General features: G+C 54.2%; 60 protein-coding genes, 1 tRNA gene and 1 pseudogene (1 of these 62 only partly in view). 41 read left to right on the forward strand and 21 right to left on the reverse strand.

All coding sequences use genetic code 11. The annotated features are described in order from the left end of the window. Window positions 1–129: 129 nt before the first annotated feature. Window positions 130–1,158 (reverse strand): pseudouridine synthase, encoded by a 1,029-nt coding sequence (locus QZ279_RS05640; protein ID WP_293449099.1) that lies wholly within the window; start codon window positions 1,156–1,158, stop codon window positions 130–132. Between the two features lie 54 nt (window positions 1,159–1,212). Between QZ279_RS05640 and QZ279_RS05645 the strand changes: the two genes are divergently transcribed. From QZ279_RS05645 to QZ279_RS05660, 4 genes are all read left to right on the forward strand, one after another. Beyond that, window positions 1,213–1,662, forward strand: a complete 450-nt coding sequence (locus QZ279_RS05645; RefSeq protein ID WP_293449101.1) for a nucleoside deaminase — start codon at window positions 1,213–1,215, stop codon at window positions 1,660–1,662. Between the two features lie 63 nt (window positions 1,663–1,725). Continuing rightward, window positions 1,726–2,709, forward strand: a complete 984-nt coding sequence (locus QZ279_RS05650) for a membrane dipeptidase (protein WP_293449102.1) — start codon at window positions 1,726–1,728, stop codon at window positions 2,707–2,709. Beyond that, complete coding sequence (locus QZ279_RS05655; RefSeq protein ID WP_293449103.1) at window positions 2,706–4,358, forward strand: hypothetical protein; 1,653 nt, start codon at window positions 2,706–2,708, stop codon at window positions 4,356–4,358. The genes QZ279_RS05650 and QZ279_RS05655 overlap by 4 nt, the downstream gene beginning before the upstream one ends. Window positions 4,359–4,361: 3 nt before the next feature. Continuing rightward, complete coding sequence (locus QZ279_RS05660; RefSeq protein ID WP_293449105.1) at window positions 4,362–4,802, forward strand: DUF3726 domain-containing protein; 441 nt, start codon at window positions 4,362–4,364, stop codon at window positions 4,800–4,802. Here QZ279_RS05660 and truA read toward each other — a convergent pair. Further along, window positions 4,799–5,596 carry a tRNA pseudouridine(38-40) synthase TruA gene (gene truA / locus QZ279_RS05665; RefSeq protein WP_293449107.1) on the reverse strand — a complete coding sequence of 266 codons (798 nt, stop codon included), beginning with the start codon at window positions 5,594–5,596 and terminating at the stop codon, window positions 4,799–4,801. The two genes, QZ279_RS05660 and truA, sit on opposite strands and share 4 nt — an antisense overlap. A gap of 108 nt (window positions 5,597–5,704) precedes the next feature. Here truA and QZ279_RS05670 point away from each other — a divergent pair, with 108 nt between their 5' ends. From QZ279_RS05670 to QZ279_RS05710, 9 genes are all read left to right on the forward strand, one after another. Further along, the gene (locus tag QZ279_RS05670) at window positions 5,705–7,120 is read left to right on the forward strand and encodes a YcjX family protein (RefSeq protein WP_293449109.1); all 1,416 of its coding nucleotides are present in this window, start codon (window positions 5,705–5,707) and stop codon (window positions 7,118–7,120) included. Beyond that, window positions 7,117–7,578, forward strand: coding sequence for a GNAT family N-acetyltransferase (locus QZ279_RS05675; protein WP_293449111.1), 462 nt, complete (start codon window positions 7,117–7,119; stop codon window positions 7,576–7,578). Before QZ279_RS05670 ends, QZ279_RS05675 begins: the two co-directional genes overlap by 4 nt. Further along, window positions 7,571–8,566 carry a TIGR01620 family protein gene (locus tag QZ279_RS05680; protein WP_293449112.1) on the forward strand — a complete coding sequence of 332 codons (996 nt, stop codon included), beginning with the start codon at window positions 7,571–7,573 and terminating at the stop codon, window positions 8,564–8,566. Before QZ279_RS05675 ends, QZ279_RS05680 begins: the two co-directional genes overlap by 8 nt. An 11-nt stretch (window positions 8,567–8,577) precedes the next feature. After that, complete coding sequence (locus QZ279_RS05685) at window positions 8,578–9,549, forward strand: DUF2339 domain-containing protein (RefSeq protein WP_293449114.1); 972 nt, start codon at window positions 8,578–8,580, stop codon at window positions 9,547–9,549. An 18-nt stretch (window positions 9,550–9,567) separates the two neighbouring features. Next, window positions 9,568–9,852, forward strand: a complete 285-nt coding sequence (locus QZ279_RS05690) for a hypothetical protein (RefSeq protein ID WP_293449116.1) — start codon at window positions 9,568–9,570, stop codon at window positions 9,850–9,852. 55 nt (window positions 9,853–9,907) lie between these two features. Then, window positions 9,908–10,306, forward strand: coding sequence for a hypothetical protein (locus QZ279_RS05695; protein ID WP_293449119.1), 399 nt, complete (start codon window positions 9,908–9,910; stop codon window positions 10,304–10,306). Then, window positions 10,281–11,300, forward strand: a complete 1,020-nt coding sequence (locus tag QZ279_RS05700) for a DUF2339 domain-containing protein (protein WP_293449122.1) — start codon at window positions 10,281–10,283, stop codon at window positions 11,298–11,300. The genes QZ279_RS05695 and QZ279_RS05700 overlap by 26 nt, the downstream gene beginning before the upstream one ends. A 160-nt stretch (window positions 11,301–11,460) precedes the next feature. Beyond that, on the forward strand, window positions 11,461–14,394 hold the full coding sequence (gene ileS / locus QZ279_RS05705) for an isoleucine--tRNA ligase (RefSeq protein WP_293449125.1): 2,934 nt from the start codon (window positions 11,461–11,463) through the stop codon (window positions 14,392–14,394). A 17-nt stretch (window positions 14,395–14,411) separates the two neighbouring features. Further along, window positions 14,412–15,248 (forward strand): DMT family transporter, encoded by an 837-nt coding sequence (locus QZ279_RS05710; protein WP_293449128.1) that lies wholly within the window; start codon window positions 14,412–14,414, stop codon window positions 15,246–15,248. On the opposite strand, the gene QZ279_RS05715 is transcribed toward QZ279_RS05710, so the two are convergent. The 4 genes from QZ279_RS05715 to fsa form a co-directional block, all read right to left on the reverse strand. Further along, window positions 15,235–15,930: a CDP-alcohol phosphatidyltransferase family protein gene (locus QZ279_RS05715; RefSeq protein WP_293449131.1), complete on the reverse strand. Its 696-nt coding sequence runs from the start codon at window positions 15,928–15,930 to the stop codon at window positions 15,235–15,237. The genes QZ279_RS05710 and QZ279_RS05715 overlap by 14 nt on opposite strands. A 96-nt stretch (window positions 15,931–16,026) precedes the next feature. Beyond that, a complete protein-coding gene (locus QZ279_RS05720) occupies window positions 16,027–16,947 on the reverse strand; it encodes a tyrosine recombinase XerC (RefSeq protein WP_293449134.1) in 921 nt (306 codons plus the stop codon). Between the two features lie 10 nt (window positions 16,948–16,957). After that, on the reverse strand, window positions 16,958–17,665 hold the full coding sequence (locus QZ279_RS05725; protein WP_293449137.1) for a DUF484 family protein: 708 nt from the start codon (window positions 17,663–17,665) through the stop codon (window positions 16,958–16,960). Window positions 17,666–17,713: 48 nt separating this feature from the next. Further along, complete coding sequence (gene fsa / locus QZ279_RS05730) at window positions 17,714–18,367, reverse strand: fructose-6-phosphate aldolase (RefSeq protein ID WP_293449140.1); 654 nt, start codon at window positions 18,365–18,367, stop codon at window positions 17,714–17,716. Between the two features lie 57 nt (window positions 18,368–18,424). On the opposite strand from fsa, the gene QZ279_RS05735 reads away from it, so the two are divergent. From QZ279_RS05735 to QZ279_RS05745, 3 genes are all read left to right on the forward strand, one after another. Further along, complete coding sequence (locus tag QZ279_RS05735) at window positions 18,425–20,653, forward strand: primosomal protein N' (RefSeq protein WP_293449144.1); 2,229 nt, start codon at window positions 18,425–18,427, stop codon at window positions 20,651–20,653. Between the two features lie 109 nt (window positions 20,654–20,762). After that, window positions 20,763–21,056 (forward strand): LysR family transcriptional regulator, encoded by a 294-nt coding sequence (locus tag QZ279_RS05740; protein WP_293449146.1) that lies wholly within the window; start codon window positions 20,763–20,765, stop codon window positions 21,054–21,056. A 9-nt stretch (window positions 21,057–21,065) separates the two neighbouring features. Further along, entirely contained in the window at window positions 21,066–21,644 is a 579-nt protein-coding gene (locus QZ279_RS05745; RefSeq protein ID WP_293449148.1) for a substrate-binding domain-containing protein, read from the forward strand. 40 nt (window positions 21,645–21,684) lie between these two features. On the opposite strand, the gene QZ279_RS05750 is transcribed toward QZ279_RS05745, so the two are convergent. Next, window positions 21,685–21,978 (reverse strand): hypothetical protein, encoded by a 294-nt coding sequence (locus QZ279_RS05750; protein ID WP_293449150.1) that lies wholly within the window; start codon window positions 21,976–21,978, stop codon window positions 21,685–21,687. A gap of 251 nt (window positions 21,979–22,229) precedes the next feature. Here QZ279_RS05750 and QZ279_RS05755 point away from each other — a divergent pair, with 251 nt between their 5' ends. The 3 genes from QZ279_RS05755 (at window position 22,230) to QZ279_RS05765 (ending at window position 24,816) form a co-directional block, all read left to right on the forward strand. After that, on the forward strand, window positions 22,230–23,459 hold the full coding sequence (locus QZ279_RS05755; protein ID WP_293449152.1) for an MFS transporter: 1,230 nt from the start codon (window positions 22,230–22,232) through the stop codon (window positions 23,457–23,459). 18 nt (window positions 23,460–23,477) lie between these two features. After that, window positions 23,478–24,353 carry a 50S ribosomal protein L11 methyltransferase gene (locus QZ279_RS05760; RefSeq protein WP_293449155.1) on the forward strand — a complete coding sequence of 292 codons (876 nt, stop codon included), beginning with the start codon at window positions 23,478–23,480 and terminating at the stop codon, window positions 24,351–24,353. A 109-nt stretch (window positions 24,354–24,462) separates the two neighbouring features. After that, window positions 24,463–24,816: a hypothetical protein gene (locus QZ279_RS05765; RefSeq protein WP_293449158.1), complete on the forward strand. Its 354-nt coding sequence runs from the start codon at window positions 24,463–24,465 to the stop codon at window positions 24,814–24,816. A 118-nt stretch (window positions 24,817–24,934) separates the two neighbouring features. Here the strand turns inward: QZ279_RS05765 and QZ279_RS05770 are convergent, their stop codons facing one another. Then, on the reverse strand, window positions 24,935–25,141 hold the full coding sequence (locus QZ279_RS05770) for a DUF1127 domain-containing protein (protein ID WP_293449161.1): 207 nt from the start codon (window positions 25,139–25,141) through the stop codon (window positions 24,935–24,937). A gap of 345 nt (window positions 25,142–25,486) precedes the next feature. Here QZ279_RS05770 and ruvC point away from each other — a divergent pair, with 345 nt between their 5' ends. The 12 genes from ruvC (at window position 25,487) to tilS (ending at window position 35,166) form a co-directional block, all read left to right on the forward strand. Next, entirely contained in the window at window positions 25,487–25,993 is a 507-nt protein-coding gene (gene ruvC, locus QZ279_RS05775; RefSeq protein ID WP_293449164.1) for a crossover junction endodeoxyribonuclease RuvC, read from the forward strand. Then, window positions 25,990–26,658 (forward strand): Holliday junction branch migration protein RuvA, encoded by a 669-nt coding sequence (gene ruvA / locus QZ279_RS05780; protein ID WP_293449261.1) that lies wholly within the window; start codon window positions 25,990–25,992, stop codon window positions 26,656–26,658. Before ruvC ends, ruvA begins: the two co-directional genes overlap by 4 nt. A 3-nt stretch (window positions 26,659–26,661) precedes the next feature. Continuing rightward, entirely contained in the window at window positions 26,662–27,687 is a 1,026-nt protein-coding gene (ruvB, locus tag QZ279_RS05785; protein WP_293449166.1) for a Holliday junction branch migration DNA helicase RuvB, read from the forward strand. 46 nt (window positions 27,688–27,733) lie between these two features. Next, the gene (locus tag QZ279_RS05790) at window positions 27,734–28,363 is read left to right on the forward strand and encodes a hypothetical protein (RefSeq protein ID WP_293449169.1); all 630 of its coding nucleotides are present in this window, start codon (window positions 27,734–27,736) and stop codon (window positions 28,361–28,363) included. Between the two features lie 9 nt (window positions 28,364–28,372). Further along, the gene (gene ybgC, locus QZ279_RS05795; RefSeq protein WP_293449172.1) at window positions 28,373–28,759 is read left to right on the forward strand and encodes a tol-pal system-associated acyl-CoA thioesterase; all 387 of its coding nucleotides are present in this window, start codon (window positions 28,373–28,375) and stop codon (window positions 28,757–28,759) included. 114 nt (window positions 28,760–28,873) lie between these two features. Next, entirely contained in the window at window positions 28,874–29,569 is a 696-nt protein-coding gene (tolQ, locus tag QZ279_RS05800; protein WP_293449175.1) for a protein TolQ, read from the forward strand. Between the two features lie 3 nt (window positions 29,570–29,572). Then, complete coding sequence (tolR, locus tag QZ279_RS05805; protein ID WP_293449178.1) at window positions 29,573–30,049, forward strand: protein TolR; 477 nt, start codon at window positions 29,573–29,575, stop codon at window positions 30,047–30,049. Between the two features lie 67 nt (window positions 30,050–30,116). Next, window positions 30,117–31,112: a cell envelope biogenesis protein TolA gene (locus QZ279_RS05810; RefSeq protein WP_293449180.1), complete on the forward strand. Its 996-nt coding sequence runs from the start codon at window positions 30,117–30,119 to the stop codon at window positions 31,110–31,112. Window positions 31,113–31,220: 108 nt separating this feature from the next. Next, a complete protein-coding gene (tolB, locus tag QZ279_RS05815; protein WP_293449182.1) occupies window positions 31,221–32,540 on the forward strand; it encodes a Tol-Pal system beta propeller repeat protein TolB in 1,320 nt (439 codons plus the stop codon). Between the two features lie 45 nt (window positions 32,541–32,585). Then, a complete protein-coding gene (gene pal / locus QZ279_RS05820; RefSeq protein WP_293449185.1) occupies window positions 32,586–33,131 on the forward strand; it encodes a peptidoglycan-associated lipoprotein Pal in 546 nt (181 codons plus the stop codon). 26 nt (window positions 33,132–33,157) lie between these two features. Beyond that, window positions 33,158–34,003: a tetratricopeptide repeat protein gene (locus QZ279_RS05825; RefSeq protein ID WP_293449188.1), complete on the forward strand. Its 846-nt coding sequence runs from the start codon at window positions 33,158–33,160 to the stop codon at window positions 34,001–34,003. Next, the gene (gene tilS / locus QZ279_RS05830; RefSeq protein WP_293449190.1) at window positions 34,003–35,166 is read left to right on the forward strand and encodes a tRNA lysidine(34) synthetase TilS; all 1,164 of its coding nucleotides are present in this window, start codon (window positions 34,003–34,005) and stop codon (window positions 35,164–35,166) included. The genes QZ279_RS05825 and tilS overlap by 1 nt, the downstream gene beginning before the upstream one ends. 22 nt (window positions 35,167–35,188) lie before the next feature. Here tilS and QZ279_RS05835 read toward each other — a convergent pair whose 3' ends face one another. Genes QZ279_RS05835 through hisA form a run of 3 tightly spaced genes read right to left on the reverse strand, consistent with a single transcriptional unit; the run spans window position 35,189 to window position 36,973 of the window. Next, window positions 35,189–35,497 (reverse strand): phosphoribosyl-ATP diphosphatase, encoded by a 309-nt coding sequence (locus tag QZ279_RS05835; RefSeq protein WP_293449192.1) that lies wholly within the window; start codon window positions 35,495–35,497, stop codon window positions 35,189–35,191. Beyond that, the gene (gene hisF, locus QZ279_RS05840; protein ID WP_293449194.1) at window positions 35,494–36,255 is read right to left on the reverse strand and encodes an imidazole glycerol phosphate synthase subunit HisF; all 762 of its coding nucleotides are present in this window, start codon (window positions 36,253–36,255) and stop codon (window positions 35,494–35,496) included. The genes QZ279_RS05835 and hisF overlap by 4 nt, the downstream gene beginning before the upstream one ends. Beyond that, a complete protein-coding gene (gene hisA, locus QZ279_RS05845) occupies window positions 36,248–36,973 on the reverse strand; it encodes a 1-(5-phosphoribosyl)-5-[(5-phosphoribosylamino)methylideneamino]imidazole-4-carboxamide isomerase (RefSeq protein WP_293449197.1) in 726 nt (241 codons plus the stop codon). The genes hisF and hisA overlap by 8 nt, the downstream gene beginning before the upstream one ends. Window positions 36,974–37,104: 131 nt before the next feature. Here hisA and QZ279_RS05850 point away from each other — a divergent pair, with 131 nt between their 5' ends. Next, window positions 37,105–37,497, forward strand: coding sequence for a DUF2147 domain-containing protein (locus tag QZ279_RS05850; RefSeq protein ID WP_293449200.1), 393 nt, complete (start codon window positions 37,105–37,107; stop codon window positions 37,495–37,497). Here QZ279_RS05850 and hisH read toward each other — a convergent pair whose 3' ends face one another. Then, window positions 37,498–38,136, reverse strand: a complete 639-nt coding sequence (hisH, locus tag QZ279_RS05855; protein ID WP_293449203.1) for an imidazole glycerol phosphate synthase subunit HisH — start codon at window positions 38,134–38,136, stop codon at window positions 37,498–37,500. A 1-nt stretch (window position 38,137) separates the two neighbouring features. Further along, window positions 38,138–38,725 (reverse strand): imidazoleglycerol-phosphate dehydratase HisB, encoded by a 588-nt coding sequence (gene hisB / locus QZ279_RS05860; RefSeq protein WP_293449206.1) that lies wholly within the window; start codon window positions 38,723–38,725, stop codon window positions 38,138–38,140. Window positions 38,726–38,861: 136 nt separating this feature from the next. Here hisB and QZ279_RS05865 point away from each other — a divergent pair, with 136 nt between their 5' ends. The 3 genes from QZ279_RS05865 (at window position 38,862) to QZ279_RS05875 (ending at window position 40,319) form a co-directional block, all read left to right on the forward strand. After that, window positions 38,862–39,101, forward strand: a complete 240-nt coding sequence (locus tag QZ279_RS05865; protein ID WP_293449209.1) for an Lrp/AsnC ligand binding domain-containing protein — start codon at window positions 38,862–38,864, stop codon at window positions 39,099–39,101. Window positions 39,102–39,105: 4 nt separating this feature from the next. Continuing rightward, window positions 39,106–40,188 (forward strand): CaiB/BaiF CoA-transferase family protein, encoded by a 1,083-nt coding sequence (locus QZ279_RS05870; protein ID WP_293449212.1) that lies wholly within the window; start codon window positions 39,106–39,108, stop codon window positions 40,186–40,188. Between the two features lie 54 nt (window positions 40,189–40,242). Next, window positions 40,243–40,319 (forward strand) — tRNA-Arg (locus QZ279_RS05875). Window positions 40,320–40,715: 396 nt separating this feature from the next. Here the strand turns inward: QZ279_RS05875 and QZ279_RS05880 are convergent. Then, window positions 40,716–41,075: pseudogene (locus tag QZ279_RS05880) on the reverse strand (transposase); the annotation flags it as partial. Between the two features lie 111 nt (window positions 41,076–41,186). Here QZ279_RS05880 and QZ279_RS05885 point away from each other — a divergent pair. Next, on the forward strand, window positions 41,187–42,338 hold the full coding sequence (locus QZ279_RS05885; protein WP_293449215.1) for a DUF2130 domain-containing protein: 1,152 nt from the start codon (window positions 41,187–41,189) through the stop codon (window positions 42,336–42,338). A 291-nt stretch (window positions 42,339–42,629) separates the two neighbouring features. Then, window positions 42,630–43,040 (forward strand): hypothetical protein, encoded by a 411-nt coding sequence (locus QZ279_RS05890; protein WP_293449217.1) that lies wholly within the window; start codon window positions 42,630–42,632, stop codon window positions 43,038–43,040. 303 nt (window positions 43,041–43,343) lie between these two features. Here the strand turns inward: QZ279_RS05890 and QZ279_RS05895 are convergent, their stop codons facing one another. Both QZ279_RS05895 and QZ279_RS05900 read right to left on the reverse strand, forming a co-directional pair. Next, entirely contained in the window at window positions 43,344–44,216 is an 873-nt protein-coding gene (locus QZ279_RS05895; RefSeq protein ID WP_293449219.1) for an amidohydrolase family protein, read from the reverse strand. Further along, entirely contained in the window at window positions 44,213–45,214 is a 1,002-nt protein-coding gene (locus QZ279_RS05900) for a nuclear transport factor 2 family protein (RefSeq protein ID WP_293449222.1), read from the reverse strand. Before QZ279_RS05900 ends, QZ279_RS05895 begins: the two co-directional genes overlap by 4 nt. 169 nt (window positions 45,215–45,383) lie before the next feature. Here QZ279_RS05900 and QZ279_RS05905 point away from each other — a divergent pair, with 169 nt between their 5' ends. After that, window positions 45,384–46,988 carry a sulfatase-like hydrolase/transferase gene (locus QZ279_RS05905; protein WP_293449225.1) on the forward strand — a complete coding sequence of 535 codons (1,605 nt, stop codon included), beginning with the start codon at window positions 45,384–45,386 and terminating at the stop codon, window positions 46,986–46,988. Here QZ279_RS05905 and QZ279_RS05910 read toward each other — a convergent pair. Genes QZ279_RS05910 through QZ279_RS05920 form a run of 3 tightly spaced genes read right to left on the reverse strand, consistent with a single transcriptional unit; the run spans window position 46,985 to window position 49,198 of the window. Further along, a complete protein-coding gene (locus tag QZ279_RS05910) occupies window positions 46,985–47,923 on the reverse strand; it encodes a formylglycine-generating enzyme family protein (protein ID WP_293449227.1) in 939 nt (312 codons plus the stop codon). The genes QZ279_RS05905 and QZ279_RS05910 overlap by 4 nt on opposite strands. 3 nt (window positions 47,924–47,926) lie before the next feature. Continuing rightward, the gene (locus QZ279_RS05915; protein ID WP_293449229.1) at window positions 47,927–48,595 is read right to left on the reverse strand and encodes a protocatechuate 3,4-dioxygenase subunit beta; all 669 of its coding nucleotides are present in this window, start codon (window positions 48,593–48,595) and stop codon (window positions 47,927–47,929) included. Between the two features lie 3 nt (window positions 48,596–48,598). Beyond that, window positions 48,599–49,198, reverse strand: a complete 600-nt coding sequence (locus tag QZ279_RS05920) for a hypothetical protein (RefSeq protein ID WP_293449232.1) — start codon at window positions 49,196–49,198, stop codon at window positions 48,599–48,601. Between the two features lie 74 nt (window positions 49,199–49,272). Here QZ279_RS05920 and QZ279_RS05925 point away from each other — a divergent pair, with 74 nt between their 5' ends. Then, window positions 49,273–50,061, forward strand: a complete 789-nt coding sequence (locus QZ279_RS05925; RefSeq protein WP_293449234.1) for an IclR family transcriptional regulator — start codon at window positions 49,273–49,275, stop codon at window positions 50,059–50,061. Between the two features lie 12 nt (window positions 50,062–50,073). Here QZ279_RS05925 and QZ279_RS05930 read toward each other — a convergent pair whose 3' ends face one another. Both QZ279_RS05930 and QZ279_RS05935 read right to left on the reverse strand, forming a co-directional pair. After that, a complete protein-coding gene (locus QZ279_RS05930; RefSeq protein WP_293449236.1) occupies window positions 50,074–50,952 on the reverse strand; it encodes a 3-keto-5-aminohexanoate cleavage protein in 879 nt (292 codons plus the stop codon). Window position 50,953: 1 nt separating this feature from the next. Further along, on the reverse strand, window positions 50,954–52,285 hold the full coding sequence (locus QZ279_RS05935) for an aspartate aminotransferase family protein (protein WP_293449238.1): 1,332 nt from the start codon (window positions 52,283–52,285) through the stop codon (window positions 50,954–50,956). Window positions 52,286–52,359: 74 nt separating this feature from the next. Here QZ279_RS05935 and QZ279_RS05940 point away from each other — a divergent pair, with 74 nt between their 5' ends. Together QZ279_RS05940 and QZ279_RS05945 are read left to right on the forward strand one after the other, a co-directional pair. Further along, window positions 52,360–53,526, forward strand: coding sequence for a CaiB/BaiF CoA-transferase family protein (locus QZ279_RS05940; RefSeq protein ID WP_293449240.1), 1,167 nt, complete (start codon window positions 52,360–52,362; stop codon window positions 53,524–53,526). Further along, window positions 53,523–53,964, forward strand: the 5' portion of a protein-coding gene (locus QZ279_RS05945; protein WP_293449241.1) for an SMP-30/gluconolactonase/LRE family protein. Its footprint extends 434 nt past the window's final position; only the first 442 of its 876 coding nucleotides appear in the window; its start codon is at window positions 53,523–53,525; the stop codon falls past the right edge of the window. Before QZ279_RS05940 ends, QZ279_RS05945 begins: the two co-directional genes overlap by 4 nt.

Below are 53,964 nucleotides of genomic sequence, written 5' to 3' on the forward strand. Positions count from 1 at the left end.
GTTATGAGTCCTGACCCTAGGTTTTCGAATGTCAGCAGATCGGCCACGGTTTATTCCCTCGAATTGGTCAATTTTTCAGCATTCTATAGCGGAGAGTGCTGAAAGTAGAAAAGGGGGAATTCCAGACCCTTAACGACGGGGACCAGAGGGCTTGCCGTTTGGACGCCCTGTTGGCTTGCGGTCCATGGGCTTGCCAAAACCTTTGCCCGAAGGTTTTCCAGAGGGTTTACCCGTTGGTTTTGCACTAGTTTTTCCTCTTGGCTTACCCGCAGGGCGCGCGCGCGCCATTGGATCACTGGTCGCAAACTCGTCTTTGCCGCGCATCGGACCTTTGTTCAGCGGTGGCCGCTTACCACGGGTTACGCTGGTCTTGCCACGCACGGGACGCGCAGGTTTTGCGGGTGCGCCGGGGGCCTCAAGATCATCGTCGGTCATGCCAAGCTGGTCGCGCAGCACCTTACGGCGCAGTTCCTCAACACCGCTGACTTTAAGGTTGTTCAACTGGAATGGTCCATAGCTGACACGGATCAAACGGTTCACGTTCAGATCAATCGCTTCCATGGCGCGGCGAATTTCACGGTTCTTGCCTTCGCGAATACCAATCGTCAGCCACGCATTTGCGCCCTGCTGGCGGTCAATACTAACCAGCATCGGTTGGAAAATCTCACCCTGCAGGTTCAAACCCTTGCGCAGTGGTTCAAATGTTTCCTCGGTCGGGCGGCCATTAATGCGCACGCGGTATTTGCGCAGCCAACCTGTGGAGGGCAGTTCCAGCTTGCGCTTCATCCCGCCATCGTTGGTCAAAAGGATCAGACCCTCAGAGTTAAGGTCAAGCCGTCCAACGCTCATTACGCGCGGCATGTCTTCGGGCAGATCGTCGTAGATCGTTTTGCGGCCTTTTTCATCACTGTCCGTCGTAACGAGGCCCGCAGGTTTGTGATACATCCACAGGCGCGGAGGCTCTGGCGGGGTCATCGGTTTGCCGTCCACAGTGATGCGCGCACGTGTTTCCACATTCAGCGCAGGGCTATCGATAATCTTGCCATCAACCGCAATGCGGCCAGCTTCAATCATACGTTCGGCTTCGCGACGCGAGGCAACGCCAGCGCGCGCCAAGACTTTTGCGATACGTTCGCCTTTGGGTGTTTCGGTATCCATGGGCTTGCTTTATGCTAAGATAGCGCGCAGCGAAAGGCAGATAGGCCAGTATAGATGCAATTCATTTCATTCATGGACGAAGCTTTAGCAGAGGCGCGCTTGGCTGCGGATGCTGGTGAAGTCCCTGTGGGCGCGGTTGTTGTGCAGGGCGGCGTTATCATCGGGCGCGGTCGCAACGCGACGCGGACAGGGTGTGATCCCTCTGCGCATGCCGAAATCGTAGCAATTCGGCAGGCTTGCGCGGTATTGGGACAAGAGCGTTTGGTGGGGTGCGATCTATATGTGACGCTGGAACCCTGTGCGATGTGTGCTGGTGCAATTGCCAATGCGCGTATCGCGCGGCTGTATTTCGGGGCAAGTGATCCGAAATCTGGTGGGGTCACTGTAGGTGCACGCGTGTTTGATCGGGCGCAAAGCCATCATGCGCCAGAAATTTACGATGGAATCAGTGCGGATGCGACGACGGCATTGCTGCGGGAATTTTTTGCGCCGAAACGCGGTTAGAACGCGTTAAACTGTCGCTTTTGCATCTTGCTCGCTTTGCCATTTACAGGCAGCGTAGCACGCATGAAAACACCTTTGATTGATAACCTGCAATACGCCAACTGGTCTGAAACTATCTTCCGCCAAATGCGGGCAGGCGGCGTGGACGCGGTTCACGTGACCATCGCCTATCACGAGAGCTTCCGTGAAATGGTGCTGAACCTTGAGGCGTTCAATCGCTGGTTCGAACGGTTTCCTGAGCTGATCTTCAAAGGCACATGCGCCGCCGATGTTCGTTTTGCCCAAGAAACGGGACGCACCGCGATCTTTTTCGGGTTTCAAAACCCAAGCCCGATTGAGGATGACATTGGCTTGGTCGAAATCTGCCACCAGCTTGGCATACGTTTCATGCAGTTGACCTATAACAACCAATCTCTGCTCGCGACGGGATGTTATGAGGACGACGACACGGGCCTGACCCGTATGGGCAAGCAAGTTGTTGCGGAAATGAACCGCGTCGGCATGGTGGTTGATATGTCCCATTCCGCGGATCGCTCGACCTTAGAAGCGATTGAGCATTCCAGTCGCCCGATAGCGATAACCCACGCGAATCCCGATTGGTGGCATCCTGCGTTGCGCAATAAGTCGGACGAGGTGTTGAAGGCTTTGACGGGTAGGGGCGGCATGCTGGGTTTCTCGGTCTATCCGCATCACTTGAAAGATGGATCCGACTGCACCTTGCAAAGCTTTTGCGAAATGGTGGCAGAGGCGGCGTCGCGTTACGGGGCCGAGCACCTTGGGATCGGAACGGACCTGTGCCAAGATCAACCCGATAGCATCGTTGAGTGGATGCGCGTGGGGCGCTGGAGCAAAGTGATAGATTACGGGGAGGGCAGCGCAAGCGACGCGGGTTTCCCCCCCATGCCAAGCTGGTTCAACGACAACCGTGATTTCGGGATTGTCTCGCAGGGTCTTTTGGACGTAGGCTTTAGCATAGACGAGATGGAGGGGATCATGGGCGGCAATTGGCTGAATTTCTATGATGCCTCCTTTGGTCCCGCAAAATGAGCGCGCCAGAACTTGAAATGACCCCGCAAATTGCGTTGCGCCCACCCAGCACAGTCATGCGCTTGCGACGTTTGGGGGCAATGTTCCCGACACGCGTTTCGTTTTTGCGTACCTTGATGCGTGATCTGGCGGCTGAGAACGTGCAGGTCACGCGCCCTTTTTGGAATATGGACGCGGATGGTTTTGGCCATGCGGTTTATACCGTCCGCCTTGGTGGGTACGATTATTCCTTGGTCGCGATCTCAACCGATCTGCCACCCGAAATGCGCACGGATCGTGTGATCGCGACGGCGTGGGACAGCGCGTATGTGCTCTACGATGGGATTCCCGGCACAAATGAGATCGCGCGCATTGTGGCGAGCGCACCTCACCAAGAAGCCTCGCGCTATACATTGCGTGATCTGGTTCTAAGTCGCGCCAACAAATCGGTGCGCTTGTTCCAGCATGTCACGGACGCGCTGAAACGCGGCGAACAACCAGACGAACACATGGTGCGCGACGTGGGGTATCTGATGCGCACGACGGCGGTCTATGGCAACGGTAAATTTGGCATCGCGGATCGTGCACATATTGCGGATCGCCCGTGTCTTGGCGGGCCATTCGCCATTGAAATGCTGACGGTATGGTTGATCCGTGGGTTCACCCATGATCTGGCCGAACATGTGGGCGGCGCGCCACTTGATCCCAAACTGAAGCGTCATTTGGGAATTGGAAATTCTACAGGGCTGGGCATGGCACCGTTCTTGGTCAGCCATCCGCGTTTGCTGGATAGTTGGATGCAGGTGCGCGAAACGGCCTTAGCGCGGGTTGCGGCACTGACTGTTTTGAACGGCGATCAGCAGATGCAAATTCTGGCTCTGGCACAACGTGCGGCGCAGCATTTGAAGGAATGGTCTGTGCCAGATGAGATTGCACAGGACCGTATCACCCAATTGCGCGCGGATTGGCCCGCGGTGCAGGCGTTGCTTGAGGAAACACTCGAACAACCGGATCCGATTGCCAAGATCCTAAACGCCTCGGAAAGATGGTTTGAAGATACCCAAGAACTGCTGGTTGCGCTTTTGCTGGAACCTTTCGGGGAATTGATCGACGGGCTAACCGATTGCATGGCCAACCCGTATGAAGCGCAGATTGCTCCTGCGATGACTGTTTCAGACCTAACTGCGTTGATCGCGCGTGATTGGGATTGGGCCTGCGACATTGATTTCGAGAGCAAGTGCGAGACTGCGCAATTTTGGTATGTGTCCGAGGCCAAGCAAGAGCCGCGCCTTGGGCTGCGCCATGAAGAAGACGGCGCAGAGCTGGAAAGCCCACTGGATATCGCGCGCCAAGTTGCGCGGTTGTCAGATGCGTTAGAGGGCGAGACAGGCATCGTTGCTGAACTTTTGCTCAAACGTCCTGATCTGCGATTTGCGACGCGACGCGTGCAATCCCTTGCCATCGCGCCCTACGGCGAAATCTGCGACAACATGATTGGCGAAGACTGCCTGCCGATTGATATGCTGCGCTGTAAGCTTTCGTTCTTTGGGGCCGCCAAGTTTGATCCCAAGTCGGATCGCTGGACGCGGATTACCATGTGCCAAGGCGCGCCCTTGTTCGGGGAACTTGGGAACGCTGACGACTGGTGGTTGCCGTGTTTCGGGGAGTGACGCATGCGCTCTGCCAATGAAATTGCAGGCATGGTTCTGAAAGCAGCACGCGGAGCAGGGATGCCACTTGGCTGCGCAGAGGAATTGTCACGTGCCGCACCCAATTTGGCTGCGCGGGATGCATTGGCGATTGTTCCAAAGTTGCTAGCACTTGATTTCGCGGCACCAGCCTACGTGGAAAACGCTATATCAGGGGGGCATCCCGTTCATGCAATTATCGCTTGGCGCGACTTTTGTGCTTCGGGTTTGGAGGTTCGCCTTGAGACAGCGGTGCCCCCAGATCTGCTGGGCGCAATGCAGACCGCAACACCGCAGGCTGGGCCTTTCGACATTGCTCCCGATATCTGGGATAAATTGCAAAGCTTTGCAGAGCGCACGTTCGTTCCTGAAACCGATGCCTCGCGTCTAGCAGGCGCAGGTGCTGGCCTAACGGATAACGACTAAATCAGGGGTTTGTCCGCGACGTAGTCTGCGAACACATCCGTCGGGTAGGTCACATGTGCAAGGTACAATCCCTCTGGCGGGCTAACTGTGCCACACGCGGTTCTATCGCGTGCCTCAAGCGCTGTTTTCACATCATCTGGCGTCCACATGCCGGATCCAACGCATTCAAGCGTACCGACAAAGCTGCGCACTTGGTTATGTAGGAACGACCGCGACCGCACGGTAAAGCGTATTTCTGGACCAGAGGGGCCATCGATTTGGCGCACTGTCAGTTCATCTAATGTCTTGATCGGACTTACAGCTTGGCATTTGGTCGACCGGAACGTCGTGAAATCATGCATGCCCAGCAAATGCTGCGCGCCTTCTTGCATCGCCCCCAAATCAAGCTGACGGGGAACTTGCCAGACCAAACCTGCATCATGGGTGGCAGGGGAACGGCGCATCAACATGCGAAATTCGTAGCGGCGTTCTTGGGCACTGAAGCGCGCGTGCCAATCATCGTCGACCAATGCACAGCTCACGATCGAAATTGGATCAGGCTTCAGGTGGTAGTTGATCGCCCCCACAAGACGGAAAGGTTCCCATTCGCGCGACATCTCGCAATGCGCGACTTGTCCGCATGCGTGCACGCCTGCGTCCGTGCGCCCCGCCGCTGCAATCGTTTGTGGGCGACCTTGTTCCAGCATCGCGAGCGCGTCTTCGATCCGTCCCTGCACAGAGACATGTTCTTTTTGACGTTGCCAGCCCACGAAAGGGCCACCGTTGTATTCAACTTTGAGTGCGTATCTAGGCATGGCGCTGCTTTAGCGATCTAGGGGGCGGGGAACAATCCTTTTCCCCTCTGGTAACACGGGGCGGGCATGCCTATCCTTTTAAGGAGCGAATGTATCGGGGCAGTATCAGTGGTCATATCAACTATCGCAGATGGAATAGTGCGCACCATCGAGGGCGCGCGCGATACTGTGAACGAAACACTATTTGAACCTGTGATCCGCTTGGGGGTCACAGGATTGGCGCGCTCTGGCAAGACAGTGTTCATTACGTCTTTGGTGGCGAACCTGCTGGATCGGGGTCGTATGCCCCAGCTTTTTGCCGCTGCAGAGGGTCGTATTTCGGCGGCGTATCTAAAACCCCAACCTGATGATACAGTTCCGCGCTTTGAGTATGAGGCGCATTTGGGGACACTGACAGCGCGCGAACCCCATTGGCCCGACAGCACACGTGCAATTTCGGAATTGCGTGTGTCGTTGAAGGTGCAACCGAACGGCTTGTTAGTTGGTTTGCAAGGTCCGCGCACGGTACATCTCGATATCGTCGATTATCCGGGGGAATGGCTACTTGATCTGGCGTTGCTCGACAAAAGCTATGACGAATGGACGGCCGACGTTCTGGAACGCATAGAAACGCGTTCTGAAGCGGAGAGTTATCGCGCGTTATTGGACGCGACGGATGCAACAGCCAAGCTAGATGAGCCAGAAGCGCAAGGTCTAGCCGCCAGCTTTACCGAATATCTGCAAAGTGCACGCGACAACGGGTATTACGATTGCACACCGGGTCGCTTTCTTTTGCCGGGGGATCTAGCAGGCAGCCCTGCGATCACCTTCGCGCCGATCCGTGATGCTGCAAACGCGCCGCGCCGCTCACTCGGGCATGAAATGGCGCGCCGCTACGAGGCGTATAAATCCCACGTCGTTAAACCATTCTTTCGGGACCACTTTTCGCGCATAGACCGACAGGTTGTTTTGGTGGATGCGCTGGGCGCAATTCACAACGGGCCACGCGCTGTTGAAGACTTGCGCGGCGCAATGACAGATATTCTGAGTGCGTTTAGACCTGGAACCAATGCATTCCTATCGCGGCTTTTGCTTGGAAAACGTGTGGAGCGTATCCTGTTTGCGGCCAGCAAGGCGGATCATTTGCATCATTCACAGCACCCTGAATTGACGGCAATCATGGAGGCCCTGACACGGGACGCCCGCGACAAGGCCAGTTTTGCGGGGGCGCAAACGGCGTCTATGGCATTGGCTGCCCTACGGGCGACCACGGAAGAGACGCTTGATCATAACGGGGCCAAGCTAGACTGCGTGCGTGGCACGTTGCTCGATACTGGTAAACAAGCGGCGTTTTATCCTGGGCAATTGCCCAAAGACCCATCGCATTTGCTGGGGCCTGCAAGGGAGCGGGCGCAAGCTTGGCTGGATCAGGATTATCAAATCATGCGATTTTCGCCCGCGCCTTTGACGTTGAAGCCCGGATACGGCCCGCCGCACATCCGCCTCGACAAGGCTACGCAGTTCTTGGTTGGTGATAAGTTATGAATATGATCCCGCGACCTGCGCGTTCGACCGATGCGGGGACACTAGGCGCGATGCTGTCAGAAGTGGTTGCGGCCAACGCGTGGAAACCGCAGCTGCATTCGAAGGCACAAGACATTGCGCATATGGGCGAATTGGTTGATCGCGGTTGGGTGACGGTTTGCGAAGTGGATCGTGACATCAGCGGTTTCTTGGCCTGTGACGGTGCGGTGGTTCAATCGCTATATGAGCAAGGCAGCGCGCAGAACGCAGGGATCGGCGCAGGGTTGCTTAGTCATGCCAAAGCCACCCATCAAGCAATAGAACTCTGGACATTCCAAGCCAATACAGGCGCGCAGCGGTTCTATGTAAAGCACGGTTTCAAAGAGGTTGAACGCACGGATGGGGCGGGCAACGCTGAGGGTTTGCCCGACATCCGTTTTGTTTGGTCCGCTGATGATAAGGAGAGAGCGCATGGTTAAAGGCCCCGTTCTTATTGATCTAGAAGATGCGCCTATACTCGAAGAGGGTCCCGAGGCGGCACAGCCTGTTCCCGATCTCGACGCGCCTGCACCCACAGGGCAAGCTATGCAGACGGTGGCAACTTTGGCTGCGCGTCGTCCGTCCAGATTGACCAAATGGTTCTGGGGGTTGCTGCTGTCGCTCATGGGGTTCGCCATTTCGCTGGCAGCTTGGGATTTCACAATGGGATTAATCGCCCGTGTGCCTATACTGGGGTACGCGCTCACGGGATTGATGGTGGCCTTTATTTTGGTTCTGCTGGTTATGGCTTTGCGTGAACTTGCGGCATTCTCGCGGCTTAAGCGGATGGACGTGTTGCACCGCGCAGGCGAGGCCGCGCGCGCCAGTGGTGATCTTGCAGAGGCCAAGATCGTCGTCGATCAGATCACGCGGCTTTATAAAGGGCGCGAAGATACCCGCTGGGGGCGCGACGCTTTGGCCGACAAAAGTGCGGATATCTTGGACGGTGATGGGCTGCTCGATCTGGCGGAGCGCGATGTTCTTGGTCCGCTCGACACCGCCGCAACCCGCGAGATTGAGGCCGCAGCGCGTCAGGTGGCGATGGTGACGGCGCTTGTTCCTTTGGCTTTGGCGGATGTCGCGACGGCGCTCACGTCTAATCTGCGTATGATCCGCCGGATTGCTGAAATTTACGGTGGGCGTTCTGGTGCGCTGGGCAATTGGCGTTTGACGCGGGCCGTCATGACGCATTTGGTCGCAACAGGTGCGGTGGCGATTGGCGATGATTTTCTGTCTTCTATCGCGGGGGGCGGGGTGCTTGGCAAAGTCTCGCGCCGCTTTGGCGAGGGCGTTGTAAACGGTGCCTTGACCGCGCGGGTTGGCGTGGCTGCGATGGAGGTTTGTCGCCCTTTGCCGTTTAATGCGCTAAAGCGACCCTCAGTAACGGGCTTGGTCAGCCGTGCGTTGACGGGGCTGTTTGGTAAATAAGGGTGGTCGGTATGGAAGTTGCGCTGGGTTTGATTGCAGTTTTTATAGCAATTGCGGTGCTGTCGACGCCGTTTGGAGTTGTGCATCTCATGCGCAAAACCAGCGCTTTGACGCAACGAATTGAGCTTCTTGAGAGCTCTTTAAACGACCCTGTGAAGGCTGAAACAGTCAGCGCTGAACCTCTTTGGGAACCGTCACAGTCGCAAATTGAACCAGACCCGATCGCTGCGAAAACGGCCCAAGACGCCGTGCGCACCGCCGCCAAGGTTGCTTCAAATCCAGAGGCAATGCCAAAGTCTTTTTTATTCAGAGGTGATGTCTTTGTCAGTGCATTTGAGTGGCTCAAAGAAAACTGGTTCCTTGGCATAGCTGCAATTTCGCTCGCTCTTGCTGGGATTTTCACGGTTCAATACGGTGTCGAGCAAGGGCTGCTAACGCTTTTCGCCCGTATCATGGGGGCGCTGGGCCTTGGCGCGGTGTTCATCTGCGTCGGTGAATTTGCGCGCCGCCGTTTCGGGGATGACGCAGGCACGACGCGCGGGTTACCTTCGACCTTCTCGGGCGCGGGGATCGTTACGCTGTTTGCAGCCGTTCTATCAGCGCGCCATCTGTATGATATGCTGCCCTCTGATCTGACCCTGATTGCATTGATCGGCGTTGCGGCGTTGTCGATTGTTTTGGGTTGGTTCTATGGGCCGTTCTTGGCTGCTGTTGGTGTCGCGGGGGCGCTCAGCGCGCCATTTATTGTGGGCGGATCTAGCGACGCGCCCCATCTGTTCTTCTACTATTTCGCGCTGATTGTTGTGATGGCGCTTGCAATTTATACGGTGCGGCGCTGGGCGTGGGTGTCTGTTCTTGCAATAATTGGCGGCTTCCTTGCGACGTGGATGCTGTTGATCAGCGGCGCGGGTGAAGCCCATGCGTTGGTCTTTGGTGTCATCGTTACATTCGCCGCAACAGCAATTCCGCAACGTCGCATTTGACCTGATCAAAGTGGGGCAATGCTTTGTGATGCGGTGATGAAATCCGTGGGCAAGGGTGGTTTCGGATGGCCAGATTTCCCAGCGCGTCTTGCGGGTGGGACGTTTATTGCGGCGATGTTGCTGGGTGTGGTGGTTTCGTTGCAGACATCTGTAGCGCTTGAAAATTGGTTGGGTGTATTCAACATTGTTGCGCTTGGCCTGCTTGCCTTGATCTGGATACACCGTGCGCCTGCCTTGCAAGATCTGATCGCGTTGGCCCCCAATCGCAATTTTAGCACTTCTCGTCTTGCTGCCGCTAGATAACGCACCAATATTTGAGGACTTCACGGGCACCGCTTAGGCTGATCGTGTTGAGGACATGACCGTACCGCGCGCAGCCAGCGTGTTTACGTGTATCTTTTTTTCCTTTGCGGCGCTCGGGTTTTGGCGTGCATCTTTAGGTGTGCGTGGATCGCTGATCTGGATAGGGGCAAGCGCGTTCGCTTTGCCTTTGGTGCTAGGTGCATTGGAAATTTTCTGGACGCCAACAAACTTCATCGGAGCCTACCTTTGGGCAGGTCATGCAATCGCTGCTGCTATCCTAATGACAGCCCTTGCAGAACGCGCGGCCAAACGCTGGGTGGGGGACATGCGTCCCGCCGCGCTTTATGCCATGTCTGCATTGTCGCTGATTGCCTTTGCGCTTATAATTAATCCTCAGCACAGCTGCCTTAAGCGTCGCAATCGCGGTCATGATTGTTATCGCGGCCCTTGTTGACCGCCGCTTTGATATGGCGTGGCTTGGTCTATTTATCCAACTTGCGGTGGCCGTTCTCGCATGGCGCTTCCTCTTTGATCCGGGCATCCCGTGGGCGTCATTGTGGAATACGCCGTTGTGGGACGTCTTGTTGGGTTACGCGGCCCCGATCGCACTGATGGGCTTGGCGTGGCTGATATTGCGGCGGCTCAAACGGATCGGTGCGCAACTGTCGCTGGAAAGTGCGATCTGGTCTTTTGGTGCAGTGTTCATTTTGATCTTGCTTGAACGCGCCTTGCGCAATGATATCGACAGTTTCTGGGGGCTTTCGCTGTCGGGATCGGTCTTGCTAACCTCGATGGGCGCGCAGCTTTATCGCTGGCGCAAGGGGCGTCGCCTGGCGTGGGTGCGCTTTGGTTTGGGATCCTTGTTAGGGGGTTTTGCGACGATCACATTGTTCGTTGGATTGGTTGCAATGTCCCTCGTGACACGAGCGGGTGCGCGCGAAATCAAGGGGCCGCTCCTGTTGGATACCATCGCTGTTGGCTACCTTATCCCCGCCGCGATCTTGGCTGTACTTGCGTGGAAATTGGAGCATCTTAGCCGGTATGTGCGCACCGCTTTTGCTGGCATTGCGACGATTATGGCGGTGGCTTATGTTGCCTTCGAAATCCGACGCTTTTGGCAAGGCGCTGAAATTGCAGGCCGCTCTGTCAGCCAAGGCGAGCTTTACAGCTACACGATCGCGATGCTGCTGGCCTCTGTGGCGCTGTTGTTCATTGCCTTTGCACGCCGCTCTCATGTGTTATGTAAACTGGCAATGGCGGGGATTGCGGTGACAATCGCGAAAGTCTTCCTCATTGATATGAGCGGACTTACGGGCTTGATCCGCGCCGCGTCCTTCCTCAGTCTTGGCCTCGTGCTCTCGGCGCTTGCATGGCTTAGTTGCGCAATGACGGCGCGCTGGGAAAGGGGCGGTGTCAAGGAAGATGAACCATCACTGGACGCCACCTAGCACCGTGCCTATAAGCAGCCCTAACATGGCCCTGATATTCGCGACACTTATACGAATTACAGGCCCGGCGCTCTGAGACAGAGCCGCCGGGACCAAGCGTATGGGTTTACCCTCGCTGCCCTTCTTTCCTTGATATATTCCGTTCCAAAGGATGCCCGATATGTGTGCTGACACGACTGAAAATACTGCAGAAACTGTTGATTACAAAGACACTTTGAACCTGCCCAAAACCGATTTCCCCATGCGCGCGGGATTGCCCAAGCGCGAGCCTGAATGGCTGGAGCGTTGGGAAAAGATGGGTGTGTATGATCGCCTTCGCGCCAAAGAGGGCCGAACACCGTTTACGCTGCACGACGGTCCTCCCTATGCGAACGGACATTTACACATCGGTCACGCGCTGAACAAAACCATCAAAGATATGATCGTGCGTTCGCATCAAATGATGGGCTTTGATGCGCGTTACGTGCCCGGTTGGGATTGCCACGGTCTGCCGATTGAGTGGAAGATCGAAGAGCAATACCGCAAAAAGGGCAAGAACAAGGACGACGTGAATATCGTTGATTTCCGCCAAGAGTGTCGCAAGTTTGCCGCGGGCTGGGTCGATATCCAGCGCGAGGAATTCAAGCGTTTGGGCATCACAGGTAACTGGCCTGATCCGTACCTGACGATGGATTTCCACGCTGAGGCGGTGATCGCGGCAGAGTTCCAGAAGTTCTTGATGAACGGTACGTTGTATCAAGGGTCTAAGCCTGTGATGTGGTCGCCTGTGGAGCAGACCGCGCTGGCAGAGGCTGAGGTCGAGTACCACGACAAGGACAGCTTTACGATCTGGGTGAAGTTCCAAGTGAGGGGCACTGGCGATGCCACGCTGGACGCTGCGAAAGTGGTGATCTGGACGACGACGCCTTGGACGATCCCGTCCAACAAGGCCGTCGTTTACGGGGCTGAGATTTCCTATGGTTTATATGAGGTCACTTCGACGCCAGAAGAATGCTGGCTGCGCGCTGGTGATACGTATCTGCTGGCGGACAATCTTGCTGCAGATGTATTCAGCCGTGCGCGTTTGGAAGAGGGCATGTTCACGCGCAAAGCCGATGTGACGAGCGCGCAGCTTGAGACAATCTCTTTGAAGCATCCACTTTTTGAGGCCGAAGGCGGCAATGGCGAATGGGACGACATTCGTGATTTTCGCGCGGCTGACTTTGTGACCGACACTGAAGGCACAGGCTTTGTTCATTGCGCGCCAAGCCATGGTATGGAGGAATTCGAGCTCTACCGTGACCTTGGGATGCTGGAACAGGTCATCACCTACAACATCATGGACGACGGCCGTTTCCGCAACGATCTGCCGTTCTTTGGTGGCAAGGCAATTCTCAAGCCGAACGGCAAAGAGGGCGACGCGAACGCGGCCGTGATCGACAAACTGGTCGAAGTTGGCGGCCTTCTGGCGCGCGGCAAGATCAAGCACAGCTACCCGCACTCATGGCGCTCCAAAGCGCCGATCATCTATCGCAACACGCCGCAATGGTTCGCGGCTGTGGATCGCGCAGTTGGTGATGGTCAGGACACGCACGGCACAACGATCCGCGAACGTGCGCTGACCTCGATTGATGAATTGGTAAAGTGGACGCCGCAAACGGGCCGTAATCGCCTGTATTCCATGATCGAAGCGCGCCCTGATTGGGTGCTCTCGCGCCAACGCGCTTGGGGCGTTCCGCTGACTGTGTTCACGCGCAAGGGTAAGCTGCCGACGGATCCTGACTTCTTGCTGCGCAATGATGAGGTGAACACACGCGTTACTGAAGCGTTCGAAGTTGAGGGCGCGGATGCATGGTACAAGGACGGCGCGAAGGCACGGTTCTTAGACGGTATCATGAACCCTGAGGACTACGATCAAGTGTTTGACGTTTTGGACGTTTGGTTCGATTCTGGATCCACGCACTCTTTCGTACTTCGGGATCGTCCTGACGGCACCGAAGACGGCATCGCGGACGTCTATATGGAAGGCACGGACCAGCATCGAGGTTGGTTCCATTCCTCGCTTTTGCAGGCTTGCGGCACGCTTGGTCGCGCGCCGTATCGCAATGTTGTGACGCATGGTTTTACGCTGGACGAGAAGGGCATTAAGATGTCCAAATCGCTGGGCAACACCATCGTGCCTGAGACGGTTGTCAAACAATACGGCGCGGATATTCTGCGCCTTTGGGTGGCGCAGGTGGATTACACGTCCGATCAACGTATCGGCCCTGAAATCCTAAAAGGTGTGGCAGATAGCTATCGCCGCTTGCGCAACACAATGCGCTTTATGCTTGGTTCTTTGAATGATTTCAGCGAGAGCGACCGCATGGAACCCGCGGATATGCCAGAGCTGGAGCGCTGGGTGCTGCATCGACTGTCCGAGCTGGATGAGACTGTGCAAGAGGGCTATAAGTCCTTTGACTTCCAAGGAGTTTTCTCTGCAGTCTTCAATTTTGCGACGGTTGAATTGTCGGCCTTCTATTTCGACGTGCGCAAGGACGCGCTGTATTGTGATGGCGATACGGAACGCCGCCGTGCAGCGCGCACGGTGCTGGATATCTTGTTCACACGCCTGACCACATGGCTTGCTCCCGTGCTCGTGTTTACGATGGAGGAAGTCTGGCTAGAGCGTTTTGGCGGCGAAGATAGTTCTGTGCACCTGACCGACTTCGTTGAAACACCAACAGCATGGCGCGACGCTGCATTGGCAGCCAAATGGGCGTCCATTCGTTCTGCGCGTCGTGTCGTGACAGCGGCCTTGGAAATCCAGCGGACAGAGAAAGTCATTGGTGCCTCTTTGGAAGCGGCCCCAACGGTTTATATTGCGGACGCGGACTTGCGCGCAGCACTTGAAAGCGTGCCGTTTGATGACATTTCGATCACCTCCAAAATCACTGTGTCGGGGGATGCGGCCCCTGAGGGCGCATTTTGCTTACCGGATATCGATGGCGTCGCGGTTTCGTTCGAAAAAGCCGATGGCGAGAAATGTCAGCGGTGCTGGAAGATCTTGCCCGATGTTGGCACGCATTCCCACGCGGGTGTTTGTGGACGTTGTGACAAAGCGTTGGATGCATAATCTGTAATGAAAATTAGATGAGCACATTCGTATTCTTAGCTGTTCTCGGGGCGGCGCTGCTGCATGCCAGTTGGAATGCGCTCATCAAAAGCGGTGGAAGCAAATTCACCTCCATGCTGATCATGACTGTGCTTCAGGGCGCATTTGGCGGCATCGTCGCGCTTTTCAGCGCATTTCCTGAGGCTGATGTTTGGCTCTGGTTGCTGTTTTCTGCGATGTTTCACTCTGGCTACAAGCTGTTCTTGGCCTACGCCTACGAGCAGGGTGACTTAAGCTGTGTTTACCCGATTGCGCGCGGCGCGGCACCGATGATTGTTTTGGCGCTGAGCGGGTTCTTATTATCTGATGCCATGGCGACCTTGGAAGTGGTGGGGATCTTGGTCCTCGGGCTTGGTATATTGCTGATGGCGCGCGGGGCGTTTGCGAATGGCGAGTCGCGTCGTTTAGTTCCCTTCGCGCTTGGCTCTGCTTTGATGACGGCGGGATACTCAATTGTTGACGGTTTGGGAGCGAGGGTTGCGGGGGACGCAGCACAATATGTAGCTTGGATGTTCTTCTTAGATGCATTGATATTTGCGCCAGTTTGCATGGCTTTGAGGGGACGCAGTGTGTTGGTTTCCAATCGCAAAGATTGGGCAATCGGGGCAGGTGTGGGCGCATTGTCTTACGCGGCCTATGCAATCGTGGTGTGGGCCATGACCGTCGCACCCATCGCGTTGGTCACGGCGTTGCGCGAGACGTCGATCTTGTTTGCGGTTCTGATTGGATGGTTGATCATGGGCGACAAGATGGATCGCGGCAAAGCGATTGCGACGGCGTTGATCGTGACTGGTGTCGCGCTTACGCGGATTTAGCGGGGATTATTTGCTGCGCGATGCCGGCAAAGGTCAGATAGACAGAGGTTAAAACCAAGCCCCAGTGTGCCCAGCTTTGCGGGTGGAAATCTACCCAAGCAGCCCATCCAGCGAAGAAGGTCCAGGCGAGTGCAATGGGGAGCGAGAGGTTGCGCCAGCGTTCTGTGCGTACGGGATGGATGAATTTCAGGGGCAAAAACATCGCGAGCGCAAGCGCTGTGACGAGGGTAAGTGTAATCCAGTATGCCGGTTGGACCGCGAAGATCACAATGATCAGCATGTTCCAGCAGCCTGGGAAGCCGGAAAAAGAATTGTCCTTCGTTTTCATGCGGTTGTCAGCGAAATACATTGCGGACGCGAAGGTGATCACGATGATCGCGACCCATCCCGGCCAACCGGGAAGCAGGCCAGACGTGAATAACGCAAAGGCTGGAATGAACACGTATGTGAGATAGTCGATAATTAGATCGAGCAGCACACCATCAAATTGTGGGGCATATTGTTTGACATCATATCTGCGCGCCAGCGGGCCATCTATTCCATCAACAGCAAAGGCGACGACAAGCCACAAAAACATCATGTCCCAACGGGCATCGACGGCGGCGAGCATGGCAAGCATTGCGAAAACAGCACCAGTGGCGGTGAGGAGATGGACGGAGAGGGCGCGATTTTGTGGTGTCATGCGGGCGTCATGGCCTATTTTCAAGTGGGGCGCAAATTTCTTTGTGCGAAATTTGCCTCCGGCGGGGATATTTTTAGAGAGAGGATGCGTTGGCCTTTAGGCTTTTGGGTGCGTGCGGTCGTAGACCTCCATCAGGCGGGCGGTGTCCACGGCGGTGTAGGCTTGGGTTGTTGAAAGGGACGCGTGGCCTAGCAATTCTTGGATCGAACGCAGATCGCCGCCTGCGCTGAGCAGGTGGGTCGCAAAGCTGTGGCGCATGGCGTGGGGCGTGGCTGTTGCGGGCAGGCCGAGTTGCATGCGGGCCTTTGCCATGACGTCTTGGATTGCGCGTGCATTGAGTGCGCCGCCACGGATGCCTCTAAAAAGGGGTGCGGTTGGTTCTAGTGGGTGTGGGCATATTTTGAGGTAGCCCTGCACGGCTTCACGTGCAGCCGGCAGGACGGGAACGACGCGTTCTTTGCCGCCTTTTCCAACGATGCGCAGGGTTTCAGGCAGTGGAACGTCTGCGCCGATCAGCCCAAGGGCTTCGGAGATACGCAGGCCACATCCGTAGAGCAGGGTGATCACTGCGCTATCGCGCGCGGCGACCCATGCATGGGGTGTTTGGTATTCAACCGTTTCAATCATCGACTTAGCGGCATCCACGGCCAGAGGGCGTGGGAGTTTCTTTTGGAACTTGGGTGCGCGGATTGTTAGGACAGCTGTGGGCTCAAAACCCTCGCGTTCGGCGAGCCAGCGATAGAAACTTTTCACCGACGAGAGTTTACGCGCCAAGGAGCGCGCGCCTACATCGGTAGAGCGCGTTGCGGCCATCCACGCGCGCATGTCGCGGGTTGTGATGCGGCCGAGCGCGCCAAGCCCTTGGGATTCACCTGAATACTGCGTCATGAACGCGATGAAGTCTGCCGTGTCGTTGCTGTAGGCTTTGATCGTGTTTTCGGACGCGCCGTTGAGCGATTTCTGCGTGTCCAGCCAATGCTCAAGCGCGTCGCGGGCTTGGGGGGGAATCAGGCTCAAGAAAGTAGCTTCATGAAAGCCAAAGACGCATGGCGCGTTCAAATACACCGCCGAAGAAAGCGAGCAGGTCCGTGCCTTGCTGGGGCGTGAATTGATGCGGATCTTCCGCGCCCATCACCAACATGCCGGGCAAGCGACCTGGGCCGAAATCAAGGGTAAGGCAGGCCTCTGAGCGGACCCAACCCGCGGCTTCCGCATAGATTGCCTCATGTCCTTCAGACATTTGGCGCAGGGTTACATTGCGCGAGGGACGATCTGGATGGCCGCCGAGGTATGTGGAAATGAAGCCCGGTTCTGCAACGCAAAGCACGTCGGAAAGTTTGCTGACAGCGGGTTCGTCATCGGCCTGAACGGATTCAAGCACGAGGCGGATGCAATCAACGCGTAGAATTTCTGCGACTTCGCCACCGAGGTCTTTTAGGAAGGCTTCGAAATCGACGGGGTCCAGCATACGCAAAATGGCACGGTGGACTTGATTAGTACTTGCGAGGTTTTCGTAAGCGGCCGCAATCACAGAGCGATGCGTATCCTCTAAACGGTCAAGGCGCGCCTCTAGGCGCTCCATTGCGATGCCGCGTAGATCGACGATATTACCGCCCATTGCACGTTCATTTGCTTCTATCAAAGCCTTCATCAGGTCTTTGTCTTCGAGGATCACGTCAGGGCGTGTGATGATCCGCTCCCGCAGATCATCTGTCATTTTTGCGGTGGTGTTCATGCTGCTCTCGTACTTTTTTCTTTTGCCTATAGCACAAGAGCAGAGAAATCAGAGGATTTTCTGACCCGTCTTTGCCCAATCGGCCATGAACTGTGCCAGACCTGCATCGGTCAGCGGGTGATCGGCCAGCTTTTTGATAACTGCGGGCGGCGCTGTGATCACGTCTGCACCGATCAATGCGGAGTCCAGAACGTGGTTCACGGTGCGGATAGACGCGACCAGAATTTCTGTGTCGTAGCAGTAGTTGTCATAGATTGTGCGGATATCTTGGATCAAATCCATGCCGTCGATGTTGATGTCATCCAAGCGACCCACGAAAGGCGAGATGAATGTAGCGCCGGCTTTTGCGGCGAGCAAGGCTTGGTTCGCAGAGAAGCAAAGCGTGACGTTAACCATCGTACCTTCAGCAGAGAGCGTCTTACAGGTTTGCAGGCCAGCCCATGTAAGCGGCACTTTTACAGTGATGTTTTCTGCGATATTTGCCAACTTGCGGCCTTCTGCGATCATCTCTGCGGCCTCTGTTGCGACAACTTCGGCGGAGACTGGACCGTCTACCAATGCGGCGATCTCTTTGGTGACCTCAAGTATGTCGCGGCCAGATTTCATGATCAACGAGGGGTTGGTTGTGACGCCGTCCACCATGCCAAGATCATTAAGTTCAGCGATTTGATCGATTTCAGCAGTGTCTACGAAGAATTTCATGGATGCAGTCCTTTGATGGGTTGGCGTCTGTTACTGGAGGCTTTACCTCATATACGTATGACCGAAAAGCCCCCTATTGATAGCGCTAACAGCGATACGCCGGATTTCTTCCATGAAGGGGATTTGGTTGGCGTTTGGACGACGCAGCCTTTGGGGCGGCGTCTGGATTACAAAGCGCCTGAGGGCGGATGTTGGCTGGGTGCGTTTGTCGAAGTGCCGCTGGGACCGCGCAAAGTGATGGGCGTGGTTTGGGGCGCGGGCAAGGGCGATTGGGATTATGCCAAGACGCGCAAAGTGATCCGCGCGCTGGATGTGCCGCCGATGTGTAGCGAATTGCGTGAGTTTCTGGAAAAAGCAGGTGCGTATACGCTGACTGATATGGAGAGCATGTTGCGCCTTGGTGTGCGTGCGCCGGGCCTTGGTGATCCACCTTCGATGCGCAAAGTCTATCGCAAGGGTGATGTTGAACCGGACCGGATGACTGAACCGCGTGGTCGGGTTCTGGATGCGCTACAAGAATACGGTGATCTATCGTTTACGCTAAAAGAATTGAGTGAAGCAGCGGGTGTAACATCGTCGGTTGTGAAGGGCTTGGTCAAGCTGGGCTCTGTGCGCGAGGAAGACACGCCGCGCGATTTGCCCTATCCGCGTTTAGATCCGGAATTGCCCAGCAAGACCTTGGCGGCGGATCAGGCGGACGCGGCAGACGTGTTAAAGGCAGGGATCAAGTCGGGTGCCTATGGGACGACCTTGCTGCGTGGTGTGACGGGTTCGGGCAAGACCGAAGTTTATCTAGAGGCGGTGGCGGAGTGTTTACGCCAGGGGCGCCAAGCGCTGGTCCTTTTGCCTGAGATTGCTCTGACGGCAGAGTTTTTGACGCGGGTGCAGGCGCGCTTTGGTGCGAAACCTGCGGAGTGGCATTCAGGCGTGACCATGACAGAACGCCGTCGCGCGTGGAAAATGGTGGGTCAAGGCGGTGCGCAATTGGTGGTTGGCGCGCGTTCTGCGCTGTTTCTGCCATTTCGCGATTTGGGATTGGTTGTGGTCGATGAAGAGCATGACACATCCTACAAACAAGAAGACGGCGTGCTATACAATGCGCGCGATATGACGGTGCTGCGCGCGTCGATTTGTTCGGCGCAGGTGATTTTGGCCAGCGCGACGCCGTCATTGGAGAGTTGGGCCAATGCGGAAGCGGGAAAATACACGCGGATCGATCTGACGTCGCGCTTTGGCGATGCTGTCATGCCTAACATGCGCGCGATTGATATGCGGGACGTGAAACTGGCAGGCAATCGTTGGATTTCACCGCAGATGAAGGCCGAGGTCGAGGCGCGTGTTGCTTTGGGTGAGCAGTCTTTGTTGTTTATTAACCGTCGTGGATACGCGCCTGTCACGATTTGTCGGGCCTGCGGACACCAGATTGGTTGTGATCACTGTGACGCGCGGATGGTAGAGCACCGCTTTCAGAAGCGGTTAGTGTGTCACCAGTGCGGTGAAACAAAAGCAATGCCAGAGATTTGTCCATCCTGCGAGGCAGAGGATCGATTGGCGGCCGTTGGGCCGGGTGTTGAGCGTTTGGCCGAAGAAGCGGCCGAGTTATTTCCCGATGCGCGCATTTCGACCCTGAGTTCGGATATGTATGGATCAGCCCGTGCGTTGAAGGCCGAGATTGTTGGTATTGCCGAAGGAGCGGCAGATATTATCATCGGGACGCAATTGGTGGCCAAAGGGCATAACTTTCCTTTGCTAACGCTGGTCGGTGTGATCGATGCGGATTTGGGTCTGCAAGGGTCTGACCTTCGCGCCGCTGAGCGCACGTTCCAATTGATGCGCCAAGTGGCGGGACGAGCAGGGCGATCTGTGAAAAAAGGCACCGCGTTGATGCAGACGTATCAACCAGAGCACCCTGTCATTCGTGCAATTCTAGCGGGCGATGAGAATAGTTTTTGGACAGCCGAGGCCGCAGAGCGCCGCGCGGCAACCGTACCGCCCTATGGTCGGATGGCGGGCATCATCCTGTCATCGCCTGACGTGCAAGAGGTTTTTGAGCTCGGTGCAGCGCTTGCCCGACTTGATGGGCCTTTGCGCCAAATTGGAGCGCAAGTTTTTGGACCCGCGCCTGCGCCCATTGCGCGTGTGCGGGGGCGTCACCGAGTACGTTTGTTGGTGAAGGCAGATAAGAACGTGCCTTTGCAACGTGCGTTGACGGCTTGGATCAAGCAAGTACGCGTGCCAGGGCAGGTGCGTTTAAGCGTCGATATCGACCCTCAAAGCTTTTATTAGTAACAGAAAATTACTGCAAATTTAAAAATACAGCCCCGATTCTGCAAATTTGCATCAAAAATGGACTTAGTGATGAGGCTCTCTTGATTGTACTTCATTACATTAGGTTATGGTTTTCCGGGGGGGTGAGGCTATTAATAAGAATTGGGATGATTTGCGATATCTGCTCGCGTTGGAACGTACAGGGTCAGTGAAATCTGCGGCGGACATGCTTAAAACGAGCGCGACAACAGTCACGCGCAAAATCGCTATTATTTCGGATCGGTTTAAAGAACCTGTATTTGTTAAAAGCAACAATCAAAGGCTTTTAACCGAACTTGGACAACGGCTTTTTGACATAGGTGTGAAACTTGAGACGTCTATTGCGAATTTAGGTGTCGGGTACATTTCTGGAGAACATTAAGGCGATGTCATGGTCACGAGTTTGGACTTTATTAATCGAACGCTCGTTTTCCCCAGATTGCACGAGTTTCATGCAAAATATCCTGGCATCAAGTTAAACCTACATAGTTCTAACGCGAATTTGAGTTTGGCATACGATGAGGCAGATGTAGCGATTCGTCTTGCGCGGCCGACCTCTGGTCGACTTCACGCTAAGAAGTTATGTGATCTAAAATACTCGTTATTCTGCCCAAACGAGGGTAATCCGGACGAATGGATAGGGCGTGAAGAAAATCTTGACTGGATTCCTGAAATGAAAACGGCCCGCACCTATTTTGAGGCCAAGCCGATCCTGCGAGTGACCGACCACAAAGCTGCATTAGATGCATGCAAAAAACTAATGGTTGCCGCCGTTTTACCTGATATTTTGGTGAACGACGAAACCAATGTTTTTCAGGTGCCCGGCACCCCATCGATAGAACGCGAAGCATGGCTCGTGACCCATGAAAGTAGATTGAAAGATCCAAAGCTCATGATTGTGAAGCAGTGGATCGAAGAGTGTTTCGTGGATTTGCAGTTTGCTCAAAAACTGACGCGACAGATCGCATAGGTCGACTTGCCTAACGGTATGCTCGAAAAGGGCGCTTCGTCTAGGCCCAGTAAAACGTAAGGGGTTTGGTGTCTGAGCGGGTGATTTTCCCTTTTGCTTCCAAATCAAGCTGCACCGTTTTTGCCCACCACCCTGAGGTTTTTCCACGGGGGAAGAGGACGGGTGACAGATGTGCTTTTGCTGCATTTGTGATTTCATCGAATGTCATACCAGGAGCGCAATGTGGCAGGGTTTTTATGAAAGCCGCGTGCATGTCGTTGTATTTATCCGCGCGCACGTTTTCAGTTCGGCCGGGCGTGTTGATGTTCTGAACGGTGATCTTTTGCACACTCATAAGAGGCAGTTTAGCACATTTTCAAACATAAACCAAAGAGTGCCGTTCAAAGGTTTAAAAGCGAAGGAATGGGGCAACGGGAACCTAAATGTAACTTGGTCAGTCTTCGTTTCTGATAGTCAGAACCGTTCGAAAAAAAGCCGCATTAAACCGGTGTGCTGATCGGGGACTGGAAGGAAATGCAGTGTGTGTTGGCCGAGAGGTCTGAAATAAGTCTCGCCAATCGCCATGCTTCGTCCTATTGCAAACCTATGAATCCAATCACCCTAGATGACGCGCAAAAGCTTCCATTGTGGCGTAGACCGATTGCGCTGTTGTTCGTGATGGCAATTGCCATGCCGATTGCGTTTTCGACGTGGTCTGCTCTGCTCAATAATTTCGTGATCGAAGTTGCGGATTTTGATGGCTCCGACATTGGTTGGCTGCATACTGTCCGCGAAATTCCTGGTTTCTTTGCTGTTGGTGTCATCGCGATCATAATTTTCATGCGTGAACAGGTCCTTGGGCTGGTGTCATTGGTGATGTTGGGCGTGGCTACGGCGATTACCGCCTGGTTTCCATCTATGGGTGGGATCTTGACGATCACAATGCTGAGTTCGATCGGATTTCACTACTACGAAACTGTCAATCAATCGCTGCAATTGCAGTGGATCGACAAGGCGCGTGCACCGCAAATGTTGGGTTGGCTTTTGGCGGCGGGATCAGCGGCTACGTTTGTGGCATATGGTGCGATTGTGCTAACGTGGCAGGCTTTAGATCTTAGCTACAACTTTGTTTACTTGGTGTCTGGCGGATTAACGGCCCTGATCGCGGTTGCCTGTTTGGTGATGTACCCTCAGTTTGATGCGCCCCATCCTCAGCTGAAAAAGATGATCCTGCGCAAGCGCTATTGGCTCTATTATGCGCTGCAATTCATGTCAGGCGCGCGACGTCAGATTTTCATGGTCTTCGCGGGCTTTATGATGGTTGAACGCTTTGGTTTTGAGGTCCATGAGATAACATCGCTTTATCTGATCAATCTTATCGTCAACATTTTCGTCGCCCCTTTGATGGGCAAAGCGGTCGCCCATTTCGGCGAACGCAGAGCGCTGATGTTTGAATATGCGGGGCTTGTGATGGTGTTTCTGGCTTACGGCGGCATCTACTGGTTTGGTTGGGGCGTTTTCCTTGCGGCGGCGTTATATGTGATCGATCACATGTTCTTTGCGCTCGCGTTGGCGTTGAAGACTTATTTTCAAAAGATTGCAGATCCTGGTGATATCGCGCCAACGGCAGCCGTCGCCTTTACGATCAACCATATTGCGGCAGTCTTTTTGCCTGCTGGGCTTGGGTATTTGTGGCTGATCTCGCCGTCGGCAGTCTTTATTGTTGCGGCCGGCATGGCGTTGATTTCGTTGTTGCTGGCCCTCTTGATCCCGCGCCACCCTGCGTCGGGCAATGAAACACGGTTTGGGCGATATTCGCGCCAGCCTGCTGAATAAATCCAAAGGACCATCGACATGAGCATTACGTTTACCGCATTGACGACCGTTATGGGCAAAGAGGGCGCAGACCGCTTGGGCGACGCGATGGAGCGGTTGATCCCGGAGCCAACAGGTATCGGTGTATTCGAAGTTGAGGACGGGTCTGGCCTTTGGGAAGTTGGTGGATATTTCATCGAGACGCCTGACGAGGGCGGGCTTGCTGTTCTGGCCGCGGCCTTTGGGGCGAAACCGTTTGTTGTGTCCGAAGTGCCTGAAACTGATTGGGTTGCGCATGTGAAACGTGAGCTGGCCCCTGTCGAAGCAGGCCGCTTTTTCGTCTATGGCAGCCACGACGCAGACAAAGTGCCTGAGGGATGTGTCCCATTGCTGATCGAAGCGGCGATGGCCTTTGGGACAGGGCATCACGGCACGACGTTGGGATGTTTACGTGCATTGGATCGCCTTGCGAGCGAAGGTTTCGTTGGCAAGGCGGTTGCAGATATCGGCTGTGGTACGGCGGTTCTTGCAATGGGTGCGGCCAGCATCTGGACTGGCGAAGTCTTAGCAAGCGACATTGACGAGGTCGCCGTGGACGTGGCCAAAGTGAACGTCGCAGCAAATAATCTGACAGGGCGCGTAAAATGCGTCGAGGCGGCAGGCTTTGATACACCTGAACTTACCACTGCTGGGCCGTACGATTTGATCTTTGCGAACATTCTTAAAGGTCCGCTTATCATGCTCGCGCCCGATATGGCGGCGAATCTGCAAACTGATGGGTACATGATTCTTTCGGGGATTTTGAACGAGCAAGCTGATGACATCATCGCCGTTTATGCACAAAATGGGATAAATCTTATGTTTCGAGAAGAGATTAGTGAATGGACGTCACTAACGCTTCGCAAGCAGGCCTGATTTTAAGATCATTTAAGGCCGTTTCGACACATTTTCCCTGAAAATGCCTTAATTGCTTCGTACAAAGCTGGTGTTGTGTTTGGTGGGGGCCAAACTTTTGGAGGCTGCTATGAGTAATGCTCATCTCCAGCGAAAGTCGGGATTTGTACTATTGTCTGAACTTGATGGACGAGGTGCGACTGGCTACGTAACACTGGTTCACAAAAATGGACTGATTCAAGTTGTACCGCGCCCTAAGCGACGGTCGGTATCGACCGTGCCGCTTAAGCTTGTGGTGCTATTTGCGATTTTGATCACAGTGTTTAAGGCGCTTGCGCTGTTGAATGTTGGAGTAGTCGACTACGAAGCCGATCTTGCGACATTGTCTGAAGGCAATGTCTTTGAAAAGGCCGGTGCGTTTGCTTTGCAGATCGATCCTGTGACCCAAGTAATTTTTGAGACAATCGGACCTTTGTTGAAGTAAGATTGAGATCTGTTGCTACGAAGCGCAACAGACTATTCTTAGAACGCGCAAACAGAAAAGGCCGCAGCATTTAGATGTTGCGGCCTTTCTGGTTCTCATCGGGATATTTTAATTCGTTTTAGAACTGACGTACGCTTGTTGCGACATTTTCGATGTCCGCGCGGCAAAGGCCAATGTCTTCAAGCTCACGGTTGCTTAGCTTACCAAGCGCATTGCGTGTTTGACGCGCATCATTCCAAGTTGCGACAGTCGCAACAATAGAGGCGAGTGGGGCAAAGCCGCGGCGAGCGATGTATGCGGAGCGTGTGTTGTCGACAACAGTCATAATCGTATTCCTAGATACCAGATCGGCCCAGTGGCGGGTCCCTTAAATTTCATTGTTCTATGGGGCATTTAGGAGGGTCGCAGCGTCCTGACAAGCAGGAGATTTTGCATGTGTCCTATGCGTATGCTGCATAGCAGCATTAACGTGAAAATCCTTTGAAATATGAACTATTTTGACCTTGGGGAATGTCGTTTTCTGCGCGCGCGATGGCGAATTCTGACTGCACTTTGGGTGCCTGTGTCGTTTTCATGCGGCCTGTGGATAAAACCGACATCTTTGCATAGTGCTTTTCTTTTGTTCGCGTTTCGTGCTACTGAAACAAAAAAACAACAGGTGCAGAGCAGTATGCGCGTTTTAGGTATTGATCCGGGTCTTCGAAACATGGGCTGGGGGATGATTGAAGTGGATGGCAGCCGTATGCGCCATCTTGGGAACGGTGTTTGCACATCTGAGGGCACTGACTTGAGCCTGCGTTTGCTGTCGCTTCACCGCCAACTGACCGAGGTGCTGCGTGAATATAAGCCAGACACGGCTGCGGTTGAAAATACATTTGTGAACAAAGACGGCGCGGGCACTTTGAAATTGGGCCAAGCGCGCGGCATCGCGTTGCTGGTTCCTGCGCAAGCGGGTCTTGATGTGGGCGAATATGCCCCGAACAAGGTTAAGAAGACGATTGTGGGTGTGGGCCACGCGGACAAAATTCAGGTACAGCATATGGTAATGTTGCAACTGCCCAGTGTGATCCTGAACGGGCCAGACGCCACAGATGCGCTTGCGATTGCGATGTGTCACGCCCATTATACACGTTCCACACGGGTTGTGGCGCAGGCGAAAAGGGCGATGAACGGATGATTGGCAAGCTATCAGGACGGATCGACTATCGCGGTGTGGATCACGTGCTGATTGATGTGCGCGGCGTGGGGTATATGGTCTATTGCTCTGATCGCACGTTGGCGGGGCTGCCTGGCTCTGGTGAGGTTGTCGCGCTCTATACGGACCTTTTGGTGCGCGAAGATAACCTACAGCTGTTCGGTTTTACGTCCTTGATTGAAAAGGAATGGCACCGCTTGTTGATGAGCGTGCAAGGCATTGGTGCGAAAGCGTCTTTGGCGATTCTAGGGGCCTTGGGCGCTGATGGTGTAAGCCGCGCGATTGCTTTAGGTGATGTGACCGCGATCAAGGCTGCAAAGGGCGTTGGCCCAAAGACTGCACAGCGTGTTGTGATCGAGCTGAAAGACAAAGCGCCCGGCGTGATGGCGATGGGTGTCGGTACGCCTGCTGAAGCGATGGGCGAAGTGCCTGCTGCGGATGATTTCGACGTGATCGAAGCACCTAAGCGCAATATCAGTACGCTGAATGCGAGCGCGCAAGCAGAGGCGCTGTCCGCGTTGAGTAATCTCGGCTATTCGCCGTCTGATGCGGCAAGTGCAGTGGCCGAGGCCGCTGGTAGCACACCTGATGCGGACACATCGTCGCTGATACGTGCCGCGCTCAAGCTACTTGCACCGAAAGGCTAGGGGATGACCGAACCTGATCCCACCATGCGGCCAGCCGAATTGCCCGAAGACAATGATCGCGCCCTGCGCCCGCAAGCGTTGGATGAGTTTATTGGGCAAGCCGAAGCACGCGCGAACCTGAAAGTATTTATCGAGAGCGCAAAGCGACGCGGGGAGGCGATGGACCACACGCTGTTTCATGGCCCACCTGGTTTGGGAAAGACGACGCTGGCGCAGATCATGTCGCGTGAACTGGGCGTGTCGTTTCGCATGACCTCTGGGCCAGTCCTTGCGAAAGCAGGGGACTTGGCGGCGATCCTGACAAATCTTGAAGCGCGCGACGTTTTGTTTATCGACGAAATTCACCGCCTGAACCCAGTTGTGGAGGAAATCCTTTATCCCGCTTTGGAAGATTTCGAGTTGGATTTGGTGATTGGCGAAGGCCCTGCTGCGCGGACCGTGCGCATTGAATTGCAGCCGTTTACGTTGGTCGGCGCGACCACGCGGCTTGGGTTGCTGACGACGCCTTTGCGGGATCGCTTTGGTATTCCGACGCGCTTAGAGTTTTATACGGTGGACGAGTTGCACACGATTGTGGATCGCAATGCGCGCAAGCTCGGCGCACCCGCTGACGAGGGCGGAGCGCGCGAGATTGCGAAACGCGCACGTGGGACGCCGCGCATTGCGGGGCGTTTGTTGCGCCGCGTTGTGGATTTCGCGATTGTCGAGGGCGATGGGCGCGTGACGCAAGAATTGGCAGATCGTGCGCTGACACGGCTTGGGGTTGATAAGCTGGGTCTTGATGGCGCGGATCGGCGTTATTTGCGTCTAATCGCAGAAAATTACCAAGGTGGGCCTGTTGGGATTGAGACTATGTCGGCGGCTCTGTCAGAAAGCCGTGATGCGCTGGAAGAGGTGATTGAGCCGTTCTTGTTACAGCAGGGTTTGATCCAACGTACCCCGCGCGGGCGCATGTTGGCGCAAAAGGCGTGGACCCATTTGGGGATGATGCCGCCCAAAAAAGCTGATCAGGCGGGATTGTTTGGTTGAGATGTTTGATGCCTCCGGCGGGGATATTTGGAAAAGGTGAAGTTTGATGTTGGCAACATCTGAGATTGAGGCGCTGTTTACGCGGACCAGTGGCGATTATGCTTTTGCGCGCTGGGGGCGGGCGATTTCGCCAGTTGTGTTTGGCGTGCAGGACGAGACGTTGAAGGTTGTGAAGGGGGCGATTGAGGCGGTGTGTTTGGTGTCCAACCATCATATGGCGGAAACGGATCCTGAGCTGGGTTCGAACGCGATGTTCTTTTTCTTTAGCGAGTGGGCTGAGTTATTAGAGGTGCCAAAGCTGGACGAGCTTGTGCCTGATTTAGCGGGCATGGTTGCGCGTGTGACGGCGGCGGATGCGAACCAGTACCGTGTGTTTCGATTTGACGAGGAGGGCGCGATCAAAGCGTGCTTTGTCTTTATTCGAATGGATCAACACATGGCGGACGTGCCCGCTGAAACGTTGGCATTAAGCCAAGCCGTTCAAATGATGGTGCTTTGGTCGGATCGTGCTTTCGTGAGTGTTTCGCCTTTGGCTGTGATGCCTGAGGGCGGCGTGATCGTGAAGCCAGAGATTTCTGGTTTATTGGCGGCGGCCTATGATGCAGTAATGCCTGTGGCGGCGAATGATCCAAGCCATGCGTTGCGCCTTGGCGCGCGCATGCCGCAGAAACAGTAGGAGACCGGTATGCACGAATTTGCGTTGCGGGTTTATTACGAAGATACGGATCTAGCGGGCATTGTGTATTACGCCAATTACCTGAAATTCATTGAACGCGGTCGTACCGAATGGGTGCGTGAGCAGGGGATTGATCAGGTGCGCCTTAAGGAAGACGAGGGTCTGGTGTTTGCTGTGCGTCGTGTTGAAGCGGACTATCTGTCACCTGCACGCTTTGATGATGATCTCATCGTGTGGACCTCTGTATTGGCAATGACAGGTGTGCGGATCATCTTGAACCAGGATGTGATGCGCGGTTCGGATATCTTATTCTCGGCGATTGTGACGCTTGTGGCTCTTACGTTAGAGGGCCAGCCGACACGTTTGCCAGCGAATATCCGCCGAATCGTTCACTGAAACACGCTGATAACATCTTGTGATGTGAGGATATGTTGGTTTCTTGAAGTTTATCGTCTAGGCTGCTCCCTATCAAAGAGCCACATGAGTGGCCGGGCAGAGTAGAGCAGGCTAATGGAAGCAGAAACCCTTGCGATGGCGCAGGAGATTGATTTCTCCATGTGGGCGCTGTTTGCGCGCGCGACAATTACCGTAAAACTGGTGATGATCCTTTTGATCGTTGCGTCCATTTGGGCGTGGTCGATTGTGGTTCAGAAGTACATGCAATACCGCACGGCACGCAGTGAGGCGGCTATTTTTGATCAGGCATTCTGGTCAGGTGAACCGCTGGATCAGTTGTTTGAGCAGATCGGGCCGTCGCCGAATGGGGCGTCTGAGACGATCTTTGTTGCAGGCATGACGGAGTGGCGTCGTTCACATCGCGTCGATGGTGGACTGATTGCCGGTGCGCAGAGCCGGATTGATCGTTCCATGGATGTTGCGATCTCTAAAGAAGCGGAAAAGCTGGAAACTGGCCTGTCAGTTTTGGCGACTGTTGGATCGACGGCCCCGTTTGTGGGTCTGTTTGGTACGGTTTGGGGCATTATGAATGCCTTTATCGAGATTGCTGAGGCGCAAAATACCAACCTTGCCGTGGTCGCGCCGGGTATTGCGGAGGCGCTTTTGGCCACAGGTTTGGGCCTGCTCGCGGCGATCCCTGCGGTTGTTTACTATAACAAATTCAGTGCGGACAGTGATCGTATCGTTGGTGGTTATGAAGCCTTTGCTGATGAATTCGCGACCATTCTTAGCCGTCAGTTGGATAGCTAGGCCATGGGTGCTGGAGTTATGCAAAAGGATGGCGGGGGCAATCGGCGTAGACGTCGTGGTCGCGCACGTCCGATGGCCGAGATTAACGTCACCCCGTTTGTCGATGTTATGCTGGTGTTGTTGATCATTTTCATGGTTGCCGCCCCTCTGATGACGGTGGGTGTTCCTGTTGAATTGCCTAAGACGGCTGCTGGCTCCTTGCCCTCTGATGCGGAAGAGCCGCTGACGGTGACGATTGCTGCGGACGGGCGCATCATGATCCAAACGACCCAAACCCAAACGAGTGAGCTGGTCACCAAGCTGCAAGCGATTGCCTCTGAGCGCACCAGTACACGTGTTTACCTGCGTGCGGATGGGGCTGTTGCTTATGAGCAAGTCGTGCAAGTCATGGGCGCGCTCAACGCGGGCGGGTTTAGTGACATTGGTCTTGTAACCGATACCGGCGGTCCAAAGTTGAACGCCGATCTAGCGGATAACTAGGGCGCGCGCGGTGCAAAAAAGCACCTGCATATCAGGGGGCGGACACGCGCTGCTGTTGAGTTTTGCCATGTTTGGCGGAATATTCAATGGAGAGCCGTTGGAATTGCCGGCGGTCGATGTGTCGGTTGTGTCTGAGGAGGAGTTCGCAGCTTTGACGCGGGCCGTTCAGCCGCCTGATGTAGAACCGACTGCGCCAGAACCGATCCTAAGCGCACCTGAGTCTGAACCGGAGCCAGTTGTCCCGACGCCAGAGCCAGAACCACCTGTGATCGTAGAGCCAGAACCTCTACCTGAACCTCTACTAGAATTCGAGCCTGTCCCCGTGCCAGATCCAGAACCACTGCCTGAGCCCACACCAGAGCCTGAGGCCGTTGTCATTCCCGATCTTGCGCCAGATGCGTCTTTGCGTCCCAAACCTCGACCCGCGCCGCGTGTTGCGCCCGAAGCGGTTGCAGCGCCCGAACCTGAGGTCGAAATTGACAATACTGCGCAAGAGGCGACGCAACCTGATGAGACTGCTGAGCAAGTCGTCCAAGAGCAATCCGAGACCGCGCCCGAAGAGGCGACTACCGAGATTGTGACCGAAGCCGAGCAACCCGCGGGTAATGCGCCAAGTACATCACAACGCCCAAGACCGCGCCCTCGCGAAACGGCTGCTGTGGCACCGGATACGTCCTCGGCTGTGAATGCAGCACTTGCCGAAGCGCTGGGTGAACCGGCTGCAAGCGATGATATTTCTGGAACGACGCTGAGCGCGCAAGAAACCAATGGTCTGCGTCTTGCTGTGCAGAAATGTTGGGTTGTGGATGTAGGCAGTCAGGCCGCGAATGTGACCGTGATTATTGGCATGTCGATGGATACGCTGGGCAAGGTGGTCCCGGGCAGTTTGCGACTGGTTTCTTCAACAGGCGGCGAGGGGGTTGCCATCGAAACGGCCTATCAATCTGCACGCCGCGCCGTGCTGCGGTGTCAGAAAGAGGGCTATGATTTGCCCGACGACAAATACGAGACGTGGAAAGAGATCGAAATGACCTTCAATACCAAAGATATGCGCATCAGATGAGTCTCTTTCGACACAGACCCTAGGCAAGCACGTGCCGATAAGGGCAAACCTCTTTTTTATAAAAGGCCTACACCGTAGAGTAGGCGAAAAGCAGTAGCAGGATAGGCAATGACCCTGAAAGTATTGATCGCAGTCTTGGCAATTTTCGTATTGCCGTTTGCAGCGCTGGCCCAGAACGGACCTTTGCGCATTGAAATTACTGAAGGCGTGGTTGAACCCATGCCCTTCGCGGCCCCCAATTTTGTGGCGGAAAGCACCGCCGCAAATGAGTTCGCAGAGCGGCTAGCACGCGTTGTGGTCAGCGATTTGGCAGGCACTGGCCTGTTTCGCGAAGTGCCGCGCTCGGCCTATATTAGTCAGGTCACCAGCTTTGATGCGCCCGTTCAATACGCCGACTGGAAAGCAATCAACGCCCAAGCTTTGGTGACGGGTGCCGTGAATGTCAGTGGATCAAACCTAAGCGTGAAGTTCCGCGTTTATGATGTGTTTTCTGGTGCGGAAATGGGATCTGGTCTGCAGTTTGCAGGAACGACCCAAGGCTGGCGTCGCATGGCGCATAAAGTGGCCGATCAGGTCTATGCGCGTATCACGGGCGAACAGCCCTATTTTGATAGCCGTGTTGTTTATGTGTCCGAACAGGGACCCAAGGACAAGCGTCGCAAGCGTCTTGCGATCATGGACTACGACGGCGCGAATGTGCAGTTTTTGACAGGGTCTGAGCACCTTGTGCTTGCGCCACGTTTCTCGCCCACAGGTGATCGTGTGCTTTACACGTCTTATGAAACAGGTTTCCCGCGCATTTATGTGTTGGATGTTGGTTCCGTGCAACGTCGTGTGCTGGAAAGCCAAGAAGGCTCCATGAGTTTTGCACCGCGCTTTTCACCAGATGGAAATACTGTTGTCTATTCTATCGCGAGTGGCGGCAATACAGATATCTACCGTATGGATATTCGCAGTGGTTCCAGTTCGCGCCTGACCTCTGCGCCTTCGATAGAGACAGCACCCAGCTACAGTCCCGACGGCAGCCGTATTGTGTTTGAAAGCGATCGATCTGGTAGCCAGCAGATTTACATTATGGGCGCAAATGGTGGCGAACCCAAGCGCATCAGCTTTGGTAAGGGTCGCTATGGCACGCCTGTTTGGTCACCGCGCGGGGATCTGATCGCGTTTACCAAGCAATCCAAAGGACGTTTCCATATTGGTGTGATGCGCACGGATGGCACTGAAGAACGTCTGTTGACGGCGTCGTTCCTGGACGAGGGCCCAACATGGGCCCCCAATGGCCGCGTCATCATGTTCACCCGCGAAACCCAAGGCGCAACTGGCAGGGCCGCGCTGTATTCGGTCGATATTTCTGGCCGTAACCTAAAACCAATCCCCGCGGAGGGCGGCGCGTCCGATCCATCGTGGTCCCCCATTCAGCGTTAAGCTGGATAGTTGTCGAAACATAATAATAAATAGTGAGACAAGTAGATGAAAATGATCACAAAAGCAGTGCTTTTAACAAGTGCCCTCGCTTTGGCCGCCTGTTCCAACAAAAGTGACTTTGAGGGCGATGATTTCGTCGACCTGAATGCAAACGGCGCAAATTCTGGCCTGGACGCAGGCGCGGGTACCGGATTTGAAGGCACGGGTGGTGCAAATGATCCGACCTCTGTGGCGTTCTTCCAGCAAAGCGTTGGGGATCGTGTGGTATTCGAGGTTGATCAATCCACTTTAACAGAGCAGGGACGTTTGATCCTTGATGGACAAACCCGCTGGTTGACGACGAATTCCGACTACACTGCAATCATCGAAGGCCACGCCGACGAGCAAGGCACGCGTGAATATAACGTCGCACTTGGCGAACGTCGTGCAAATGCTGTCCGCGATTACCTTGTTGGCAAAGGTGTTCCCACGTCACGCCTTCGTGTTGTGAGTTATGGAAAAGAACGCCCGATTGAGATTTGCAGCGACGAGGGTTGTTATGCTAAGAACCGACGCGCAGTAACAGTGCTCGCGGCTGGCCTTTCAGGCTAAGCGCAAGCACACTCGGGGAGAGGCATATGACGGCTCGGTTCACACAGTTTTTTGCGGCGGCCGCAGTGTCGCTATGCCTTTTGCCTAGCTCTGGTTTTGCCCAAGCAAACAACGATCAAACCCTTGCGGATATCCGTCAGGATTTGACTGTGCTTTTCGTCGAAATGCAGCGCTTGCGTCGTGAACTGTCAACGACAGGGGCGCCTTCGCCAGCGATTGGTGGCACATCGGTTATGGATCGCATCGATTCTGTAGAGGGCGAATTACAGCGCCTCACAGGTAAGATCGAGCAACTTGAATTTCGTATTGATAGCATTGTCAAAGATGGAACCAATCGTATCGGTGACCTTGAATTCCGCCTTGTTGAGCTGAAGGGCGGTGATCTTAGCAATATTGCTGAAACCTCCACCCTTGGAGGCGGTGCCACACCAGCAATTGCTGCAATGCCTGTGCCGTCGCAGGGTTCAGATGCAGGTAGTACTCAACTTGCGATGGGCGAACAGGCTGATTTTAATTCTGCTGAGGCGTTGCTCACAGCGGGTGACGGGGCAGGGGCCGCTGAGCAATTTGCGCTGTTCACACAGAACTACCCGGGTAGCCCACTTGAAGGTCAAGCCCGCTTAAAGCAAGGCGAAGCCCATGAAGCATCTGGGGATACTCGGGAAGCAGCGCGCGCCTATCTCGACGCCTATTCCCGTGATCCTGCAAGCGATATCGCACCCGAAGCGCTATTTCGTTTGGGGCGCAGCTTGGGCCGCCTTGGCAAAGTTTCTGAGGCCTGTGTGACCCTAGCAGAAGTCAACGTGCGTCATGCAGGTAACCCCGCAGCGCGTAGTGCACAAACTGAAATGAGCACGCTGAGCTGTTCGTGATGCCTAATTTGACGCTGCTTCAGGGGCACGTGCCACTGGGTATTGCGTTGTCAGGGGGCAGCGATTCAACGGCATTGCTTGTGTTGGCGGTAGATGCGCTGGGGCCTGAAAATCTACGCGCTGTTACTATCGATCACGGCCTTCGAAATACAGCGGTTGAAGAAGCTAGCCGTGCAGGTGAGATGTGTAAAAGCTTGGGTGTTTCCCATGACATCGTCACACTTAACCTCCAAGATGGCGGCGATCTTCAAGCGCGTGCGCGTGCTGCTAGATACGAGGCGCTTTCCGATTGGGCAAAGCGCGTTGGTGCTCGTGCGTTAGCCTTAGGCCATACGAAAAATGATGTGGCCGAAACGTTCCTGATGCGTCTTGCGCGGGGCTCTGGCGTGGATGGTCTGGCGCAGATGACCGAGCGCTTCACGCGCAACGACACACTCTTTTTGCGCCCACTTTTGCAAGCCTCGCGCGGTGATCTACAATCCATGCTCACAGCGCGTCAAATAGGCTGGAGCGAAGATCCCTCCAACCAAGATCCACGCTTCAAACGTGTTCAAATGCGCCAAGCGCACCCTCAATTGGACGCGCTTGGCCTGACATCTGAACGTTTGGCGCAAACCGCTCACTGGATGCGCGCAGCGTCCATCGTGCTAGAACATGCCGCGCAAGACTGGATTGCAAAGCATGCTTGGCCTGATCACGGGGATGCTGTTTTTGATCTGGCCGCGCTTCATGCTGCGCCCGAAGAAACGGCATATCGTGTTTTAACCTGTGCGCTGTGCAACATTTCAGAAAACCCATACAGACCGCGCCTAGAGGCGGTGAAAGGCTTGTTCAAAGAGGCCAGTGCAACGACGCTACATGGGTGTCTGATCTATCCCCACAAGGGCACTCTGCGGCTGACACGCGAATTAAATGCTGTCACTTCCACGGATCCACGTTGGGTCATTAAAGGTCCCTTTGGCCAAGACCACTCCATATCACCACTTGGCGCAAACGGTCTCACGCAAGTGAAAGACTGGCGCAAGACCGCGCTTTTACCTCGTCGCTCTTTGCTCGCGAGCCCTGCAGTTTGGAAACATGAAATCTTGATTGCGGCCCCGCTTGCGCAGCCGCATCAGGATTGGAGCGCATCCGCCCCAAATCCACTTCATCTTTCAAAATAAACTTAATCCCAATTTCTGCCAACTAGCGCGCCGCTTTTTCAACGATGCCTGATATGCCAGATCGTTTGGCAAGTTCTGCCTCGACATCTGTCAATGAGACATCGCGGGACGCGAGCATAACCATCAAATGGTACAGAACATCTGCCGCCTCGCAGGTCAGCGCGGCCTTGTCGTCTTTCACGGCTTCTATGATTGCTTCTATCGCTTCTTCACCAAACTTCTCGGCGCATTTTTCAGGACCCTTCGCGAGTAACTTCGCGGTCCAACTGTCAGAACCACCCTCGGACTTGCGGGCTTCAATTGTTGCGAAGAGCTCGTGCAAAATACTCATGTTAGCCTCACAGGAATGCCTGCTGCGGCCATGTGGGATTTGGCCTCTGCGACGGTGTACTCGCCAAAGTGAAAGATGGATGCGGCCAAAACTGCACTCGCGCCGCCTTTGGTGACGCCCTCGACCAAGTGGTCCAGATTGCCAACGCCGCCTGATGCAATCACGGGGATTTTCACGGCATCTGAGACTGCGCGCGTCAAAGGCAGATTGAAACCTGATTTTGTCCCGTCGCGATCCATGGACGTCAGTAAAATCTCACCCGCACCTTTTTCAGCGACCAACACTGCAAACTCGACAGCATCAATTCCTGTAGCTTTGCGTCCACCGTGTGTGAAAATTTCCCAACGCCCGGGCTCAACCGTTTTTGCATCAATGGCACAAACAATGCACTGGCTGCCAAACTGATCAGCTGCTTCGGACAAAACATCAGGGCGCGCGACTGCGGCCGAGTTGAAACTAACTTTGTCTGCACCTGCCAAGAGCAAGGCGCGCACATCTTCGACTTCGCGCACGCCGCCGCCAACAGTGAGGGGTATATAGCATTGCTCAGCGGTGCGTTGGACCACGTCAAACATGGTCCCGCGATTTTCGTGAGTTGCGTGGATGTCCAGTAAACATAATTCATCCGCACCCGCTAGATCATAGGCACGTGCGCTTTCAACAGGGTCGCCCGCATCGCGCAAAGCGACAAAGTTCACGCCTTTGACAACACGTCCATTAGCAACGTCGAGGCAGGGGATGATGCGGGTTTTAAGCATTTTTCAACACTTTCAACGCCTCGACCAAGTCCAGTGCGCCATCATAAAGCGCGCGCCCAGAGATCGCACCATTAAGACCCGCACCGCAGTCGCGCAGCGCAATCAAATCGTCCAAAGAGGAAACACCGCCAGAGGCAATTACGGGAATGCTAACCGCGCGCGCCAAGGCGGCAGTTGCGTCGATATTGGGTCCTTGCATCGCACCGTCACGATTGATGTCGGTGTAAATGATTGCGGCAACGCCTGCATCCTCGAACGAACGCGCCAGGTCTGTGATGTCTACATTCGTCTCTTGCGCCCAGCCTTTGGTGGCGACCATGCCATTGCGAGCATCAATTCCGACAGCCACGTGACCGGGGAAGGCTTTTGCGGCTTTGCGCACCAAATCGGGGTTTTCTACAGCGACCGTCCCAAGAATTACACGCTGCAATCCTTTTTCGAGCCAGCGTTCGATCGTCGCCATATCGCGGATGCCTCCGCCCAATTGCGTAGGGACTTTGCAGGCCTTCAGGATCGCCTCAACGGGGGCCGCGTTCACAGGCTCGCCCGCAAAAGCCCCGTTCAGATCTACCAGATGCAGCCACTCACAACCCGCGTCCACAAAGTCCATCGCTTGTGCGGCGGGATCGTCGCTGAACACAGTCGCTTGGTCCATTTCGCCGCGCACCAAGCGCACGGCTTGGCCGTCTTTTAGGTCGATTGCAGGGTAGAGGATCATGGTAGGCAGCCTTTCATTTCTTAGAGAATGCATTGCCATGGGGCGCGCGAATTTGCAACGGGGCGTAGGGTCAAGTCTTGCTTTGGCGCGTAACTGCTTGCAAGCTGTTCCCAGAATTTTGGGAGAAGATCATGAAAACTATACTGACTGCAGCGGCATTCGCCGTTTTCGCCGCAACCAGCGCGTTTGCGGATCCAATTTTTGGGACATGGCAAACTGCGAAAGATGACAATGGCAATTACGGGCGCATCAATGTGTCGGCTTGTGGCAGCAAAATTTGTGGCGTTTTAACAAGTTCTTATGACAGCGCTGGCAAGCCGTTTAAATCTGAAAATCAAGGCCGAAAACTGGTTTGGAATATGGTGAACACGGGAGGCGGTTCCTATGGAAAAGGCAAAGCCTATTCGCCAGATCGCGACAAGACCTATGGCGGCAAGATGCAACTGTCTGGCAACAATCTGACCGTTCAGGGATGTGTTCTAGGAATTTGTCGCGATGGTGGCACGTGGAAGCGCGTCAATTAATCAAGGCGACCACGTTAGAAAATTTGAGATAAGCCGCAGGCCAATCTGCTGGCTTTTCTCTGGATGGAACTGCATCCCCAGCATCGTATCACGGCCAATCACTGCAGTGATGTCGCCCGCGTAATCCACATGGGCAAGCCGCTCTTTGGGTTTGGCGACATCAAAGTGATAGGAGTGGACAAAGTATGTGTGGTCACCTGTTGTCACGCTCGCGAAAACAGGGTGGGGGGCGTCGATCACCAGATCGTTCCAGCCCATGTGTGGGACCTTCAGATTTGTTTCACGCGGCGTGATCTTAACGACTTCGCCGTCGATCCAACCCAAGCCGTCCGTATCTTCATATTCGCGGCCCAAAGTGGCCATGAGTTGCATGCCAACGCAAATCCCCAAGAAGGGGCGTGCTTTGACGGTCACCGCTTCTTGCAAAGCGTCAAACAGGCCGCCCGTACCTTTGAGCGCCTTTACGCAGGCTGGAAACGCGCCATCACCGGGCAGCACAATGTGATCTGCGCGCGCGACAACGTCGGCGTCGCTGGTCACGACGACCTCGCCTGCGTTCACTTCGGACGCCATGCGCCCGAACGCTTTTTGTGCCGAATGTAGATTGCCGCTTTCGTAGTCAATAATCGCTGTCAGCACGTCAAAGGGTTCCCTTGGTCGATGGGACCGCATCGGATTTGCGCGGGTCGATTTCGACGGCGTTGCGCAAGGCGCGTGCGACGGCCTTGAACGCGGCCTCAACGATGTGGTGGCTGTTGAAGCCGTGTAGCTTGTCGATGTGCAACGTGATGCCGCCGTGTGTGGCAAACGCTTGGAAGAATTCGCGCACCAATTCGCAATCGAACGCACCGATTTTTTGGGTAGGGAGTTCGACGTTCCACACGAGGAAAGGACGCGCAGACAGGTCCAGCGCGCAGCGCACTTGTGCGTCATCCATAGGCAAGTGGCATTCGTCGTAACGGCGGATGCCGCGCTTGTCACCTAGCGCTTGAGTCAGCGCCTGACCCAAAGCGATGCCTGTATCCTCAACTGTGTGGTGATCGTCGATGTGCAGATCACCTTTGGCGCGGATTGTGAAGTCGATCAGCGAATGGCGCGACAGTTGGTCGAGCATGTGGTCAAAGAAACCTATGCCTGTTTGGTTGTCATAAGCACCTGTTCCGTCAAGATTAATCTCAACCGATATATCCGTTTCCGCGGTCGCGCGGGTCACTGTGGCCGTTCGCATTACACTATCCTTAGGCTAGATGATTGGCGTCCTTATAGCAGGCGATGCGCGCAGGCCAAGCGGCCCAGTTTCGCGATTGCGCTTGCGTGGCCTCTATGCCAGCCTTGGCGGTAAATTCACGTAAAGGACCGTTCCCATGTCAACATGCGTTTTTGTTCAGATCAGATGCAAACCAGGTACCACATATAAGGTCGCAGAGAAGATTGCGTTTGAGGAAATCCATTCCGAGATTTATTCGACGTCCGGCGAATATGACCTGATGGTCAAGATGTATATTCCCGACGCTCAGGACATTGGGAAATACATCAACGATCACTTGCTGCCGATTGAGGGTATTGAACGCTCGCTTACTACAATGACGTTCAAAGCGTTCTAAGCACGTGTTGAGTGGCATTAAAATCGTTGAAATAGAAGGGCTTGGCCCTGCGCCTTTCGCGGGGATGATGCTTGCTGACCTCGGTGCTGAGGTCACTGTGATCCATCGCAAGGGCAAAGCAGGCGTGATCACAGCAGAGGCAAGTCTGTTGGATCGGGGTAAGCGGTCCATCGTCTTGGACCTTAAGGATACTGAAGATTTGGCCATAGCGCGCGGGCTGATTTCACGTGCAGATGGGGTGATCGAAGGGTTCCGACCTGGTGTGATGGAACGCTTGGGTCTTGGGCCTGACGTTTGCCGCGCGACCAATCCTAAGCTGGTTTATGGACGTATGACCGGCTGGGGCCAAACGGGTCCACGCGCGCTGCAAGCGGGGCACGATCTGAACTACATCGCCACATCTGGCGCACTTCATTACGCAGGTATCGCGGGTGACGCACCTGTTACGCCCGCCACGTTGGTCGGTGATATCGGTGGTGGCGCTTTGTATTTGGTTGCGGGCATGTTGGCTGGCATCATCAAGGCAGGTCGCACAGGGCAAGGCACTGTTGTTGACGCGGCCATAGTCGATGGGACTGCACATATGATGAACCTTCTGATGGCGCTCGGGCAGGGGGGGGGGCTGTCCCCTGATCGCGGTGCGAGTTTGTTGGACGGCCCGCATTGGTCGCGCAGTTATCAATGCGCCTGTGGGGGCTATGTATCCGTCCAAGCGTTAGAGCCGCAGTTTTATCAGGCGCTGCTGAAGGCGTTGTCTTTGCAAGACGACGCAGGAATGGCAGCCCAGCATGACGCACGACAATGGTCTACCCAAACTGCGCGTTTAGCATCGATCTTTGGTTCAAAACCTCGTGCACATTGGGCCGCCCATTTTGAAGGCTTCGAAGCCTGTGTCGCTGTTGTTCTCGATCCATGGGAAGCTGCCAGCGAACCACACATGCAAGCCCGTAGCGTTTGGGATGCCAAACAAGCCCACCTTCAAGCAGTACCTGCACCGCGTTTTGATGGGTTGGTGCCCACGATCAACCTAGCATCCACACGAGATGGGGACCGAGCGGAGATTTTGAAAGAACTGGCACAGAGTTGATGCGTATTTTAGCTTGCACCACAGCCTCACTATAAGCGATAGACATCCACACGCGGTCCCGTAGCTCAACTGGATAGAGCACCTGCCTTCTAAGCAGGGGGTTGGGGGTTCGATTCCTCCCGGGATCGCCATTATTTACAATAGCTTGTTATGTTATTTGGCGACTTTTTCGTTTGATCGAGTTCTGTTGAGGGACCCATGGAGTTGCCCAGAGCCGACTCGTGTCTCTCGAAACCACTTTGTCCCGCTGGGCACGAGTAGTCGTTTAAATATCTTTCCCATCCAGCGCTTTAGATTTAAAAAAGGCCTATTTCCAATATGTCCGGCCTTAGCCTGTCAGATTTCTGGGTCTCGGTCTTGCGCAAACAAGAAAGGTCTATGATGAAGGGGAGGGCTGTCAAATCTACTTTCGCAACTCATCTTCAAGCGCGCTTCGCCTCACTAGCGATCTTGTCTGACCCTAAGCTAAGAAGACGCATTTCCTAAGAACTGGACCTATCGTGCTGACGTGCCGTTCCAAGTGCTTGTTAAGCCAGCTTTCGTTCGAAAGCGACTGGGCTTTTCCAACCTCGTGCGGAGTGCCGACGGTGCGGATTTTAGAACCCGTCGATGGCCTTCATTGCCCAGCAGCACACGCAAAGCATGTGTGAGAGGGGGACAATGGTTGTCGCCTTGTGTTTGCGCGTTCTAACAACAGATATACCGTTCTGACACATCAGTCGGTCCACGCGGCGAAGGCCGACATTCAGGCCGATGTCTTTCAAATCTTCCGTCATCCGTGGGCGACCACACTCGGGACATTGCTACGCAATACCCTGCCGTGCAGTGCAGTGCACAGTCAGTCTCCTTTGTTGCAGTAAATGCTATCAAAGGAGCGGCATCACATCGCGACAGGTACAAACCGAGTTCGCCTATAGATTTAAAGATTGATACGCGTGCTGGAGGCGCTGTCCATTCCGTGGTATCTTGAGCGCTGTCCAAACTGCCAAGGTGCGCGCATGTCCGAGTTGAAGATCCAGTGTCCAAAATGTTCTAATGAAATTGAGCTGACCGAGCAATTGGCAGGACCTATGTTGGCCGATATGCAGGCGTCATTTAACAATGAGTTGCTCAAGCGAGAGACACAGGCAGCCCAAGCCCTCAGGGCTGCACAAACACAGGCAAAAGAGGCGGCCAAAGCGGAAGCGGCGATTGAACAAACGGCCTTACTGGAACGGGTCAAAGTACAGGACGAAAAGCTACGAGATGCGCAAGCTGCTCAATCTGCCGCGCTGAAACGTGAACAGCTCCTTAACGATAAGGAAGCGGAAATAGACCTGAACTTGCAAAAAATGCTAGCGCAGGAACGCCCTGCATTAGCGGAAAAGCTAGCGCGTGAAGCGGATGAAAAGGCCGGTTTGAAACTGGCTGAACAAGCGCAGGTGATGGACGGCATGAAGCGCCAGATTGAAGCGCTAAAGCAAAAATCTGAGCAAGGATCGATGCAAACCCAAGGCGAGGCGGCTGAGATCGTTCTTGAGGAAACATTGGCGGCAGCGTTTCCAATTGATGGGTTTGTTCCCGTAGCCAAAGGGGTGAGCGGGGCAGATGTACGCCAAGATGTAACTGGACCAAACGGTACAGTGGGAAGCATTCTTTGGGAAAGCAAACGCACGAAGAACTGGACCGCGGGTTGGCTTGCCAAGCTGCGCGATGATCAAAGAGCGTCCGGCTGCGAGGTTGCAGTGATTACGTCCCATGCGTTGCCTGACGGTGTCGATAGTTTTGGTATGGTCGACGGTATCTGGGTCTGCGCGCCGCGATTTGCAGTGCCTTTGGCATCGTCATTGCGACAGGCGTTGATAGACGTGGCAAGTGCCAAGGGACGCGCCATGGGGCAAGAAACCAAGATGGAAATGATTTATGACTATCTGACGGGAACGCAATTCAAGCAGCGCGTCGATGCAATTGTTGAGCGTTTCGAGGACATGCAAGACAACCTGCGCAAAGAACGCGTCTTTATGGAAAAACAATGGGCGGTGCGGGCCAAACAGATTGATCTTGTGATCGCGTCCACGGTTGGGATGCACGGCGATTTACAAGGTATTGCAGGACGATCGATGCCCGAAATCGAGAGCGTCGAGGCGTTGTTGATCGACAGGGACGGCTGAGATTATTGAAAATCTGCACGCGCTGCGGTTTCAAAAATCCCTTTTGGGGACCTACCATTTCTGTGCAATGACAACAGGCCAGTGCCAATGCGGCACATCCTGAATGCTGGTTTTTAAGCCGATGCAAGTTCGAGTCATGTCTACAAAGCGTATTGTTATGGACCTGTTAAGCACTGTTCATGATCTTGAATTACGCCAAATTTACACTTTGAAAGCATATTGGACAAAAGGTCTATTTGCGGGTGCTAAAACGTGTTGAAATTTTGTTCAGTCCGGTTGTTCGTAAGTGCATTGACGCTGACGTGTTATGGCATTGGCGCGCAAGCAAGTTGCGATGAAAAACAAGGGTTTGAACAAGCAAACTTGTATATCCAACCGGCTTTATCGGCAGGGCGTTCTCTCACACAATCCCAAATGCGCGGGCTGGATGAGGCGCTAAATGGAATAAGTTTTGAAAGTGTTTCCCAATCGCTTTCACAAAATAAAATGTCGATTTATTCTGGATATTTGCAAGATATCTTCACTGATATCGCAATCCTTCAAAGGATAGGTTCACTCCAAAATACGGGCCTTTCCTTACAGAGTCTTAATTGGGCCAAACAGCTCTTCGAACAACTTTGCGCCGCAGAACAAGACAACCCTTTACTTCGACCTGAACCCCAATTGCAGCATAGATTGGGCGCTATAACATTTTCGTTTTAAAAGCTTATGAATATCGGAGACGCAGCAGATGTGCGTTCGTATTTCAACTTGAGTTTGGTGTTCTTTTTATTGCTCGGCCTTATCAGTTTGATAGCATTTGTGTGGAAACTTCATGCAATCGCAAAAAGATTCTTGGCAAGCGAACTGGCTTTGGAAATTGGTAGAATGCTCAGGTTGGATAAGCTTCGGGTTTAAGGGGGCCACGTCAACATATGCGCAAGAATGTCCACTTCTCATTTTCTGCTCATTCCTTTGCTTTGCACGGGTCGTAACGAAAATGCTGGCAGCAATAAACGCGAAGGTTCAAGTAAAATAGAAGTCTTCTGCTACGTTAGAAAATACGCCCTGACGCATCGCTTTTGGAATGATATCGAAATAGCTGCGTACAAGCGTTTCATAGCTTGAGTAGAGCATGTCGACAGGAAAATTTGATCCAAACATACAGCGTTTCGCCCCGAACTGCTCGAGGCATAGTTCAATGATTGGGCGAATTGTATCGCTGGTCCATGAGTGATCGAACATACCTAGACCTGACAGCTTGCAAGTTACATTTGGCAAATCCGACAAGGCACGTAAAGCGTGTGCATAAGCGCTTAGGCCGGATGGGCTACGATCATGGGGCGAGCCAGCATGGCACAGAGCAATTTTTGTTCCATTGGCTTTGGCTGCGATCTTGCTCATTTCGGGCATAAGGTCTGGGATCAGTTGCAAATCGAATGAAAGACCGCGCTGACCAACCAATTTTAATCCTTCCAGAAATGCAGAAGACTGTAAGAGGTCGTTTGTGCCTGATTGTGCGTCCTCGCCGGGGGCGCGCCCGATGATTTGGCGCACGCCGCGAACGGTTGATAGTGTTTGAAAGCGATCCAATTGCGCGTCAAGATCGGGCGCGGTTAGATCGCAAAAAACAACTTGCGCGAGGGGCCAATCGGGGTTGTGATCAGCAACGCTTTGCACCCACTTGGCTTCTTCCCACGCGTCTGCTGCGCCAACCTGAATGTGAACGGACCGCGTGAACCCGTGGGCACCTGCATCCGTGCTGAATTCGTTCAAAAGATAGTCGCGCTGGATTGGCGCAGGGTTGCCGAAAAACCGCGAGACATCCTTCGCGTTTAGCCAAGGGTAATCGACTGCCTTCAAGTCCCATAGGTGGTGATGTGCGTCAATGAAATTCATGGTTTTGTGTTTTCCAAATCGCCCAAAATGTCGATGCCCTGATGCATAAAGAAGTGAAGCATGTCAATGAAAACCCAGTTCTCTTTCAACTTTTCGCCTTCGCGGCGATAGACGTCAATCACACGAAATTCACTCAGCGTGTCGTTAGGTGGCAAGCCAAGATAGCCGCCCGTCGCCTTCGCTTTAAAATTGGGCCAGCCGAAAAAGGCCCCTAAATGACCTTCGGCAATGCGTGCGATGTGGCCTGTTCCAGATCGATCACTGAGACCTGCGCGAAAGGGACCTGAATGTTGTTTGGCGTAGCGCGCAATCGTATATGTCGCACCAATTCCCGCAGGGCCCCACCAGATCATATCGTCGTGCCAGCTTCGCGCGAGCTCTTCCTCCAAGGGCAGGCCGCTTTTCCATTGCCCTAGATCGCTGATCATCGCGTGTATGGTGTCCAAGGTTTTTTGCCCCTCAGATGGATCTGCGTCTGCATAGAGCAGGCCGTCATGGGTCGCAGGGCCCGGTTGCACCATATGCGCGGCGGCTTGTTCGGCGAAAGGCTGATAGCCGGCTTGCATCATAAAATGCGGGATGTCGAAATAGAACGCAGTTTCGGAAATTTTGCCATTTTCGACTTTGTGAAATTCTGCATACCGCAACATTATCATTTTGCCTGTGGGCTGAATGCCAAGCCATGCTTCATCAAATAGCCCCATCAGATGGCCCATCGTACATACCCAAACCGAGGTGCCGTCATCAACAAAACTGGTGCCTGCGAAGAACACATCCATCCGGCGCTGCATGTGGGTTACAGATTTGCGAAAGGGTTGCCAGAAAAGGTGCGCGACCTCGCGTACATCGGTTTGTACGTGAAAGGGATGAAAGGCACGCCAAGTATAGTGATCGGCTGTATGCTGTTTCAAGACGTCTTCGATTTGCGCCACATTCGCGTTGTCTAGTGCCGCGTAGTAGTCCAAAACCACGCTCTTTTCATTTTGAAAACCTGACATCACAGTCCCTTTTCTTTGATCAATTGGCCGTGTTTGGTAAATGTCTATCGGTTTTGCAATCGTATGCAAGCGGTTCGATTGCTTGACTTTCGGTTCTAGATTGGACGTAACTTATCAGTGAAAAATCTGCAGCAGATTCCCTGAATTTACGAGAGATGTTTGACCGATTATGCCGAAGAAAATTCTCTATATTATGTGTGATCAACTGCGGTTCGATTATCTGGGATGTACAGGTCACCCGACGATAAAGACGCCTCATATTGATGCCTTGGCCGCGCGCGGCATTCGCTTTGAGCGCACCTATGTGCAATCGCCAATTTGTGGTCCGAGCCGGATGAGTGCGTATACTGGCCGCTATGTTCGCAGCCATGGGGCAACATGGAATGGCACGCCGCTGCGCGTGGGCGAAATGACTTTGGGCGACCATTTGCGCCCCTTAGGCGTGCGCACGGTGCTCTGTGGCAAGACCCATATGGTGGCAGATTTTGACGGAATGGCACGCCTTGGAATTGACCCGCAGACAAGCGTTGGTGCTTTAATGGCCGAGGGCGGGTTTGAGGTGTGGGATCGCAACGACGGCGTTGTGCCCGACGGTGCTAAAAAGCAACCATCACACTACCAAGATCATCTGCGTGAGTTGGGTTATGATGGCCCAAATTCTTGGCATCACTGGGCTAATTCAGGCGAGGATGAAAAAGGCGAGGTGCTTTCTGGCTGGATGCTAAAGCACGCATCACAGCCCGCGCGCGTACCAGAGGAAGAGTCTGAAACCCCCTACACGACGACCCGCGCGATTGAGTTTATGGAGCAGGCGAAAGACGACAGTTGGTGTTTGCATCTTAGTTACATCAAACCGCATTGGCCCTATATCGTGCCCGCGCCATATCACAATATGTACTCCAAAGATGACGTATTGCCTGCGGTGCGAAGCGAGGCCGAGCGCGAAGATCCACATCCGCTGATCGCGGGCTACTACGCGCATCGCTATTCCAAAGCCTTTAGCAACGATACCGTGCGCGATACCGTTATTCCGACCTACATGGGGTTGATCACGCAGATCGACGACCAGATCGGGCGGATCGTTCAATATCTGGAAGACAGCGGGCAGGCGCAGGAAACCTTGATCGTCTTCACGTCTGATCATGGGGATTATCTGGGGGATCATTGGCTGGGCGAAAAAGAAATGTTTCATGACCCGTCGGTGCGCGTTCCACTGATTGTTATGGACCCGTCTGCACGTGCTGATAGGACGCGTGGAACTGTGAATGACGTCCTGACTGAGGCAATTGATATCGTTCCCACATGCATTGATTTTATGGGCGGTGCGGTTGCGGACCATATCTTAGAGGGACGTTCATTGATGCCGTTTGTGAATGGCGAGGATGCCCCAAAGCGCAATGTTGTGATCTCGGAATATGACTATTCCCATCGAAAGCACCTACGCCATCTTAGCCCTGATGTGAAAAACTGCATGACCACAATGGTCTTTGATGGCCGTTGGAAAATGGTGCTGGTCGAGGGCCATCGTCCAATGCTGTACGATCAAATAACCGACCCCGAAGAGTTCCATGATCTGGGGGCTGATCCTGCGTACGCTGATGAAATTACACGGCTGTCCATGGAGATTTTTAAGTGGTCACGTGGTCAGCACAATCGTGTCACGTTAAGCGATGCGCAAGTCGAAGCAGACCGTCTTGATGAAGCTGAAGTTGGCGTTTTACTTGGATTCTGGGACGAAGCGGAACTTGCTGAATGGCAAGCCTCTATGGCTTAACGGCCGGGCCAAACAACGCGAAATCCATGATGCGTGGTCGCGCTGTCTGGAGACGTTCCAGAACGCGCTGCGATGCGATAGCGATAGCAATACGACCGGTGACATAGAAATGATCCGCCCTTTGACAGCTTATATCCCTTCATCTGAGAAACGCGTGCGCGCACGTTCTTTTTCAAGGATTTGACGCGGTAGGGATCAGCTGTCCATTCCCAGACATTGCCAACCACATTGAAAAGCCCATACCCATTTGGTTCAAAGGACTTTGCAGGTGCTGTCGTTTTATACCCATCTTTACCAGTGTTGGTTTCGGGGAAATGTCCTTGCCAAATATTGCAGGGCGTAAACGTCGTATCGTTTGGCGTTTCTTCCCCCCAAGGGAACGCGACATCGCCCAAACCGCCGCGTGCTGCGTGTTCCCACTCGGCCTCTGTCGCAAGCCGCCCTCCAACCCACGCGGCATATGCGCGTGCATCATTCCAAGAGATTTGCACAACAGGGTGATCAGCAAACCATGCCTCGGCCTGCGTTTTTGGGCCGTTGATATCTTGCCAGTTTGCGCCTTCAACTTGGCGCCACCATTCGACGTCAACGACGCCTGCGGTCGGACCAACATGGTCTGGGACTTCGGACCAAAACACGAAAGACCATCCAAAACGTTCAGCCTCGCTTACATACCCTGTCGCTTTCACAAAGGCTTCGAATTGCGCGTTGGTGACGGTGGTTTCGCCCATCAAGAAGGGTTTAAGTTTGACGTTGCGAAGAGGTGTTTCCCCATCATCTGGAACGCCTGCAGTGCGCGTTCCGACCAATGCATTTCCGCCGGTAATGTGTAGGGCACCCTTTGAATTGAGGTCGCCGCTGATCACCGATCCGCTGGTGAGAGGAACGCGCTTTGCAGAGGGGCCACAACAGGGTTTCGCAACTTTAGTCGTCATAGTCTACTCAAAGTACGTGGCATTGCGCCCGCCAACCACAATGTCAAAACGATAGGCTTCATCTAGATCATTGTTCGCGGGCTCAAACGGCTTGCCAATGTTACGTTCAAACGCATCCCCCATCAGGATCGCCATTGGGTCGGACTGGTTGTTCGGCTCATCTGGGAAATACATCTGTGTGATAAGACGAGATGCGCCACCGCTGACAGAAATGTGGATGTGTTTGGGGCGCCAACGGCCAATATCTGGACGCGCAAGATAGGCACCGGGACTAATCGCAAGAAAACGATAGTTGCCGTCTTCGTCTGTCAAAACACGGCCAAGACCAAGGTGGTTTTTATCCAACTGCAGGCCAGACATATCCTCAACATGGCGATAACGCCCGTAGTGATTTGCGCTCCAAACCTCTAGCAAAGCGTGGCGCACGGGCGCGCCGCTTTGGGTTTTGACGCTGCCAGTAACCTCGATTGGGACGCCATCTGCGCGGGGTCGGTCAGGGGCGACGCGGGTCATGTCCCATTCATGCGGATTGCTCGCATAGCGTGCTGGCACGACGGGAATAAAACTGGCGCGCGCCTCTTCTGGGATCAATCGAAGAAGCTGGCGCGGGGTGCGCTGATCGGATGTGTTGTCGGTCGGGCCAATCTCTAAAAGGCGTCCTTGGCGTGTCATTTTTCAGCTCTCCAGATCATCAAAGAAAGGTGTTTCGCCGTCGCCAGCCATGACGATGTTAAACAGGTATACCTCTTCGCCCTTCGCTGTGCGACCATCATGGCGTGCGATTAGCTTTGGGGCATCTTCACCGACCGTTTGTAGAATTGGATCATCTGCATTCGCATCATTCCCCTCAAAGAACATCTGCGTCACAACGCGGCTGATCCCATCGGAAAACAAAGTGATCGTGATGTTTGGCGCGCGCTCTGCGACAGCGCCTGGAAGGATCGTGCGAAATTCATAGTAGCCCGTGTGCGAACGCAAACGCCCATACCCGTGAAACCAGTTTTCCACATCTGGATTGTCCTTGGTGGCGGGTGTGCGATACACACCTTTCGCATTGGCCTGCCAGAACTCCATGATAGCACCATGCGCCAGATCACCGTGGCGATCCAGAATTTTGCCGCGCAGTATGATCGGCGTGCCAGTGGCTTGGCCGACCATGCCCACCTCAAAGCGCGTCAAGTCTTCCAAAGCGGGGTCACCGAATGCAATCGGGAAATAAGGGCCGCTGGTGTCTTCGTTTGTAGCAGGCAGTTGGTTTTGTCGGTTAGGGCTCATCGTATTCCCGCCATTGCGCGTGAATTGTTTTGCATGTAAAACGCACATGAGTAGCAAAGCGAAATGAGCAAAGAATGACCAAGGCGTCCAACCATGATGTGTATTTTGTTCCCGGCTTGTCGCGTGGGCTGCGGGTTCTCGAAATTCTTGGAAGCGCTGAAACCCCAATGACGCTGAGCCAGATCGCCCGTGCGATGGAACTTAGCCGGTCTTCGGCGTTTCGTTTGGTCTATACTTTGCGCCAGATGGAGTTTCTGAAAGAGGGCGAGCAGGCTAATACCTATACTTTGGGCTCGCGCGTTTTGAACCTTGGGTTTGCCTACTTGAACCAACAACAGATCACGACAATTGCACGTCCTCACTTGGCGGGGTTGCGCGATGCGACGGGTGTTTCGACCCACCTGAGCGTGCTGGAAGGGCAGGATGTTTTGTACCTTGGTAGCCACCAAGCACGCAGCGGGTTTGTATCCAACATGTCCACGGGAACACGTACGCAGGCGTACGCGTCTGCGATTGGTTGGTGTCTTCTGGGGGCGTTGAGCCATGATGAATTGGAAGCGTTTTGTGATGATGTTACCTTTGACAGTTTCACCCAGCACACGCCAAGTTCTTTTGATCAGCTGTTGGACCGTGTTGATCAGGTCCGTGAACAGGGTTTTATCGTCTCGAAAGGGTTTCGTGATGTTGGCGGATCCAGCGTTGCGGTTCCTGTGCGCGATCAGCGTGGTGTAATCGTGGCTTGCGTCAATCTTTCGGGGCCTGATAGCGGGTTTGACTTTGACCGTCTTGATAGCTTTTACATACCTGAAACCCAAAGCGCCGCTTTGCGCATTTCGCGCGAACTTGGGTATGCGGGTCGCTAACTGCACGCTCATTCACTCTTTCAGTTTCAAAATCTCGCGGGCCTCATCGGGGCTGGCAAGGTGTCCACCAAGATCGTCAATCATGCGCGCTGCTTTTGCAACCAGTTCTGCGTTGGACACGCAGTGCTGTCCTTTGCGAATGTAGGCCGTGTCCTCCATCCCGACGCGCACATGTCCGCCAAGTAACCACGCTTGCGACAGCATTGGAAACGATGCGCGGCCAATGCCAAACGCAGCCCATTCTGTTCCCTTGGGCAATTGGTTAACAAGGTAGGCCATCGTCGCAGGGGTTGCGACTGCGCCAAAGCGCACGCCAAGTACCATTTGCACCATAAGCGGCGTTTTGATGATGCTGCGCGCGATGAAATCTTTGACCATGTGCAAATCGCCACTGTCGAAAATTTCGATCTCTGGTTGAACGCCCGCCGCATAGATTTTTTGCGCCATAATTTCGAGGTTACGCGGACTGTTGATCACACTCGCTTGGCCCGACCACATCGTGTTGAAGTCAAGCGTGCAAATGTCTGGGCGCAGGGCTTGGACATGGGCGACGCGCTTTTCTGGTGCGCAAAGGGTTGAACCTGTTGCGGCTATCTTTGGATCGTCATCAGATGGAACGAAGCGTCCACCTTCGCCAGTTGTAAGATTGATCAGAACATCCGTGTTCTTGGCACGGATCAACCCTACAAGTTCTTCGTACAGATCAAGACGCATTGATCCCTTAGATGTTATTGGATCACGCACATGCAGATGCACAATCGCGGCACCTGCCGCGGCTGCATCCAGCGCGTGTTGTGCGATTTGGACGGGGGTTACAGGTAGGTTCGGACTGATTTCAGGCGTCATGAGATTTCCAGTAATCGCGGCGGTTAAGATCGTTTTGCGCGCCATCTTAAACCTCTAATGCTGCTGTGACAGCTTCTGCTAATTTGTCCACGATCACATCAATTTCTTTTGGCGTAGACATATAGGTCGGTGCCAAAAGTACGTGGTCACCAAGGGTTCCGTCTGCACATCCTTGGGATGGATAAACCATGATACTGCGTGCGAATGCCTCTTGTTGGATGCGAGGGGCTAGAGATCTTTCAATAGGGAAGGGTGCTTTTGTGTCGCGATCTGCGACCAACTCAATCGTCCAGAACAAGCCGCGCCCGCGGATGTCGCCTACGTTTTTATGGTGTCCAAACGTTTGATGTAATCGCTCCAACAATTGCGCGCCGCGCTCGCGAACATTGCTCAGCAAGTTTTCGTCTTCGATCACGTTTTGAACCGCCAACGCCCCAGCCGTTGCAATCGCATGGGACATATAGGTGTGCCCGTTCCAAAGTTTGCCGCTGCCAGCCTCGATCGCTTTGATCACCTTTTCAGCCGCGATGATGGCTGCAATGGGTTGATACCCTGCGCCTAACCCTTTGGCCGTTGTTGTCAGATCCGCTGCGATGCCTTCTTGCGCCATTGCGAACAAGCTGCCCGTGCGCCCCATCCCGCACATGACTTCATCTGCGATCAACAAAACGCCGTATTGATCACAAATTTCACGGATGCGTTTAAAATATCCTTTGGGCGCAGGTTGTGTGCCCAGCGATGCGCCGACGACAGGTTCTGCAACGAAGGCCATGACGGTTTCTGCACCAAGGTCTAGGATGCATTGTTCCAACAGATTGGCCATGCGCAGCGCAAAGGCTCCTTCTGTTTCGCCGCTCTTTTGCAGCCGATACGCATAGGCGGCGTCAATGTGCGAAACGTCCATCAGCAGCGGTGCAAAGGGTGTGCGTCGATCCGCATGCCCGCCAGTCGCCAGCGCGCCAAGCGTATTGCCATGATAGCTGGGCTTTCGCGCGATAATCTTAGAACGACCACTGTCACCCCGCTCCAGATGATACTGCCGCGCGAGTTTTAGTGCGGCTTCCATCGCCTCGGATCCGCTGCCCAGATACATCACACGACCTTCGCCGGTACCAGTAGGCGCGCGTTTTATCAGGAATTCCGAAAGGGCCTCAGAGGGTTCATTTGTAAACAAGCCCGTATGTGCAAACGCCAGCTTGTCGACCTGCGATTTTATCGCGTCACGCACGCCTTGATGGCTGTGGCCAAGGCATGACACGGCCGCGCCACCGCATGCATCAAGGTAGCGTTTGCCAGTGCTATCAATCAGATAGCTGCCGTCGCCGCCAACGATCGTGGGTAGGTCGCAGGTCAGTGTGCGGTGGAGTGTATAGCTCATGAGTTTTTCCGTATTGCATATAAACTTATGTTTTGTATACTAGACACATTTAGGAAATACAAGGCTTGATCTAAATGGTTGGCGCATTGAATAATACGGTGGTTCTAGATCTCACGCATGTGCTTGCGGGGCCTTTTTGCACCTATCAATTGGCACTTCTTGGTGCGGATGTGATCAAGATCGAACCAGTCGCGGATCCCGACTGTGCGCGTGGGCGTGGGCCAGACGACGCGGCAAATGCACAGGGCTTGGGGCTTAACTACCAAGTGCAAGGAGGAAATAAGCGCGCTCTCGCCATTGATCTACGCACCGATGCGGGTCGTGAAATCCTGCTGAAACAAGTCGCGCAAGCGGACGTTTTGGTCGAGAATTACGCGACAGGTGCCTTGGCTGCTTTGGGGCTTGGGTATGAGGCGTTGCATTTGATCAATCCTCGTCTCATTCATTGCTCGATCACCGGTTTTGGTGACACAGGACCCAAGGCCGAGGTTGGCGCTTACGACAATGTCATTCAGGCAACGAGCGGCATCATGGCGCAATGCGCAGGTGCGAAAGTGGGCGTGTCGTTCATCGATTATTCCACCGGTTATGCGGCTGCCTTTGCGATTTCATCAGCGTTGGTACACCGCGCAGCGGCCAATCAAGGCACGCATATCAGTGTTTCGATGTTGGAAGTCGCGATGCAGATGATGTCGCCTGAGGCGGCAGCTGCATTGCACCCCGCCAATCAAACGCGCGCAAAAGAGCCGGGGATTGCGTGTTATGATACCCAAGAGCAGCGTTTGATGTTGGGGGCGTTCAAGCCAGTACAATATCACAAATTGAATCGAATTTTGACTGAGTTGGGCTGCGCAATCCCAGAGTTAGACTCGATTGACAATTGGCCTGATGTTTGGGAAGTTTCTGAGACGACCAAATCGGCTTTGGCCGCGGTTTTCTTGACGCGAACAGCTCTAGATTGGGTCGAATTGCTGAAAGCTGGGGATCTTCCAGCAGACGTCGTGCGCCCGCTTGCCGATGCGGTAAAAGATCAGCAACTTGCAGCTCGTGGCTTTTTCCAACCCAATCCAAGTGCGCCTGACGTGATGCTTCCAACAGCAGCCTTTTCGATGGGCGTTGGAGGCGCTAAGCTGGATCGAGCGCCACCAAAACACGGTGAACATACGTCAGAGGTTCTGACGTCGCTCGGATTAAGTGCCGCAGAAATTCAAGAGTTACGCACAAAAGGGATCGTTGCATGAGCATTCTGAACGCGACCCCTTGGAGCGAGTTGTCGAGCGAACTGCATCACACTGGTGCGCCTTCGCCATGGGCCAAGATGACGCGACCGGGTCAGCAGATGCATTCGTTCTTAGAGGCGGCTTTCTTTGATGAGGACAAAAATCTGTGGTTGTCAGATGTGCCGTATGGTCGGGTATTTAAGGTCTCGCCCAAAGGAAACTGGTCACTGGAACATCAAATCGCAGGCGAACCCCATGCGATGCGCATCGCGCCTGATGGGCGTCGGATTGCGGTGGATTACCGCCATGGTTTGATTGAATTTACAGGCCACGACAGCTTTGAGGTTCTAAGCACTGGTAATGATACGCCATTCTTGGGCCTGTCGGATATGGCGTATGGCTCAGACGGCGTGCTTTGGTTTACGGACAGTGGGCGCACTAGCCTAAGCGATCCCACAG

Origin of the sequence: Planktotalea sp. (assembly GCF_018607965.1) — a bacterium.
Taxonomy (GTDB): domain Bacteria; phylum Pseudomonadota; class Alphaproteobacteria; order Rhodobacterales; family Rhodobacteraceae; genus Planktotalea.

What these genes read in the sequence shown, in the direction of transcription:
- ileS (WP_293449125.1), top strand. Translation starts at nt 11,461, where the DNA reads ATGTGTGCTGACACGACTGAAAATACTGCAGAAACTGTTGATTACAAA.
- QZ279_RS05765 (WP_293449158.1), top strand. Translation starts at nt 24,463, where the DNA reads ATGAGTAATGCTCATCTCCAGCGAAAGTCGGGATTTGTACTATTGTCT.
- QZ279_RS05660 (WP_293449105.1), top strand. Translation starts at nt 4,362, where the DNA reads ATGCGCTCTGCCAATGAAATTGCAGGCATGGTTCTGAAAGCAGCACGC.
- QZ279_RS05810 (WP_293449180.1), top strand. Translation starts at nt 30,117, where the DNA reads ATGTTTGGCGGAATATTCAATGGAGAGCCGTTGGAATTGCCGGCGGTC.
- truA (WP_293449107.1), bottom strand. Translation starts at nt 5,596, where the DNA reads ATGCCTAGATACGCACTCAAAGTTGAATACAACGGTGGCCCTTTCGTG.
- QZ279_RS05885 (WP_293449215.1), top strand. Translation starts at nt 41,187, where the DNA reads ATGTCCGAGTTGAAGATCCAGTGTCCAAAATGTTCTAATGAAATTGAG.
- QZ279_RS05650 (WP_293449102.1), top strand. Translation starts at nt 1,726, where the DNA reads ATGAAAACACCTTTGATTGATAACCTGCAATACGCCAACTGGTCTGAA.
- QZ279_RS05930 (WP_293449236.1), bottom strand. Translation starts at nt 50,952, where the DNA reads ATGGCGCGCAAAACGATCTTAACCGCCGCGATTACTGGAAATCTCATG.
- ruvB (WP_293449166.1), top strand. Translation starts at nt 26,662, where the DNA reads ATGACCGAACCTGATCCCACCATGCGGCCAGCCGAATTGCCCGAAGAC.
- QZ279_RS05900 (WP_293449222.1), bottom strand. Translation starts at nt 45,214, where the DNA reads ATGTCAGGTTTTCAAAATGAAAAGAGCGTGGTTTTGGACTACTACGCG.
- tolR (WP_293449178.1), top strand. Translation starts at nt 29,573, where the DNA reads ATGGGTGCTGGAGTTATGCAAAAGGATGGCGGGGGCAATCGGCGTAGA.
- QZ279_RS05700 (WP_293449122.1), top strand. Translation starts at nt 10,281, where the DNA reads ATGATTGTTATCGCGGCCCTTGTTGACCGCCGCTTTGATATGGCGTGG.
- pal (WP_293449185.1), top strand. Translation starts at nt 32,586, where the DNA reads ATGAAAATGATCACAAAAGCAGTGCTTTTAACAAGTGCCCTCGCTTTG.
- QZ279_RS05895 (WP_293449219.1), bottom strand. Translation starts at nt 44,216, where the DNA reads ATGAATTTCATTGACGCACATCACCACCTATGGGACTTGAAGGCAGTC.
- QZ279_RS05645 (WP_293449101.1), top strand. Translation starts at nt 1,213, where the DNA reads ATGCAATTCATTTCATTCATGGACGAAGCTTTAGCAGAGGCGCGCTTG.
- QZ279_RS05915 (WP_293449229.1), bottom strand. Translation starts at nt 48,595, where the DNA reads ATGACACGCCAAGGACGCCTTTTAGAGATTGGCCCGACCGACAACACA.
- QZ279_RS05690 (WP_293449116.1), top strand. Translation starts at nt 9,568, where the DNA reads ATGCTTTGTGATGCGGTGATGAAATCCGTGGGCAAGGGTGGTTTCGGA.
- hisB (WP_293449206.1), bottom strand. Translation starts at nt 38,725, where the DNA reads ATGCGAACGGCCACAGTGACCCGCGCGACCGCGGAAACGGATATATCG.
- QZ279_RS05850 (WP_293449200.1), top strand. Translation starts at nt 37,105, where the DNA reads ATGAAAACTATACTGACTGCAGCGGCATTCGCCGTTTTCGCCGCAACC.
- QZ279_RS05725 (WP_293449137.1), bottom strand. Translation starts at nt 17,665, where the DNA reads ATGAACACCACCGCAAAAATGACAGATGATCTGCGGGAGCGGATCATC.
- QZ279_RS05745 (WP_293449148.1), top strand. Translation starts at nt 21,066, where the DNA reads ATGGTCACGAGTTTGGACTTTATTAATCGAACGCTCGTTTTCCCCAGA.
- QZ279_RS05685 (WP_293449114.1), top strand. Translation starts at nt 8,578, where the DNA reads ATGGAAGTTGCGCTGGGTTTGATTGCAGTTTTTATAGCAATTGCGGTG.
- QZ279_RS05790 (WP_293449169.1), top strand. Translation starts at nt 27,734, where the DNA reads ATGTTGGCAACATCTGAGATTGAGGCGCTGTTTACGCGGACCAGTGGC.
- QZ279_RS05825 (WP_293449188.1), top strand. Translation starts at nt 33,158, where the DNA reads ATGACGGCTCGGTTCACACAGTTTTTTGCGGCGGCCGCAGTGTCGCTA.
- QZ279_RS05760 (WP_293449155.1), top strand. Translation starts at nt 23,478, where the DNA reads ATGAGCATTACGTTTACCGCATTGACGACCGTTATGGGCAAAGAGGGC.
- fsa (WP_293449140.1), bottom strand. Translation starts at nt 18,367, where the DNA reads ATGAAATTCTTCGTAGACACTGCTGAAATCGATCAAATCGCTGAACTT.
- ruvA (WP_293449261.1), top strand. Translation starts at nt 25,990, where the DNA reads ATGATTGGCAAGCTATCAGGACGGATCGACTATCGCGGTGTGGATCAC.
- hisF (WP_293449194.1), bottom strand. Translation starts at nt 36,255, where the DNA reads ATGCTTAAAACCCGCATCATCCCCTGCCTCGACGTTGCTAATGGACGT.
- QZ279_RS05910 (WP_293449227.1), bottom strand. Translation starts at nt 47,923, where the DNA reads ATGACGACTAAAGTTGCGAAACCCTGTTGTGGCCCCTCTGCAAAGCGC.
- QZ279_RS05835 (WP_293449192.1), bottom strand. Translation starts at nt 35,497, where the DNA reads ATGAGTATTTTGCACGAGCTCTTCGCAACAATTGAAGCCCGCAAGTCC.
- QZ279_RS05640 (WP_293449099.1), bottom strand. Translation starts at nt 1,158, where the DNA reads ATGGATACCGAAACACCCAAAGGCGAACGTATCGCAAAAGTCTTGGCG.
- ruvC (WP_293449164.1), top strand. Translation starts at nt 25,487, where the DNA reads ATGCGCGTTTTAGGTATTGATCCGGGTCTTCGAAACATGGGCTGGGGG.
- QZ279_RS05940 (WP_293449240.1), top strand. Translation starts at nt 52,360, where the DNA reads ATGGTTGGCGCATTGAATAATACGGTGGTTCTAGATCTCACGCATGTG.
- QZ279_RS05735 (WP_293449144.1), top strand. Translation starts at nt 18,425, where the DNA reads ATGACCGAAAAGCCCCCTATTGATAGCGCTAACAGCGATACGCCGGAT.
- QZ279_RS05770 (WP_293449161.1), bottom strand. Translation starts at nt 25,141, where the DNA reads ATGACTGTTGTCGACAACACACGCTCCGCATACATCGCTCGCCGCGGC.
- tolB (WP_293449182.1), top strand. Translation starts at nt 31,221, where the DNA reads ATGACCCTGAAAGTATTGATCGCAGTCTTGGCAATTTTCGTATTGCCG.
- QZ279_RS05750 (WP_293449150.1), bottom strand. Translation starts at nt 21,978, where the DNA reads ATGAGTGTGCAAAAGATCACCGTTCAGAACATCAACACGCCCGGCCGA.
- ybgC (WP_293449172.1), top strand. Translation starts at nt 28,373, where the DNA reads ATGCACGAATTTGCGTTGCGGGTTTATTACGAAGATACGGATCTAGCG.
- QZ279_RS05905 (WP_293449225.1), top strand. Translation starts at nt 45,384, where the DNA reads ATGCCGAAGAAAATTCTCTATATTATGTGTGATCAACTGCGGTTCGAT.
- QZ279_RS05675 (WP_293449111.1), top strand. Translation starts at nt 7,117, where the DNA reads ATGAATATGATCCCGCGACCTGCGCGTTCGACCGATGCGGGGACACTA.
- QZ279_RS05755 (WP_293449152.1), top strand. Translation starts at nt 22,230, where the DNA reads ATGAATCCAATCACCCTAGATGACGCGCAAAAGCTTCCATTGTGGCGT.
- tilS (WP_293449190.1), top strand. Translation starts at nt 34,003, where the DNA reads ATGCCTAATTTGACGCTGCTTCAGGGGCACGTGCCACTGGGTATTGCG.
- QZ279_RS05655 (WP_293449103.1), top strand. Translation starts at nt 2,706, where the DNA reads ATGAGCGCGCCAGAACTTGAAATGACCCCGCAAATTGCGTTGCGCCCA.
- QZ279_RS05740 (WP_293449146.1), top strand. Translation starts at nt 20,763, where the DNA reads ATGGTTTTCCGGGGGGGTGAGGCTATTAATAAGAATTGGGATGATTTG.
- hisA (WP_293449197.1), bottom strand. Translation starts at nt 36,973, where the DNA reads ATGATCCTCTACCCTGCAATCGACCTAAAAGACGGCCAAGCCGTGCGC.
- QZ279_RS05935 (WP_293449238.1), bottom strand. Translation starts at nt 52,285, where the DNA reads ATGAGCTATACACTCCACCGCACACTGACCTGCGACCTACCCACGATC.
- tolQ (WP_293449175.1), top strand. Translation starts at nt 28,874, where the DNA reads ATGGAAGCAGAAACCCTTGCGATGGCGCAGGAGATTGATTTCTCCATG.
- QZ279_RS05695 (WP_293449119.1), top strand. Translation starts at nt 9,908, where the DNA reads ATGACCGTACCGCGCGCAGCCAGCGTGTTTACGTGTATCTTTTTTTCC.
- QZ279_RS05925 (WP_293449234.1), top strand. Translation starts at nt 49,273, where the DNA reads ATGACCAAGGCGTCCAACCATGATGTGTATTTTGTTCCCGGCTTGTCG.
- QZ279_RS05715 (WP_293449131.1), bottom strand. Translation starts at nt 15,930, where the DNA reads ATGACACCACAAAATCGCGCCCTCTCCGTCCATCTCCTCACCGCCACT.
- QZ279_RS05680 (WP_293449112.1), top strand. Translation starts at nt 7,571, where the DNA reads ATGGTTAAAGGCCCCGTTCTTATTGATCTAGAAGATGCGCCTATACTC.
- QZ279_RS05865 (WP_293449209.1), top strand. Translation starts at nt 38,862, where the DNA reads ATGTCAACATGCGTTTTTGTTCAGATCAGATGCAAACCAGGTACCACA.
- QZ279_RS05920 (WP_293449232.1), bottom strand. Translation starts at nt 49,198, where the DNA reads ATGAGCCCTAACCGACAAAACCAACTGCCTGCTACAAACGAAGACACC.
- QZ279_RS05710 (WP_293449128.1), top strand. Translation starts at nt 14,412, where the DNA reads ATGAGCACATTCGTATTCTTAGCTGTTCTCGGGGCGGCGCTGCTGCAT.